55 protein-coding genes (1 of these 55 only partly in view) are annotated in these 54,831 nt (G+C 67.1%); 30 read left to right on the forward strand and 25 right to left on the reverse strand.

Annotated elements, in window-relative coordinates; genetic code table 11:
* Positions 1–179 precede the first annotated feature (179 nt).
* Positions 180–419, forward strand: a complete 240-nt coding sequence (locus ACP7AB_RS09085) for a hypothetical protein (protein WP_425992039.1) — start codon at positions 180–182, stop codon at positions 417–419.
* A gap of 68 nt (positions 420–487) precedes the next feature.
* Entirely contained in the window at positions 488–1,102 is a 615-nt protein-coding gene (locus ACP7AB_RS09090) for a recombinase family protein (RefSeq protein WP_425992037.1), read from the forward strand.
* Here ACP7AB_RS09090 and ACP7AB_RS09095 read toward each other — a convergent pair.
* Complete coding sequence (locus ACP7AB_RS09095; protein ID WP_425992035.1) at positions 1,099–2,292, reverse strand: MFS transporter; 1,194 nt, start codon at positions 2,290–2,292, stop codon at positions 1,099–1,101. The two genes, ACP7AB_RS09090 and ACP7AB_RS09095, sit on opposite strands and share 4 nt — an antisense overlap.
* 495 nt (positions 2,293–2,787) lie before the next feature.
* On the opposite strand from ACP7AB_RS09095, the gene ACP7AB_RS09100 reads away from it, so the two are divergent.
* Positions 2,788–5,025: a glycoside hydrolase family 3 N-terminal domain-containing protein gene (locus ACP7AB_RS09100; protein WP_425992034.1), complete on the forward strand. Its 2,238-nt coding sequence runs from the start codon at positions 2,788–2,790 to the stop codon at positions 5,023–5,025.
* On the opposite strand, the gene ACP7AB_RS09105 is transcribed toward ACP7AB_RS09100, so the two are convergent.
* Positions 5,022–5,285: a hypothetical protein gene (locus tag ACP7AB_RS09105; RefSeq protein ID WP_303696698.1), complete on the reverse strand. Its 264-nt coding sequence runs from the start codon at positions 5,283–5,285 to the stop codon at positions 5,022–5,024. The two genes, ACP7AB_RS09100 and ACP7AB_RS09105, sit on opposite strands and share 4 nt — an antisense overlap.
* 165 nt (positions 5,286–5,450) lie before the next feature.
* Here ACP7AB_RS09105 and ACP7AB_RS09110 point away from each other — a divergent pair, with 165 nt between their 5' ends.
* The 3 genes from ACP7AB_RS09110 (at position 5,451) to ACP7AB_RS09120 (ending at position 7,591) form a co-directional block, all read left to right on the forward strand.
* Positions 5,451–5,960, forward strand: coding sequence for a cell wall hydrolase (locus ACP7AB_RS09110; protein ID WP_425992032.1), 510 nt, complete (start codon positions 5,451–5,453; stop codon positions 5,958–5,960).
* Positions 5,961–6,044: 84 nt separating this feature from the next.
* The gene (locus ACP7AB_RS09115) at positions 6,045–6,839 is read left to right on the forward strand and encodes a cytochrome b/b6 domain-containing protein (RefSeq protein ID WP_425992030.1); all 795 of its coding nucleotides are present in this window, start codon (positions 6,045–6,047) and stop codon (positions 6,837–6,839) included.
* Positions 6,836–7,591 (forward strand): molybdopterin-binding protein, encoded by a 756-nt coding sequence (locus ACP7AB_RS09120; protein WP_425992028.1) that lies wholly within the window; start codon positions 6,836–6,838, stop codon positions 7,589–7,591. Before ACP7AB_RS09115 ends, ACP7AB_RS09120 begins: the two co-directional genes overlap by 4 nt.
* A gap of 156 nt (positions 7,592–7,747) precedes the next feature.
* Here the strand turns inward: ACP7AB_RS09120 and ACP7AB_RS09125 are convergent, their stop codons facing one another.
* The 5 genes from ACP7AB_RS09125 to ACP7AB_RS09145 form a co-directional block, all read right to left on the reverse strand.
* Complete coding sequence (locus tag ACP7AB_RS09125; protein ID WP_303696702.1) at positions 7,748–8,794, reverse strand: ribonucleotide-diphosphate reductase subunit beta; 1,047 nt, start codon at positions 8,792–8,794, stop codon at positions 7,748–7,750.
* A gap of 262 nt (positions 8,795–9,056) precedes the next feature.
* On the reverse strand, positions 9,057–9,698 hold the full coding sequence (locus ACP7AB_RS09130) for an exosortase H-associated membrane protein (protein ID WP_425992026.1): 642 nt from the start codon (positions 9,696–9,698) through the stop codon (positions 9,057–9,059).
* Positions 9,695–10,225, reverse strand: coding sequence for an exosortase H (gene xrtH / locus ACP7AB_RS09135; RefSeq protein ID WP_425992024.1), 531 nt, complete (start codon positions 10,223–10,225; stop codon positions 9,695–9,697). Before xrtH ends, ACP7AB_RS09130 begins: the two co-directional genes overlap by 4 nt.
* A gap of 235 nt (positions 10,226–10,460) precedes the next feature.
* Positions 10,461–12,593 (reverse strand): response regulator, encoded by a 2,133-nt coding sequence (locus ACP7AB_RS09140; RefSeq protein WP_425992023.1) that lies wholly within the window; start codon positions 12,591–12,593, stop codon positions 10,461–10,463.
* A gap of 90 nt (positions 12,594–12,683) precedes the next feature.
* Positions 12,684–13,250, reverse strand: a complete 567-nt coding sequence (locus tag ACP7AB_RS09145; protein WP_425992021.1) for a TMEM165/GDT1 family protein — start codon at positions 13,248–13,250, stop codon at positions 12,684–12,686.
* A gap of 180 nt (positions 13,251–13,430) precedes the next feature.
* Between ACP7AB_RS09145 and ACP7AB_RS09150 the strand changes: the two genes are divergently transcribed.
* Entirely contained in the window at positions 13,431–13,892 is a 462-nt protein-coding gene (locus ACP7AB_RS09150; protein ID WP_425992020.1) for a hypothetical protein, read from the forward strand.
* Between the two features lie 130 nt (positions 13,893–14,022).
* Here the strand turns inward: ACP7AB_RS09150 and ACP7AB_RS09155 are convergent, their stop codons facing one another.
* Together ACP7AB_RS09155 and ACP7AB_RS09160 are read right to left on the reverse strand one after the other, a co-directional pair.
* Positions 14,023–14,685, reverse strand: a complete 663-nt coding sequence (locus ACP7AB_RS09155) for a hypothetical protein (protein WP_425992018.1) — start codon at positions 14,683–14,685, stop codon at positions 14,023–14,025.
* Between the two features lie 93 nt (positions 14,686–14,778).
* Positions 14,779–15,498: a phosphatase PAP2 family protein gene (locus tag ACP7AB_RS09160; protein ID WP_425992016.1), complete on the reverse strand. Its 720-nt coding sequence runs from the start codon at positions 15,496–15,498 to the stop codon at positions 14,779–14,781.
* A 286-nt stretch (positions 15,499–15,784) separates the two neighbouring features.
* On the opposite strand from ACP7AB_RS09160, the gene ACP7AB_RS09165 reads away from it, so the two are divergent.
* Positions 15,785–17,677: a ribonucleoside-diphosphate reductase subunit alpha gene (locus ACP7AB_RS09165; protein WP_426046134.1), complete on the forward strand. Its 1,893-nt coding sequence runs from the start codon at positions 15,785–15,787 to the stop codon at positions 17,675–17,677.
* Between the two features lie 232 nt (positions 17,678–17,909).
* Positions 17,910–18,773, forward strand: coding sequence for a lipid A-modifier LpxR family protein (locus ACP7AB_RS09170; RefSeq protein ID WP_425992012.1), 864 nt, complete (start codon positions 17,910–17,912; stop codon positions 18,771–18,773).
* Between the two features lie 7 nt (positions 18,774–18,780).
* Here ACP7AB_RS09170 and ACP7AB_RS09175 read toward each other — a convergent pair whose 3' ends face one another.
* The 3 genes from ACP7AB_RS09175 to ACP7AB_RS09185 form a co-directional block, all read right to left on the reverse strand.
* Entirely contained in the window at positions 18,781–19,746 is a 966-nt protein-coding gene (locus ACP7AB_RS09175) for a magnesium transporter CorA family protein (protein ID WP_425992010.1), read from the reverse strand.
* Between the two features lie 36 nt (positions 19,747–19,782).
* Entirely contained in the window at positions 19,783–20,307 is a 525-nt protein-coding gene (locus ACP7AB_RS09180; RefSeq protein WP_425992008.1) for a CHAP domain-containing protein, read from the reverse strand.
* A 71-nt stretch (positions 20,308–20,378) separates the two neighbouring features.
* The gene (locus tag ACP7AB_RS09185) at positions 20,379–21,485 is read right to left on the reverse strand and encodes an acyltransferase family protein (RefSeq protein WP_425992006.1); all 1,107 of its coding nucleotides are present in this window, start codon (positions 21,483–21,485) and stop codon (positions 20,379–20,381) included.
* Positions 21,486–21,546: 61 nt separating this feature from the next.
* On the opposite strand from ACP7AB_RS09185, the gene ACP7AB_RS09190 reads away from it, so the two are divergent.
* A complete protein-coding gene (locus ACP7AB_RS09190; protein ID WP_425992005.1) occupies positions 21,547–21,984 on the forward strand; it encodes a hypothetical protein in 438 nt (145 codons plus the stop codon).
* Here ACP7AB_RS09190 and ACP7AB_RS09195 read toward each other — a convergent pair.
* From ACP7AB_RS09195 to ACP7AB_RS09205, 3 genes are read right to left on the reverse strand one after another with little or no spacing between them, the layout of a single operon-like run.
* Positions 21,981–22,421 (reverse strand): COG3650 family protein, encoded by a 441-nt coding sequence (locus ACP7AB_RS09195; RefSeq protein ID WP_425992004.1) that lies wholly within the window; start codon positions 22,419–22,421, stop codon positions 21,981–21,983. The genes ACP7AB_RS09190 and ACP7AB_RS09195 overlap by 4 nt on opposite strands.
* Before the next feature lie 53 nt (positions 22,422–22,474).
* On the reverse strand, positions 22,475–22,747 hold the full coding sequence (locus tag ACP7AB_RS09200) for a hypothetical protein (protein ID WP_425992002.1): 273 nt from the start codon (positions 22,745–22,747) through the stop codon (positions 22,475–22,477).
* Between the two features lie 19 nt (positions 22,748–22,766).
* Positions 22,767–23,594 carry a phosphatase PAP2 family protein gene (locus ACP7AB_RS09205; RefSeq protein ID WP_425992000.1) on the reverse strand — a complete coding sequence of 276 codons (828 nt, stop codon included), beginning with the start codon at positions 23,592–23,594 and terminating at the stop codon, positions 22,767–22,769.
* 180 nt (positions 23,595–23,774) lie between these two features.
* On the opposite strand from ACP7AB_RS09205, the gene mutM reads away from it, so the two are divergent.
* The 5 genes from mutM (at position 23,775) to ACP7AB_RS09230 (ending at position 26,422) form a co-directional block, all read left to right on the forward strand.
* Entirely contained in the window at positions 23,775–24,638 is an 864-nt protein-coding gene (mutM, locus tag ACP7AB_RS09210) for a bifunctional DNA-formamidopyrimidine glycosylase/DNA-(apurinic or apyrimidinic site) lyase (RefSeq protein ID WP_425991998.1), read from the forward strand.
* Entirely contained in the window at positions 24,638–25,171 is a 534-nt protein-coding gene (locus tag ACP7AB_RS09215) for a DUF1697 domain-containing protein (RefSeq protein ID WP_425991996.1), read from the forward strand. Before mutM ends, ACP7AB_RS09215 begins: the two co-directional genes overlap by 1 nt.
* An 89-nt stretch (positions 25,172–25,260) precedes the next feature.
* Entirely contained in the window at positions 25,261–25,749 is a 489-nt protein-coding gene (locus ACP7AB_RS09220; RefSeq protein ID WP_425991995.1) for a hypothetical protein, read from the forward strand.
* Entirely contained in the window at positions 25,749–26,210 is a 462-nt protein-coding gene (locus tag ACP7AB_RS09225; protein WP_425991993.1) for a hypothetical protein, read from the forward strand. Before ACP7AB_RS09220 ends, ACP7AB_RS09225 begins: the two co-directional genes overlap by 1 nt.
* Positions 26,207–26,422 (forward strand): helix-turn-helix transcriptional regulator, encoded by a 216-nt coding sequence (locus ACP7AB_RS09230; protein ID WP_425991992.1) that lies wholly within the window; start codon positions 26,207–26,209, stop codon positions 26,420–26,422. Before ACP7AB_RS09225 ends, ACP7AB_RS09230 begins: the two co-directional genes overlap by 4 nt.
* Before the next feature lie 7 nt (positions 26,423–26,429).
* On the opposite strand, the gene ACP7AB_RS09235 is transcribed toward ACP7AB_RS09230, so the two are convergent.
* Entirely contained in the window at positions 26,430–27,095 is a 666-nt protein-coding gene (locus ACP7AB_RS09235; protein ID WP_425991990.1) for a DUF6624 domain-containing protein, read from the reverse strand.
* Positions 27,096–27,208: 113 nt separating this feature from the next.
* On the opposite strand from ACP7AB_RS09235, the gene ACP7AB_RS09240 reads away from it, so the two are divergent.
* From ACP7AB_RS09240 to dnaA, 3 genes are all read left to right on the forward strand, one after another.
* Complete coding sequence (locus ACP7AB_RS09240; RefSeq protein ID WP_425991989.1) at positions 27,209–27,997, forward strand: enoyl-CoA hydratase-related protein; 789 nt, start codon at positions 27,209–27,211, stop codon at positions 27,995–27,997.
* Positions 27,998–28,201: 204 nt separating this feature from the next.
* Positions 28,202–28,471, forward strand: coding sequence for a 30S ribosomal protein S20 (gene rpsT, locus ACP7AB_RS09245; protein ID WP_425991988.1), 270 nt, complete (start codon positions 28,202–28,204; stop codon positions 28,469–28,471).
* Between the two features lie 509 nt (positions 28,472–28,980).
* Positions 28,981–30,414, forward strand: coding sequence for a chromosomal replication initiator protein DnaA (gene dnaA / locus ACP7AB_RS09250; RefSeq protein WP_425991986.1), 1,434 nt, complete (start codon positions 28,981–28,983; stop codon positions 30,412–30,414).
* Positions 30,415–30,680: 266 nt separating this feature from the next.
* Here dnaA and ACP7AB_RS09255 read toward each other — a convergent pair whose 3' ends face one another.
* Entirely contained in the window at positions 30,681–31,385 is a 705-nt protein-coding gene (locus tag ACP7AB_RS09255) for a glutathione S-transferase C-terminal domain-containing protein (RefSeq protein ID WP_425991984.1), read from the reverse strand.
* 169 nt (positions 31,386–31,554) lie between these two features.
* Between ACP7AB_RS09255 and ACP7AB_RS09260 the strand changes: the two genes are divergently transcribed.
* On the forward strand, positions 31,555–31,731 hold the full coding sequence (locus tag ACP7AB_RS09260; protein ID WP_303696728.1) for a YegP family protein: 177 nt from the start codon (positions 31,555–31,557) through the stop codon (positions 31,729–31,731).
* A gap of 3 nt (positions 31,732–31,734) precedes the next feature.
* Here ACP7AB_RS09260 and rimM read toward each other — a convergent pair whose 3' ends face one another.
* From rimM to ffh, 3 genes are all read right to left on the reverse strand, one after another.
* Positions 31,735–32,265 (reverse strand): ribosome maturation factor RimM, encoded by a 531-nt coding sequence (rimM, locus tag ACP7AB_RS09265; RefSeq protein ID WP_425991982.1) that lies wholly within the window; start codon positions 32,263–32,265, stop codon positions 31,735–31,737.
* A 147-nt stretch (positions 32,266–32,412) separates the two neighbouring features.
* On the reverse strand, positions 32,413–32,985 hold the full coding sequence (gene rpsP / locus ACP7AB_RS09270) for a 30S ribosomal protein S16 (protein WP_425991980.1): 573 nt from the start codon (positions 32,983–32,985) through the stop codon (positions 32,413–32,415).
* A gap of 26 nt (positions 32,986–33,011) precedes the next feature.
* A complete protein-coding gene (ffh, locus tag ACP7AB_RS09275) occupies positions 33,012–34,529 on the reverse strand; it encodes a signal recognition particle protein (RefSeq protein WP_425992049.1) in 1,518 nt (505 codons plus the stop codon).
* A 338-nt stretch (positions 34,530–34,867) separates the two neighbouring features.
* On the opposite strand from ffh, the gene ppc reads away from it, so the two are divergent.
* The 3 genes from ppc (at position 34,868) to ACP7AB_RS09290 (ending at position 40,099) form a co-directional block, all read left to right on the forward strand.
* On the forward strand, positions 34,868–37,591 hold the full coding sequence (gene ppc, locus ACP7AB_RS09280) for a phosphoenolpyruvate carboxylase (RefSeq protein WP_425991978.1): 2,724 nt from the start codon (positions 34,868–34,870) through the stop codon (positions 37,589–37,591).
* Positions 37,592–37,727: 136 nt separating this feature from the next.
* A complete protein-coding gene (locus tag ACP7AB_RS09285; RefSeq protein WP_425991976.1) occupies positions 37,728–38,042 on the forward strand; it encodes a UrcA family protein in 315 nt (104 codons plus the stop codon).
* Between the two features lie 98 nt (positions 38,043–38,140).
* Positions 38,141–40,099, forward strand: a complete 1,959-nt coding sequence (locus ACP7AB_RS09290; RefSeq protein ID WP_425991974.1) for an ATP-binding protein — start codon at positions 38,141–38,143, stop codon at positions 40,097–40,099.
* Between the two features lie 18 nt (positions 40,100–40,117).
* Here ACP7AB_RS09290 and ACP7AB_RS09295 read toward each other — a convergent pair whose 3' ends face one another.
* Positions 40,118–42,304, reverse strand: coding sequence for a M3 family metallopeptidase (locus tag ACP7AB_RS09295; protein WP_425991972.1), 2,187 nt, complete (start codon positions 42,302–42,304; stop codon positions 40,118–40,120).
* A gap of 203 nt (positions 42,305–42,507) precedes the next feature.
* On the opposite strand from ACP7AB_RS09295, the gene ACP7AB_RS09300 reads away from it, so the two are divergent.
* Together ACP7AB_RS09300 and ACP7AB_RS09305 are read left to right on the forward strand one after the other, a co-directional pair.
* The gene (locus ACP7AB_RS09300) at positions 42,508–43,359 is read left to right on the forward strand and encodes a glutamate racemase (RefSeq protein ID WP_425991970.1); all 852 of its coding nucleotides are present in this window, start codon (positions 42,508–42,510) and stop codon (positions 43,357–43,359) included.
* Between the two features lie 50 nt (positions 43,360–43,409).
* A complete protein-coding gene (locus tag ACP7AB_RS09305; protein ID WP_425991968.1) occupies positions 43,410–43,937 on the forward strand; it encodes a hypothetical protein in 528 nt (175 codons plus the stop codon).
* Here ACP7AB_RS09305 and ACP7AB_RS09310 read toward each other — a convergent pair.
* Both ACP7AB_RS09310 and ACP7AB_RS09315 read right to left on the reverse strand, forming a co-directional pair.
* On the reverse strand, positions 43,928–44,461 hold the full coding sequence (locus tag ACP7AB_RS09310) for a carboxymuconolactone decarboxylase family protein (protein WP_425991966.1): 534 nt from the start codon (positions 44,459–44,461) through the stop codon (positions 43,928–43,930). The two genes, ACP7AB_RS09305 and ACP7AB_RS09310, sit on opposite strands and share 10 nt — an antisense overlap.
* 156 nt (positions 44,462–44,617) lie before the next feature.
* Positions 44,618–45,172 (reverse strand): peroxiredoxin, encoded by a 555-nt coding sequence (locus ACP7AB_RS09315; RefSeq protein ID WP_425991964.1) that lies wholly within the window; start codon positions 45,170–45,172, stop codon positions 44,618–44,620.
* A gap of 154 nt (positions 45,173–45,326) precedes the next feature.
* On the opposite strand from ACP7AB_RS09315, the gene ACP7AB_RS09320 reads away from it, so the two are divergent.
* On the forward strand, positions 45,327–46,214 hold the full coding sequence (locus ACP7AB_RS09320; protein ID WP_425991962.1) for a hydrogen peroxide-inducible genes activator: 888 nt from the start codon (positions 45,327–45,329) through the stop codon (positions 46,212–46,214).
* A gap of 61 nt (positions 46,215–46,275) precedes the next feature.
* On the opposite strand, the gene acnA is transcribed toward ACP7AB_RS09320, so the two are convergent.
* A complete protein-coding gene (gene acnA / locus ACP7AB_RS09325) occupies positions 46,276–48,969 on the reverse strand; it encodes an aconitate hydratase AcnA (protein WP_425991961.1) in 2,694 nt (897 codons plus the stop codon).
* A gap of 203 nt (positions 48,970–49,172) precedes the next feature.
* On the opposite strand from acnA, the gene ccmA reads away from it, so the two are divergent.
* Positions 49,173–49,796: a heme ABC exporter ATP-binding protein CcmA gene (ccmA, locus tag ACP7AB_RS09330; protein ID WP_425991959.1), complete on the forward strand. Its 624-nt coding sequence runs from the start codon at positions 49,173–49,175 to the stop codon at positions 49,794–49,796.
* A complete protein-coding gene (gene ccmB / locus ACP7AB_RS09335) occupies positions 49,793–50,458 on the forward strand; it encodes a heme exporter protein CcmB (RefSeq protein ID WP_425991957.1) in 666 nt (221 codons plus the stop codon). Before ccmA ends, ccmB begins: the two co-directional genes overlap by 4 nt.
* 7 nt (positions 50,459–50,465) lie before the next feature.
* Here ccmB and ACP7AB_RS09340 read toward each other — a convergent pair whose 3' ends face one another.
* A complete protein-coding gene (locus tag ACP7AB_RS09340; protein ID WP_425991955.1) occupies positions 50,466–50,780 on the reverse strand; it encodes a hypothetical protein in 315 nt (104 codons plus the stop codon).
* 235 nt (positions 50,781–51,015) lie between these two features.
* Here ACP7AB_RS09340 and ACP7AB_RS09345 point away from each other — a divergent pair, with 235 nt between their 5' ends.
* From ACP7AB_RS09345 to ACP7AB_RS09355, 3 genes are all read left to right on the forward strand, one after another.
* Complete coding sequence (locus ACP7AB_RS09345; protein ID WP_425991953.1) at positions 51,016–53,031, forward strand: AsmA family protein; 2,016 nt, start codon at positions 51,016–51,018, stop codon at positions 53,029–53,031.
* Between the two features lie 58 nt (positions 53,032–53,089).
* Positions 53,090–53,974: an alpha/beta hydrolase gene (locus tag ACP7AB_RS09350; protein WP_425991951.1), complete on the forward strand. Its 885-nt coding sequence runs from the start codon at positions 53,090–53,092 to the stop codon at positions 53,972–53,974.
* 66 nt (positions 53,975–54,040) lie between these two features.
* On the forward strand, positions 54,041–54,831 hold the 5' portion of the coding sequence (locus tag ACP7AB_RS09355) for an AMP nucleosidase (RefSeq protein WP_425991949.1). The gene runs 664 nt beyond the window's last position; the window shows 791 of its 1,455 coding nt (coding positions 1–791); it begins with the start codon at positions 54,041–54,043; its stop codon lies beyond the right edge, outside the window.

Consider the following 54,831-nt stretch of genomic DNA (forward strand, 5'->3'; position numbering starts at 1 on the left):
CGCCATTGGCGCCAACGGCATGGCCCGAGGCGTTCCCGCAAACCCCTTCGAACTCGCTCTCGGCAAACCCAGCCGCAGCGGGACCGCCTAATCCCATTTTCGCCGTTCTCGCCAACATCAGATTGGTGGAACAGGATGTTCCGCTTGCGTCGGTCGTCGAGCGGTGTTCATGATCATTAATGGGGAAGCTGCTCGACCGGCTGCTGAAAGGTTCTCACGCCTACAGCGTCAAGCGCGAGGCGGGCGGATACATGCTCGTCGGTGAACTGGACTGCGTTGAAGAGTTCAGCAATCTCGTCCGCGAAGCCGCCGAGCGTGCGGGCGAAGACTTCATCGTCTTCACCACCAGCGATGGGCACCTCGGCTACAGCCAGATGTTCGTGATGCCGATGGACGAGGATCGCGCCTCTTCTCGTTGACGCCCGGTCGATCCGTGGCACCGTGATGTTCTCCCAACTGCAATCGGAGAACACCCCTGACCAAGCGCGTGGCGTTGTACGCTCGTGTCTCGACGGCTGATAAAAACCAGACCGTAGAGAACCAGCTTCGTGACCTGCTGGCCGTCGCCCAGCGGCAGGACTGGGAGATCGTGGCGACCTTCCTCGACGAGGGCATCTCCGGTGCCAAGGGCCGCGATAAACGGCCCGGCTTCGACAACCTGCTCAAAGGCGTCGCCCGGAAGGATTTTGATCAAATTGCGTGTTTTTCGGTCTGCCGCATTGGCCGGAGCCTACCCGACCTGATCCACTTCCTCGGCGACATCCAGTCCAAGAATGTGGACCTGTACGTTCATACGCAGGGCCTCGACACATCGACGTCTTCCGGTCGGATGATGTTCTCAATGCTCGGCGTCTTCGCCGAATTCGAAAGGGCCATTCATAGAGAGAGGGTGCTCTCCGGCTTGCGGCGGACGACCAAGAAGAGCGGTCGCAAGCCCATGCCCCAGAACCGTCTGGAAGCGATCAGGAGGTCGTTGCAGGACGGTCTGGGCATCCGCGCCACCGCCCGCCTACATCGTGCCTCCACGACCACTGTGACGACCATTGCGCGGACGCTGGGGGCCACGGTGCAGGAAGGCCGTCAGGAGAGCGTCGCGGCCTAATCCAACGCTATCTTCGCCGCATCGCGCAGAGCCACGGTCGCGAACAGAGCCACCAGCGCAAACAGTCCCCCTGCCGCGAATGTCGCCGGAGCACCTAGACTGGCCCACAAGGCGCCCGCCAGCACGCTCGCGATCAGCAGCCCGACGCCGGTCGCCAGATTGAATATTCCAAACGCCGTTCCGCGAAGGTTGGAAGGTGCCGCATCGGCGACCATCGTGGCGAGCACGCCTTGGGTCAGGCCCATGTGAAGCCCCCACAGGGCCACACCCGCCAGCACGCCGGGGACGGTGGCGTTCAGCGCGAGCACCGCGTCAGCGGCAAGGAGAACCGCGAGTCCAACGACCAGCAGTCGCTTCCGACCGATCCGATCTGAAAGGATGCCAGCCGGGGTCGCGGCGACGGCGTAGACGACGTTCATAATCACCAAGACAACGGGGACGAGGGCGACCGCCAATCCCACGTCCTGCGCCCGCAAGATCAGGAACGCCTCGCTGAAGCGCGCCAGCGTGAAGACACCCCCGACCCCGACCACGATCCAGAACGAGGCGCCCATGTCACGCACCTCGCTCCAACGGATCGGCACGCGCGCGGCTCCCGGTTCGCGCGCTCTCTTTGGTTCCTTCACCGCGAAGATGAGTAGGAGCACCGCGATCACCGCCGGGACCACAGCCCATGCGAACACAGCGCGAATATCGTTGGCCAGAACCACCATCAGCCAGATGGCGATCAACGGCCCCGCGAAGGCACCGATGGTGTCGAGTGACTGTCGTAGTCCGAATGCCGCTCCACGCGCGTCGGGAGGAGCGAGGTCAGCAACCAAGGCATCCCTCGGGGCGCCGCGTATGCCCTTGCCGATGCGATCCGCAAAGCGGGCGCCGAACACCTCGAAGGGAGTGACGGCCAGAGGAAAAATAGGCTTGGTCAGCGCGCCGATGCCATAGCCCACGACGGTCAGCATCTTGCGACGCCCCAGCCTGTCGCTCAACCAGCCGGAAAAGACCTTCACGATTGAAGCTGTCGCTTCGGCGATCCCTTCGATGATCCCGACCAGCATCGCGCTGGCACCAAGCGTTCCGACGAGAAACACCGGCAGCAGGGCGTGGATCATCTCCGAAGAGACGTCCATGAACATCGACACGAACCCCAGTGCCCAGACGCCGCGCGGAACGGACTTCAAGCTCTTGAGCATGCAAACTCCATTCAGGCCCGCCAACAGCAGCACCAGTCAGGCGCGGATGTGGTCCTGACGTCCGAGCGGGTCGTGATGGGCCGTTCACCAGACGGATTCAATCGACTTCGGCTTGCTGAATGTGAGGCCACCCAGCACGGCATGATCGGTCGCAAGCGTCGCGTCATCGCCAGCCAAAGCGTTGACCAAGAACGCTCTCAAGACGATGGCTGGACGCTTCAGATCAGGGGCACGGCATGACCGACGAAACCAGCCACCCAAACAATCCTGTCGGGTGCGCCAACTTTCCTTCCGACAACAGTATGGTCGCCCCGATGGGAACCTCTCTCCCCCGCCGCCGTATCGGGTAAGGGCACCTGCAACCGGGTGTGATCTGACTCCTCGCCCTCGTGCGACTATCTCACGGGCGGACTCAGAGGGATTCCCATGTTGAACCGCCAGGCCTATCCCTCTTCACGTAGATTGTTTCTGGCTATGGCGGCGGCGGGATTGGGAATGTTCGCGAGTAATGTCGTCGCCGCGCCGCGGATATCGTCGCGGAAGTCGGAGGCCGACCTCGACCGGGTCGACGCCCTGATCGCGCGCATGACGACCGAGGAGAAGGCGGGTCAGCTGAACGTACTGGCCGACCCGTTCCGGTTCCGGCCACAGAACGTCAATCCGCTGGATGGCCAGGGCGATCCCGCGCGTATGACGCAGATGATCCGCGACGGTCAGGTCGGCTGCCTGTTCAACGGCGTCGGGGCCGAGGCCGGGCGTCGGATCCAGACGATCGCGGTGGAGGAGACCCGGCTGGGCATCCCCCTGCTGTTCGCCGCCGACATCATCCACGGGCTGAAGACGGTGTTCCCGGTGCCGCTGGCCGAAGCGGCCGCCTTCGATCCCGACCTGGCCATGCGCACTGCGCGGGCCGCTGCGGTAGAGGGCGCGGCGTCCGGCATCCACCAGACCTATGCCCCCATGGTCGATGTGGCGCGCGATCAGCGCTGGGGTCGTGTGGTCGAGGGCGCGGGCGAGGACGTCTGGCTGAACGAGGTTCTGGCCGTTGCCCGCGTCAAGGGATTCCAGGGCGACAAGGGCCTGGCCGATCGCGACGCCCTTCTGGCCACGCCCAAGCATTTCGCCGGCTATTCCGCTGCGCTGGGCGGGATGGACTACAACACCACCGACATGTCGGACGCGACGTTGCGGGGCACCTTCCTGCCGCCGTTCAAGGCCGCGTTCGACGCGGGCGCCCTGTCGGTCATGACGGCTTTCAACGACATCAACGGCGTACCGGCCAGCGGCAATCCCTATCTGCTGACGCAGATCCTGCGCGAGGAGTGGGGCTTCGCCGGATACGTGGTCACCGACTATACGGCCGATCAGGAGCTGATCGCCCACGGCTTCGCCGCCGATGGCCGGGACGCCACCCGCATCGCCCTGATGGCCGGGGTTGACGCCTCGATCGTCTCGGGCCTGTTTCTGGAGCATATCCCCGGCCTGGTCGCCTCCGGCGACGTGCCGATGGCACGGGTCGATCAGGCTGTGCGTCGGGTGCTGATGACCAAGGCGGCGCTCGGCCTGTTCGACGATCCCTATCGCGGCTGCGATCCGGAGCGGGAGCGGCGGGTCGTCGGCTCGCGCGAGCATCGCGATCTGGCCCGCGAGGCCGGGGTCAAGTCCATCGTCCTGCTGAAGAACGAAGGCGGCCTGCTGCCGCTGAAACCCTCCGGCCAGAAGATCGCCCTGATCGGGCCCTTCGGCGCTGACGTCGACAATGTCTTCGGCCCCTGGACCATCTGGGGCGACGAGACACGCCGCATCTCGCTGGAGGCCGGCTTCCGCGCCGCCATGGACGACGAGGCGGACCTCGCCGTGGTCATGGGCTCCGACGTCGAGACGGCCCTGCCGGGCGGCATTGCGGCGGCGGTGCTGGCGGCGAGCCAGGCGGACGTGGTCGTTCTGGCCATCGGGGAGAGCGCGCGCATGTCGGGCGAGGCCCAGTCGCGCACCGAGATCGATATCCCGGCGTCCCAGCGCGCCCTGGCCGAAGCCGTCGCCGCGACCGGCAAGCCCGTCGTCGTCCTGCTGAGAAATGGCCGCGCCCTGGAGTTGTCCGGCCCCATCAAGGACGCCGGCGCCATCGTCGTCACCTGGTTCCTGGGCGGAGAGATGGGTCACGCCGTCGCCGACATCGTCTTCGGCCTGGTCTCGCCGTCCGGACGCCTGCCGGTCAGCTTCCCGCACCGCTCGGGCCAGCAACCCTACAGCTACGATCACAAGATCACCGGCCGCCCGGCCAACAACGCCCTGGCGTCGCAGGAGTATGTGGCCCGCTATCGCGAGACGACCAATACCGCCCTCTATCCGTTCGGCCACGGCCTGACCTTTGGCGTGGTGACCTACGGAGCGGTCACGCCCGCAGCGGCGACGCTGGCTTGGGATGGTGAAGTCGAGGTTTCGGTGGACATCACCAACGCTGGCGACCACGCGGTCGAGGAGACGGTCCAGCTCTACATCCGCGACCGCGTCGCCGACCTGACCCAGCCCGGCCGCCGCCTGCGCGACTTCAGAAAGGTCGAGCTGGCGGCCGGACAGACCAGGACCGTGACCTTCACCCTGCGCCGCGAACGTCTGGAATACGTCGGCGCTGACGGTCGCCCGAAAGTCCAGCCCGGCGCCTTCGACATCTGGCTGACGTCGTCGGCCCAGGCGGGCGACCCGGCGACACTCAACCTGACGCCGTCCTAGTCGAGCCCGTCCTCGGTCACCACGAAGGCGCGGCCCTCGGCGCGGGCGGCGGCGGCGAGCTGGTTCTGGACCAGATGCCAGCGGCGCAGCCGCTCGAAGTCGATCGTGTGTTCCGGCGCCGCGTCGAGCCAGTCGGAGAAGGCCCGGCGGGCCTGACGGTATTGCGGAGCCGTCGGATCCGGCACGGGCGGAACGGTCGGCAGGCGGCTGGCGACGTCCGGCGGGATGGGAAAGTCGCCGGAACTCGTGGAGAGGATCATCGGGCGCGGCTCGCGGGGGAGGAGAAGAATTCCCCCATTTAACCTCGCCACGGGGCCGGGCGCCACCTTTCGGCGCGAACGACGTTCCGGCAATTGCGCCGCCCTGATATGGCCAAGCTCCTCAGGCTGGAGTCGAGGGCGGGATTGCGAGAGGGACACGAGATGATGATCAGGACCAGAACCCGCGTGGCGTGGGCCACGGCCACGGCCACGGCTACGGCCCTGGCCTTCGCTCTGGCGGCCGGCGCGGCCCAGGCGCAGAAACCGTCCGCCCAGACGCGACCGGCGGATCAGGCCGACCAGCTTCTGAGCCAGGCCGTGCCGACCCAGGTTCCGCCGTCCGTCAACGACGGGGAGGCCTACCACCGGGCCGGCGATTCCGAGCAGACCCTCGAAGATCTGCGCGTGACCCGGGCGCTGAACGACGAGATCGCCTCCCGCAACCAGCTGGCGGAGAACCAGGAGCGGGCCGACCAGGCTGAGTTCGACGCCCGGCGCGCCGAATACGAAGAGACGGTTACGGCGGCGACCCGGGCCCAGCTGGCTTATGAGGAAGACGTCCGCCGGTCCGAGGCCGCGCAGCGTCAGTGGGAAGCGGACCGCGCCCGCTGGGAGGCCGATGTCCGCGCCTGTCAGGCCGGCGACCGGATGCGGTGCGCCCCTCCGCGCTCCTGATCGATCGGGACCACAACGCCCTTCCGGAATGCCCATTGCCGTGATGCGGGCGCGGTGAGAGGGTAGGCTGAAAGGGGACGAGCGATGACGGATCACGGGGTCGCCGGCACGGCGGACGATGAACGTCCGAAGGGCGAGGCTGCGCGGCCCCATCGTCACGCCGACCGGCCTTTGACCGGCGGCCGGATCGATACCTGGCGGCATCCGCTGACGGTACGGTTGACCCACTGGCTCAATGTCTTCGCGATGACGATCCTGGTCATGAGCGGGATCAACATCCTGATGGCGCATCCGCATCTGTACTGGGGCATCCGCTCGACGTTCGCCGACCCCTGGATGAGCTTTCCACTGGCGCCCGACTGGCTGATGGTGCCGATGCGTCGCGACCTGGGCGCGGCGCGCGGCTGGCATTTCCTGTTCGCCTGGATCTTCGTCCTCAACGGCCTGGTCTATCTGGCCTTCATTACGATCAGCGGGCGGCTGCAGCGGATGATGGAGCCGACCAGGGCGGACCTCGCCGACATCCCGCACAGCATCGTCGAGCACGCCCTGCTGAAGTTCCCAAAGGGCGAGGAGGCCCGGCGGTATAACGTGCTGCAGAAACTGACCTACCTCCTGGTGCTGCTGGTTCTCCTGCCGATGATGCTGGCGACCGGGCTGGCGATGTCGCCGATGATGAATGCGGCCCTTCCCGAACTGTTGTGGATCCTCGGCGGGCGGCAGTCGGCGAGGACGCTACATTTCCTGTCGGCGAGCGGGCTGCTGGGCTTCGTCGTCGTCCATGTGGTCTTGGTCTTCGTGGCCGGGTTCACCAACAACATGCGCTCCATGATCACCGGCTGGTTCGTGATCGAGCCGGAGAAGGACGACGCGGAATGATCGCTCATCGACGCGGACTTATCCTGGGCGCGGGCGCGACCCTGGCGCTGGGCGGGTGCGACCGCGTGGCGCGGACCTCGGGCCTGCAGTGCTCGCTGAAGAAGGCCGAACAGGTCAGCCAGCGATCGCAGCGGGCGCTGGCCCGGGACCGGCTGGCCCCCGAGTACGAGGAGAAGGACATCTCCAGCGACTTCCGGGCGAACGGTTCGGTCGATCCCCAAGCTTCCGACTATCTGGCGTTGAAGGCCAACGGTTTCCGGGACTATCGGCTGATCCTCGACGGCCTCGTCGAAAACCCCCTGTCTCTCTCGATGACCGAGATTCGCGCCCGGCCATCGCGGACTCAGATCACCAAACACGACTGCGTCGAGGGCTGGTCCGCGATCGCCAAATGGAAGGGCGCGCGGCTGTCCCGCATCCTGGACGAGGCCAGGGTCAAGCCGGAGGCCCGGTTCCTGGTCTTCTACTGTTTCGACGCGCTCGATCAGACCGAGGACGGCGACCGCTACTACGAGAGCATCGACATCCCGGAGGCCCGTCACGAGCAGACCATCCTGGCCTACGAGATGAACGACCAGATCCTGCCCATCGCCAACGGGGCTCCATTGCGACTGCGGCTGGAGCGGCAGCTGGGTTACAAGATGGCCAAATATATCAAGCGGATAGAGCTGGTCGAGAGTTTCGACCACATCGCCGGCGGCAAGGGCGGCTACTGGGAAGATCGCGGCTATTCATGGTACGCCGGGATTTAAACTCTTCCTTCTCCCGGTGGGAGAAGCTGGCGGCGAAGCGGACGGATGAGGGTCGGCTTTCACCCTGACCCCCAGCCATCCGATCCTCCCCCTTTCGCGCAAGGACGACGCCAAGCCGTCGTGCGCTCAAGCCTTCTCCCGCCGGGAGAGGGAGGGTTACCCCGCGACCATGCTCATGTCGCGGCGGGCCATCATCTTGTCGAACTCGCCCCAGACGCCTTCAGTCCCGTGCCAGGCGCCGGTGGTGGCGGCCTTCGAATACTCCGTGGCGCGGGCCTCGAAGAAGTTGGCGTGCTCGACGCCTGACAGAAGCGACTGCAGCCAGGGCAGGGGGTTTTCCTTCACGCCGTAGAGCTCGGGCAGCTTGAGCTGGCGCAGGCGCCAGTCGGCGATGAAGCGGATATACTGTTTGATGTCCTCGGGGGTCATGCCGTTCACATCGCCGGCCTCGAAGGCCAGGTCGATGAACTTGTCTTCCAGACCGACCACGGTGCGGCAACATTCGACGATGTCGTCGGCGACCGACGGGGTGACGCAGCCCGTCTCGGCGTTGAAGGCGTGGTAGAGCTTGATGATGCCGTCGCAGTGCAGGCTCTCGTCGCGCACCGACCAGGACACGATCTGACCCATGCCCTTCATCTTGTTCTGGCGCGGGAAGTTCATCAGCATCGCGAAGCTGGCGAACAGCTGCAGCCCCTCGGTGAAGCCGCCGAACATGGCCAGGGTCCGGGCGATGTCGGCGTCGGTCTCGACCCCGAACTGGCCCATGTAGTTATGCTTGTCCCGCATGGCCTCGTATTCCATGAAGGCGCCGAACTCGCTCTCGGGCATACCGATGGTCTCGAGCAGCAGGGCGTAGGCCGCGATGTGGATCGTCTCCATGTTGGCGAAAGACGACAGCATCATCTTCACCTCGGTCGGTTTGAACACCCGGCCGTATTTTTCCATGTAGTTGTCGGCGACCTCGATGTCCGACTGGGTGAAGAAGCGGAAGATCTGCGTCAGCAGATTGCGCTCCTTGTCGTTCAGGTTCGCCGCCCAGTCCTTGCAGTCCTCGCCCAGAGGCACCTCTTCGGGCATCCAGTGGACCTGCTGCTGCTTCTTCCACATGTCGAAAGCCCACGGATAACGGAACGGCTTGTAGGCGGCAGACGGGGTCAGCAGGCCGGCCCGGGCGGGCGTGATGATTGTGTGGGCGTTCATGGGGGGAGCTCGGGAACTGGGTCCCGGCCTGCGCCGGGATGAACGGAGGGGACTGAAGCCAATGAACTCCAGAATCGCACCAATTGCTACCTGTTGAGGGTTAACGATCCCCAGCATCAACATCTTGTGTGAAGCGGGGGATGGTTTGGCGCGGCGACACATCCGTGGGTGACGCCACGCGCCATTCGGTCGGTCCACTCCACGCCCCTCGGTCTTCCCGGAGCCGGCTAACGGCGTTTCGTTCAGTAGCGCTCGGCGGAGCCTAGTCCTTGATCTCGGCGACGAGGGTCTTCATCCCTGCGGGATTGAGCGCGGCCCACAGGATCAGGGCCGTCAGCAACGGGGCGATTGACTGGGCCACATAGCGGCCGATGATGACGACTTGAGCGGCGAAAGGATGCAGCGGAGGCTGGTCAGGCCGGGTGGCGATGGACATGCCTGCGCCGGCGAGGTCGGGGCTGAGCATCGGCGCGAGTGCCCCCCAGACGGTCACGACGACGCAGACAGCGAAGACCAGGCACAGTACGGGAATCGAGATGGCCGCCGCGCGCCAGGGCCGGACGGGGCGCGGCGGGGCGCTCAGGAAGGCCAGGGTCAGGGGGAAGCCGAGCAGCAGGCGACGCAGCCCCTCTTTCGACATCCCATAGTTTATGGGTTCGCCGCCCTGGGTCAGGTGGGTGCCGATGGACCAGTCGCCGCCCTCGAGGACGTCGATGCGGCCGGTCAGTCCGAACAGGCTCAGCACGAAACCGACGAAGGGCCGCAGCAGCCCGGCGACGACGTCGGCACCCCAGATCCACCAGAGCGGCAGCAGGATGACGAGGGCGAGGCCGGCCCAAACGCCGAACCGGCGGCGGGCGGTCTCCTCGGGGGTTCGAGCGGCGAAGCGGGACAGAAGGCTCACGCTGCGGCCTCCGCGTCGACCCGGTCGGCCGCCTCGCGACGCGACTGCCAGCGGGTCCAGAAGAAGAAGATCAGCAGGCCCTCCAGCCCGATCATCGCGTCCCAGACGTAGTTGTGGAAGAACTCGAACACCTCCTCGGACCCGCGCGACAGGTAGAGAAGGCTGATGATGCGAAGGAGGTTGATCGCCTGCAGTGCGACGATGCCGGCGGCCGCGCCGATCAGGCCGTATCGGATCTTGCCCGGGAAGGCGAGGATGGCGGCGGTCAGCAGGGCGCAGACCTTGACCGCGTTGCAGCCGGCCAGAACCTGGACCGCGCCGCGTCCGTCGTTGAACCGCAGGACGGCGGCCGCCGCCTCCACCCGGTCATCGAACAGGCCGATCAGGAAGGCGCAGGCGTGGACGAGGCCGCGGGTGAACGGACCGACGAACAGACGCTCCGCCCAGGGCGTCGCCAGGACGCTGAACAGGGCGACGGTCAGGATCAGGAACAGGCCGAGATAGCGGAGGGCCGGAGATTTCAGCATTCAGTCCTGTCCATGGATGCGGTCGCCACAGGCGCGCCGGATCGCTTTTTTACGACAGGCTTCGGCAAGCAAGGGACGTATTGGACGCGCGACCGGGAACCCCCGCCCGGCGAACGAGGGTTTTCACCCGTGCCGGCCGAGCGTCGGAGGTCACGGCTTGCTGAGCGCCCTGCGAGGCCAGCCGGCCCGCCCTCCCCTCCGGACGGCGGGGCTTCGTGTTCAGGGTGTTCGAGGGCTAGGCGGCCTTTTCATCAGCCGCCTCATCATTGCCGGCCATGACGGCGTCAATGGCGGCGAAAAGGCTGGCGTGGGTCAGCGGCTTGGCGACGTGGCCATTCATGCCGGCGGCCAGGCAGCGGGCCGCGTCTTCGGGCATGGCGTCGGCGGTGACGGCCAGGATCGGCATGCGGGAGAACTCGCCGTCCAGGGCGCGGATCGCCTTGGTCGCAGCCAGGCCGTCCATGCGCGGCATACGCACATCCATCAGGATCAGGTCGAAGAGCGCGGCCGAGGCCATCTCCACCGCCTCGAACCCGTCGACGGCCTCGAAGATGTCGCAGCCCAGAGGCGCGAGCATCAGCCGGGCCACCTCGCGATTGGTCGGATGGTCGTCGACGATCAGCACCCGGGCCGCGGCCCCGGCCTCCGCGATGGCGGGCTCGGCGCTGCCGGTCGTCGCATCCTCGTCCGCCAGGGCGAGGGGCAGGCGGACGACGAAGGTCGAGCCGGCGACGGAAGTGCTCTCCAGGGCGATCTGGCCGCCCATGGCGCGGGTCAGGCGACGCGCGACGGTGAGACCCAGGCCGCAGCCGACATGGGTGCGGCTGATGGAATCGTCGGCCTGGACGAAGGCGTCGAACAGGGTGGGGATCAGGTCGGGATCGATGCCGGGACCGGTGTCGGAGACCCGGAAGACGGTCAGGGGGCCTTCACGCGCCACGCTGATGTCGACCTCGCCCTGGGTGGTGAACTTGACCGCGTTGGAGACCAGTCGGTGAAGGATCTGGCGCAGGCGGCGGTGGTCGGCGAGGAGGAAGGCTTCGGCGCCCGGCAGCACGCGGACATGCAGCGGGAGGCTTTTGGAGGCGGCGACGTCGCGGCTGGCGGCCGCGGCCTGGGCCAGCAGCTCGACCGGGTCGATCGTCTCCGGACAGGCGTCTGCCTCGCCGTGCGACACCTCCAGCAGGTCCTCGACCAACGTCAGCAGCGCCGCGCCGGACCGATGGATTTCCTCCACCTGATGACGGGCGTCGCGGGGCAGACCCGATCGGCGAGACAGGATCTCGGCATAACCGACCACGCCATGCAGGGGTGTCCGCATCTCGTGGCTCATCAGGGCCAGGAAGCGTGACTTCGCGGCGTCGGCGGCTTCGGCCTGACGTCGCGCGGCATGGGCGGCGAGCGTGCGAGTCTGCAGCCGCAGGACCATGCGTCGGCGTTCGGACACGATCGTCGAGATCGGCAGGGCGACGGCGATCAGGGTCAGCAGGAAGCCGTAGAAGACGTTCAGCCTGCGCACCAGGTCGGGTATGCTAGTCAGCTCCGGATCTGCGGCGAGCCGCTGGAGCGTGACGGGGCCGTGGCCGGTGATGGTGGCGAAGCCGCCGATCACGGTCACCAGCAGGATGGCCAGGGCCGAGCCCGTCGTCGAGACGCGGAAGACCAGCAGCAAGAGCGGGGGGAAGATCAGATAGGAGATCGGCAGGCTGGACTGAAAGAAGACGCCCAGGGTCGTGGCGGTCAGCAGGCCGAACAGGGCGAAGGTCTCTTTCGCGTTCGCGACCTGGCTGGTGTCGGCGAACCGGTGGCGGCGCGCCAGCAGGAGCAGGGTCGGTGTGATGGTCAGCAGGCCCAGGGCCTCCATCGCGAAAAGGCGCACCGCGGTGAAGACATAGAGGGCCGTCGAATAGTCACGCAGCACGGCCGCCACGCTGACGATGACGAACGTACAGAACAGGACCGCGGGGGCCACGGCCGCCACGGCGAAGCGCAGCAGGCGGCGCGGACGGCGCAGGTCGAGGGCAGCGCCGCAGAACCGGCGGGCCAGGACGCCGGCGATCATGACCTCAGTTATGTTCAGAACGGCATTGAGCCACAGGAAGGGCATGGGGTCGCCGCGTACGACATTGGTGACGAGATTGATCGCCAAACAGACGGCCAGGACAGCGATGGCCTTGCGACGATGCAACTGGAGAAAGGCGGCCAGAAGGATGCCGTTGGCCAGCCACATCACGACCGCGCCGAACTGCTGCACGCTCCACAGACCGATCAGGAGGCTGGCGCAGAACAGAGCCACATAGGCCCAGGCAGGGGGGCCGGCCTCACGTCCTGTTTCGTGGCGGAAAATCCGCCAGCGGCCTTGCATCATCGTCATTCCTTGCCGCGCGACAGATTTGTCATCCCACGAAAGGGTTAATTCGGGGTAGTATCGGTATCGGTAGTTGCCCTTACCGGGCGATCAGGCTGCGAACAGCATCCACAGACCTGTCGCGGCGAAGCCGGTGGCTGCGGCCATGCGAATGTATTTGAGCGGCAGACGTTTGGCGGTCGACTCGCCCAGGAGAACCGCCGGGGCGTTGACCAGCATCATGCCCAGGGTCGAGCCCGCCACGACCAGCGGCAGGTTCTCGAACCGGATGGCCAGGCCGGCCGTGGCGATCTGGGTCTTGTCGCCCATCTCGACCAGGAAAAAGGCGGCGGTGGTGGTCCAGAAGACGCCGGCAAAGGTCTTTTCCGGCCCCTGATCGTCCTGCACGTCGAGGGTGTCGGGGATCAGGGCCCAGACCGCGAAGCCCAGGAAGGCGATGCCGACGATCCGCTTCGTCCAGGGGCCGTCGAGATACTGCGCCGCCAGGGTCCCGGCGAGGGCGGCGAAGGCGTGGTTCGCCAACGTCGCGGCCAGGATGCCGAGGATGATCGGCGCGGGCCGCCGCCAGGCCGCCGCCAGCGCGATGGCGAGGAGCATCGTCTTGTCGCCGATCTCCGCCAGGGAGACGAGGCCGACCGAGATCAGAAAAGCTTCCAAGGATCTCCCCGAAAAGGGCGGCGCGGTAGCGGCTGCCACAGCCTGGGGCAAGCACGACAGTGACGGTAGACAGGCCGAAATGGTTAATATAACGCTGTTTGAGCGGCTCGCCCGCCGACCTCGGCGGTTCGCCTGGTGGGAGAAAAGCGAGGTCTCGCAAGGACTTGAGGGGAGCTGAACATGGATCCGATCACTTCGATCGTGGCCGCCATGCTGATCTCCGGCGCCGCGGCGCCGGTGGATGGTCATGGCTGTCCCGAAGCACCGCACTATGGCGACGTACCCTGCTCATGCACGCGCGTCGTCGACTTCTACGGCCCCTGGACCGGCGGCGGCGCCGGCTGGCCGGGACCGGGGGGCTGGGGCCCGCCGATCAACAATCCAGGCCCGCCTATTCATGTCTCGTCGCCGGGCGTTCGCGTGATCGGCCGTCCGATCAACGTCGCCGGCCCGACCATCTATATCGACGGACCCCCGGTCTATGTCGACGCGCCGCCGATCCGCATCGCGCCGGCCCAGATCTACGTCCAGCGTCCCGAAGTCCATGTCCGGCCATCGGAGATCCTGGTCGAGCCGCCGGAAGTCCACTTCTCGGACTGCACCGAAGGCCCCACCTGTACACCGGCAAGCCCGGGTTACTGATCCGGCTAGGCTGAAATGACGAAGGGCCCCTGCGGAGACGCTGGGGCCCTTTTCGTTGGCATCTTTGGTTCGTCACCCTCCGCTCTGCGCCGCGAAGGGGCGGCTTGCCGAAGGATAACGAGCGGTAAAGTCAGTCCGCTGACGCGTCTTCCGCCTCGGCGGTCGCGGGCTGGGCTTCGACGGAAGCCAGACCGGCCGAAGCAGCCCTCGTCGTCGACCCCGCGCAATAGTCGCGGGTCTCACGCGCCAGAGCGAGGTAGCCGCCGTCCAGGGCGGCCTTGACTGCGGCGTCACAGTTCTCGTCGCTCAACAGCCGGGTGACCTGGCGGCGGACAGCCAGATAGGCGTCCTGCTTGTCGCGCAGCGACCGGGCGGCGCGGCGATCGTCGGGCAGGCAAAGCGACACCCAGCCTGCATCGGCGCAGCGGGAGACCAGTCGCGCCTCGCGCTCGGTCAGGACGCCGGTGTCGATCGGCTGGATTGGGCCGGGGTCAGCGACCACCGGGGGAGCGACGGGCGGACTGACCGGAGGGGCTGCAGGCTCCGTGACGGTCGGCGCGGGCGGCAGGGTCTCGGGCGACGCCGCCTCCGGGCCCGATCTGCCGCCCAGGACGATGGCGGGCGCGTCGGCGACGATGTCGGTTCCGGGGACCGGGACGATGACGATGTCGGGCACGGCGTAGCGGCAGACATAGCGGCCGTTTTCGAGGGCGCAGGACTGCAGCGTGGCCTGGACGGCTTGGGACTCGACCAGGGCCGGGCCGGCGAGCAGGGCGAACATCAGGCTGAACATGGAAGCCTCCTGCCGCGGAGCCGGGACGGGCGGGCCCCGGGCGGTTGGTTGACGGATATTAACCTTTTTGACGAGGGCGGACCTAGCGAAATCTCAGCCTTCGGCGACCGGCGTTTCGTCGACCAGACGGGCGTGGCGGCGCGTCTGCCTGCGCTCTACCGCATAACTGACCAGCCACAGGGCCATCGCCCAGGCCGCGCCGACGCACCATCCGGCCATGACGTCCGAGGCCCAGTGGGCGCCGAGGTAGACGCGGGTCAGTCCGACCATCAGGGCGAAGGCCATGCCGACGCCCAGGACGTAGGCTTTCAGCCGACGCCGGGGGAAGGCGCGGGTCATCATCACCGCGACGGTCAGGTAGAAGACCGTCGACAGAAGAGCATGGCCGGAGGGGAAGCTGGCGTTCAGCGTCTCCACCGCCTGAAAGGCCGCGGGAGGTCGTTCACGCTGGAACAGGGCCTTCAGTCCCTCGCTCAGGGCGACTCCGCCTGCGAGACCGATCAACAGCAGCAGGGCCGAGAGCCACTTCCTGAGGATCAGCAGCATGCCCAGGGCGACCACGGCGAACAGGGTCAGGACGGCAATGCCCCCCAGGGAGGTGATGTCGGCCGCCGCCTCGTGCAGCCACCAGGGGCCGCGCGGCTGGCCGGCGACCGGCTGCATCCAGTGCAGCACCATCTGGTCGAAGGCCTGACCGTCGGTCTCGGTCATGTCGTCGGCGATCTCGACGAAGGTCATGATTCCCAGGGTGACGATGGCCAGGGCGCCGAGGGCCGCGAACTCCGCCCGCGCCACGGTGATCGCGCGACGCAAAAAAGGGATGAGATCGGAGGATTGCATCGCTCGCTAACGGCCAAGCTGGGATGCCGTTCCCGATCACGGCTTCGTGAATCCTGTCACAATGGTGCGTCGCACGGCCGTCGCGGCTTTTGCACAGGCTCATCCCCCGTCTCGAAGTGATTCGAGACGAATTCCGGCGTCAAGCCCGTTGACCATTGGTTAGGCATCTGCGCCCCATATGTTGGTTCGGGGAGCGCTTCGGCCACTAGATGCAGTGGTTCGAACGCAGGCGGCTTCACTTCGATTTTAGTTCAGGGCGATGACGATTATGGCTGGCGGCGAAGCGTTGAAAACGGTGGAATTCGATGCCCTCAGGGCTGCGCCTGCGGCCGACAAGCCCCATCTGACGGTGGTGCGCAGCCTCGAACTCGACCGGACCCGCGACGACCTGCTGACCGACTTCGGCAAGAAGACGCTTGAGGATCGCTATCTGCTGGCCGGCGAGAGCTACCAGGACATGTTCGCGCGCGTCGCCACGGCCTATGCCGACGACCCCGACCACGCCCAGCGCGTCTACGACTATATGTCGAAGCTCTGGTTCATGCCCTCGACGCCGGTGCTGTCGAACGGCGGCGCGAAACGGGGTCTGCCGATCTCCTGCTTCCTGAACTCGGTGCAGGACAGCCTGGACGGCATCCAGCGGGTCTGGAACGAGAACGTGTCGCTGGCCTCGAACGGCGGCGGCATCGGCACCTACTGGGGCGGCGTCCGTTCCATCGGCGAGAAGGTCAAGGGCGCGGGGCAAACGTCCGGCATCATCCCCTTCATCCGCGTGATGGACTCCCTGACGCTTGCGATCAGCCAGGGCAGCCTGCGTCGCGGTTCGGCGGCGGTCTACCTCGACGTGCACCACCCGGAGATCGAGGAGTTCCTGGAAATCCGCAAACCCTCGGGCGACTTCAACCGCAAGTCCCTGAACCTGCACCACGGCATCAACATCACCGACGAGTTCATGGAGGCGGTGAAGGCCGGCGGCCCGTTCGGCCTGCGCTCGCCCAAGAACGACGAGGTGCTGAAGACCGTCGACGCCCGTTCGCTGTGGCAGAAGATCCTCGAAATCCGTCTGCAGACCGGCGAGCCCTATCTGATCTTCTCTGACACGGTGAACCGCCAGATGCCCAGGCATCAGCGCGAGCTGGGACTGAAGGTGAAGCAGTCGAACCTGTGCAGCGAGATCATGCTGCACACCGGCCCCGACCACCTGGGCATCGACCGCACCGCAGTCTGCTGCCTGTCGTCGGTCAACGCCGAGATGTTCCTGGAGTGGCGCGAGGAGCCCCGCTTCGTCGAGGACGTGATGCGCTTCCTGGACAATGTGCTGGAGGACTTCATCACCCGCGCCCCTCCGGAAATGGCCGCCGCCGTCTATTCGGCCAGGCGCGAGCGTTCGGTCGGTCTGGGCCTGATGGGCTTCCACTCCTTCCTGCAGGCGCAGGGCGTGGCCTTCGAAAGCGCCATGGCCAAGTCGTGGAACATGCGGCTGTTCAAACACCTGCGTCGCGAGGCCGACAAGGCCAGCGTCAGGCTGGCCGAGGAGAAGGGTGCCTGCGAAGACGCCGCCGAGCGCGGCATCATGGAGCGGTTCTCGCACAAGCTGGCCATCGCCCCGACCGCCTCGATCTCGATCATCTGCGGCGGCACCTCGGCGGGCATCGAGCCGATCCCGGCCAACATCTATACCCACAAGACCCTGTCGGGCTCATTCGCGGTCAAGAACCCGTATCTGGAGCGCCTGCTGGAACTGAAGGGCGCCAACACCGACGCGGTGTGGTCGTCGATCCTGGAGCACGAGGGCTCGGTCCAGCACCTGACCGTGCTGAACGACGACGAGAAGGGGATCTTCAAGACTGCCTTCGAACTGGACCAGCGCTGGGTCGTCGAGCTGTCGGCCGACCGCTCGCCGGAAATCTGCCAGGCCCAGTCGATCAACCTGTTCATCCCGGGCGACGTCAACAAATGGGACCTGCACATGCTGCACTGGCGCGCATGGGAGACGGGGGTGAAGTCGCTCTACTACCTGCGTTCCAAGTCGGTTCAGCGCGCCGCCTTCGCCGGCGCCGAGGACAAGGCCGAGGTCGAGATCGATCCGAACCAGCCGGACCTCTTCTCCGCCGCCCCGACCGACTACGACGAGTGCCTGGCCTGCCAATGACCCGAGACGGGTCGGCCCTGAAATCGCACTGATCTTGACGAGCGGTTCCCTCCGGGCCCCGCTCGTTTCGCGTCTGCAGGGGCCTTTAACCCCGATGACACCCCGGATGGGGGAACCTGTGCAGCGAAAGCCACGTTGGGGGATCATGTCAGGAAGGTGTCGCAACAACGCGGTTGGACCTGACGCGATTCCGGTGCAGGGTGAGCTCTGTTAACGGACTGTGAGGGGACCGTTGGTCCGTCTGGATAGCCTGTTTCTGAGCGTACTCGCATTGGCGGCCCTGGCCGTTCCGGCAAGCGCGCAGACGTGGGTGAACCAGAACTGGTCCGATGCCCAGCAGGAAACCTCCGCCAGCATCACCGCGCAGCTGAACCGCCAGGCCAGTTTCAATGTGGCTGCGGGGCGCGAATTCGGGCCCGTGCTGGAGTTCGCCACCGACTATGCGCCGGCCGAGGCGCGCAATCCGTTCGCGGCCACGACCACTCGCGACGTCTGGCGCGAGGCCGATGGTTTCACCGACCGGCTAAGGTTGCGGACGCGGGGTGAGCTGCGCCGGGCCGACGGCTCGCCCGTGCCGCCGACGCCACTCGACCAGGCGATGCTCGACGCCGACGGCTATGAGGTCAGCTACACCCGCGGCTGGACGACGGCGCGCGGCTATACGGCCTCCGGGCTCGAGGTGACGCTGACGCCGCACGTCGGCATCGGCGCGGGTGACCGGGGCGGCACGGCCGAGGCGGGCGCCACCCTGCGGATCGGCTCGACCGCAGACCGAATCCTGCCGGAAGGGGCAGAGGCCTTCGGCGAGCGGGCCCGCTGGTACATCTATGCCGCCGGATCCGGCACCGCCGTCGGCTATAATTTCGCGCGGACGCGGGACGGCGAGTACGCCCGCTCCGGCTACAGCCGCGACAGCGGCACGTTCCTGGGCGACGCCTCGATCGGGGTGGCTCTGCGCCGGGGCGACATGCAGGGCTCGTTCGGCCTCGTCTATCGCGAGGTCGAGGCTGAGGGCATGCATGGCGGCCACGGCATCGACAACGATGTCTCCGAAGGCCTCGTCGCCTTCCAGCTGTCGATCAAGCCGGAGTGGTGAGGGCGGACTAGATCCAGCCCCTTCGCCGGAAATACAGCAGCGGCGCGGCCGCCGAGACCACCATCAGGCCCAGGGCCATCGGATAGCCCTCCATCCAGCGAAGCTCGGGCATATGCTCGAAATTCATGCCGTAGATGGCCCCGATCAGGGTCGGTGGCATCAGCACCGCGGTGAAGATCGAGAACATCTTGAAGATTGACGACTGCTCGATGTTGATCAGGCCGAGCGCGGCCGAGAGCTGGAAGTTGATGCCCGAGGCGACGGCCTGATTGTGCGCGATCAGGCTGGTGGCGTCACGGCTGAGCGAGCGCAGCTGCTCGCGCGGCTCGTCGGCGTGCTCGAACCAGTCGTCGACAGTGACGAAGGCGAAGACCCGGGCGAGACCGGCCAGGCTCTGTTCGATGCGGGCGCTGGCGATATGCGCCCGGCCGAGCTTGGTGATCAGGTGTTTGAAGCCGACGGTCTTGCCCTCGGAAAAGACGTGCACGCCGAAACCCTCGACCTTGGCGCCCAGGCCCGACAGCACGTCGGAGGCCCGGTCGATGATCGCCTCCATCAGGTTCAGGAACATGTCTGCGCCGGTCTGGCACAGGGCCGGCTCACGCTCGAGCTTGTCGGTGAACATGGTGAAGGGCCGCGGGTCAAAATAGCGGATGGTGACCATCGGTCCCGTGGTCAGGACGAAGGTGACCGGGTCGATGCCGGGCAGGTCGTCGTCGCCGCGATGCAGGATGTCGGCGGTGACATAGGTTGCGCCGCCCTCGCGATAGAGCCGGCTGGAGGCCTCCAGCTCGCTCATCTCAGCGCGGGTGGGAATGGAGATGCCCAGGGCCCGCTCGACGGCGGCGTCTTCACCGTGACTGGGTTCGATCATGTCGATCCACAGGGTGTCGGGCGGCATTTCCCAGCCGCCGATGACGTCGATCTCGACCGCCTCGCAGGCGGCGCAGCCCGAACGATAGAGGCGGATCATTCGCGGCGGGCTCGGGGTGTGGGGGTCAGGTCGGGCTCAGTTGGTCGCGGTGGTCGTGGCGTTCGCCGCGACCTGGCGGCCGGCGTCATAGGCGTCGCGGGCGCCGTTGTAGATGAAACCATAGGTCGGATAGACGGTCGAACCGAGGTCGCGGATCGGATTGTACCAGACCTTGACCTGGGACCAGTCGTTCTGGCCCGAGACGTCGACGACGGTGACGTTTTCCTCGACGCGGCCGCGGCTGCCGCCCCAGTTGGCGTGGGTCACGCGGATCACGCGGTCGGTCAGGATGTCGGAGACGACGGCGACGTGGCCCCGGCTCATGCGGCCTTCGGGACGGAACACCAGGACCGAGCCGGTCTCGGGCGCACGGCCGGTGCGGAAGCGGTCGACGGCCTGGTTCCACCAGGTCCAGGCGTCGCCGAAGATGTTGATGCCAGAGAACATGCGGGCAAAGGTGACGCACTGCCAGTACGGATCGTCGGCCTTGGCGGGGGCGGGCGACAGGGCGAAGAACCCCAGGCACGCGGCAACCAGAGCGGCGGTGATCCGTTTTGTCATGCTGAATTGTTTCCGTCTGTTACGCCCGCACTATCCCTAGACGATAGTTAGCCGAGGGTAAAAGCCCCTTTTCAGGCGAGTTGCGGACCGCCTGTGCGGGCCTTCGCGCGCTCGGCCCGCCGCTTTGCGAGGTCACGCAGCGCCCGTCGGGCGGGGAATTCGACCAGATGGTAGGACACGGCCGCTACCAGCGGCAGGGTCAGGAACACAGCCAGCCACACGAAGAGTTGAAGCTTTTCGCCCCCGCCCGTGAGCTTCGACGCCGCGTTCACGGCCAGCAGTTTCCACGGCACGACGACCATATAGACCGAGTAGCTGATCTCTCCGAGATAGACGGCGGGCTTCGACGCCAGCCAACCGGCGCGGGCGTTGGGCAGCGAAGCAAGGGCCACGATCAATGCGCCGCACAGGGGCACGATCAGAGCGTCCGGCGCCTGCAGCGAACCGGCCACGGCGATGGCCGCCGCGACGCCGGCGGCGATCCAGCCGGGACGCGGGAGGCGGATCTTGCGATGCATCAGATACAGGGCGCAGCCGAGGGCGAAACAGGGGACGATCCGCAGGGCGCCCCAGAGGATGGTGGCCTGGGTCAGGGGGAAGCCGGCCAGCATCTGGAAGACGACGTAGAGCGCCACGAGGAAGGCCACTGCGCCGATCACTGCGGCGATCGGCCGCTCGCGCAGCCGCCAGGCGACGAAGGCGAAGGCGGGAAAACAGAGATAGGCGAACCATTCCGCCGAGATCGACCAGGACGGATGGTTCCAGCCGGCCACGGGCGCGAAGCCCCAGGCGTGGACCATCAGGAGGTTGGCGGGGAGAGCCGCCCAGCTGAGGATGTTGCCGTTGATGCTGAGGCCCGCGGCGACGGCGCCGAAGGCCAGTGCGCCGACCCCCATCAGGGTGGCGATATGCAGCGGATAGACCCGCGCGATCCGCGCCCACAGGAACGATCCATAGCTGAACCGCTTCTCGCCATGCGCCGCCAGATAGACGTGACACAGGATGAAGCCCGAGAGGACGAAGAACAGTTCGACCCCCAGATAGCCCTTGGCCACGAGGTTCGGCATCCAGCTGACGTCGAGATCCGGCCAGAAGGCGAACAGGGCCACCCAGATGGCGGCGCCGAAACGCAGTGCGGTGAGGGGGCGGAGGTCCGCGGGCGCTTCCAGCTGGCTCATTCCTTCCCTATGCAGCTGACGCGGTTCCAGAACCGTTAAGTGAACGATGAAAGATGCAGACGTGACCGCAAAGACCCTGACCTTCGATGAGGTCGCCTGCGCCGCAGCAACGCAGGCGGGGCTGACCGAGGCGCAGGCCACCGCCGCCCTGACCGGGGCGCTGGGCTTGCTGGATCGCCATGCCGGGCGCGAGCCGCTGGCGGCGCTCTATGCCGTCGTCGACGGAGCGGAGACGGCGGCGCGCTCCAGGGCCGCCGAGCGTCCGAAGCGCGGCCTGTTCGGCGGGATCATGGCCTCGGCTGGAGGGGTGTCGGGCGCGGCGGTGGCAGAGGCCATGGGCCTGCTGGATCGTCTCGGGAGCGAGGGCGTAGACAAGGCGGCGCTCAAACGGCTGCTGCCCGCCGCGCGTGACCGGGTGCGGGCGGCGACCGGACGTGACCTGCTGGGCGAGGCGGTGCGCAGCGTGCCGGGCGTGGGGCCGTTGCTGGGCGACAGCTAGGGCGCCGGCTGGCTCTCGAGGAAGGCGACGGAGGCAGCGCAACCGTTCAGCGTTTGCTCACCCAGTTCGACGCGCGCGGTCAGGGGATAGACCCGGTCGCTCATGCCGTCCGAACAGTCCGTGGCGATCAGGGTCACGACGAGAGTCGCGCCGTCCGCCCCGGCGGCTGCATAGACCGCCGTGGTGCCCTGAAGGGTTGGGCCGGGGTTGGTCACGCTGAAGCCCGGATTGTCGACGGCGGAATAGGTCAGGGTCCCGGGGGTAATCTCTACGCCCCAGAAGGGCTCGGTGCCGATGGCGCGGAGCGGCTGGCCCAGATCGACGCCGCCGAGGACGGCGGACGCGGCCGGCGGAGGCGCCTCAGACCGGGGAGTTTCGCCCGGGTTGGAACAGGCCGCGAGAGCAAGCAGGGCGAGAGCGAGAAGGGGCAGGCGCATCGGATCGGCTCCGGGACAGGTTCGTGACGACCATGCAGGCGAACCCGTCCGGGTCAAGTTTCGTCGGTCTCGGCGCGACCGGGATCCAGACTGTTGTCGACCTGATCGTCCCACCCCTCGCGGTTCGACTTGAAGGCCAGGGCCATCAGTCCCCAGCTCAGGCCGACCGTCCCCGCGACCCCCAGGCCCATGGCGATCCAGCCGTGCAGCGGCAGGTCGCCCCCGCCTATGGCGACCCAGAACAGGGCCAGCCCCCAGGTCGCGAGGGCCGAGAGGGCGAGGGCGATCAGGGCGTAGATGCAGAAACGCTGAAAATGGCTGGGCATGGCCAAGCCATAGCACGCCTCAGGCCGCTACGCTGCTCCGGCGGCGGGCGCGGCGCATCTGTCGCGCAGCCCGGGGGCAGGCGAGCGCGAGCCGGTGCAGGGCGGCGACGACCAGGCCGGTGAGCGCCCACGACAGGAGGATGTCCGACAGGAAATGGCCGCCGAAAGCGATCCGGTTGAGCGACAGGGCGGCGGCATAGGCCATGACGGCGGGCAGGGCCCAGCGACGCCACGGCGCCGGGACCATCAGGACGACGACCGCCACCATCCAGGCGGCGGACGAGGCCTCGCCCGAGACGAAGGAGCAGTTGGACACGCAGTTGTCCGAGACCTGCCAGGCGCGGGTGAAGTCGGTGTCGCCGCCGAAGGCCTCGATCTGGATCGGCCTGGCGCGGCCCCACATCGATTTCAGAACCCCGTTGACCAGGAATCCCGGGGCGATGACCAGACCGACCAGCAGAACGGTCGCCCGACGACCCCAGCCCTCGAGACGGCGGGGATTGCGGCGCAGGGCCAGGACGATCTCGCCGGTCAGGCCCAGAAGCATCAGTCCGAGCACCCAGGTCGAAGACCTGCGCAGCCCCTTCAGGACCGGATTGTCGGCCAGGGCGAAGCCCGCGTCCGGGCTGTAGAACAGCGCGCTGACGGCCATATCGACGCCCGGCAGAAGGGCGAAATACAGCGACAGGACAACGAGCGTCACGAAGGCCAGGGTCACGGGCTCGTCGGCGCGCACGCCCGACGCCAGCGACAGCTGCAATCGCGTCGCGGCCCGCCGAAGGGCGTGGATATTGAACAGACGGCGCGCCCGTCGACCCCGTTCGCCGATGGCTGTGACCTCCGTCATCGATCCCCCAAAAGAGCCGTAGCCCGAGCTTGGCTGACTCATGCGGCGGGCGCGTCACGGAAACATGGGAGTTTGGCGGCGTTTCCGTGTCGGACGCGTGTAGAGACGTCCTTGGCCGTATGGCCTATGGCGTCGCCTGCCCGGCTTCACCCTGTCGCGGGGACCGGCTAGACGGATGACATGCCTGAACTTCCCGAGGTCGAGACGGTCCGACGCGGCCTGGAGCCAGTGCTTGTCGGGGCACGGCTGACCCGGCTGCGGCAGAACCGCCCGGATCTGCGCTTCCCCTTCCCTGACCGATTCGTCGCGCGTCTGGAGGGGGCTAGCGTCGAGCGGATCGACCGGCGGGCCAAATATCTGCTGGCCGCGCTATCGACCGGCGAGACCTGGGTGACCCACCTCGGTATGACCGGCCGGTTCACTGTCGACGGCGAACAGCTCGGTGAGTTCGAGGAGCCGGCGCCGATCGCCGGCAAGCATGAGCATATGAGCTTCTGCGCCCTCAAGGACGGCCACGCCACGCGGGTGGGGTTCGCCGATGCCCGCCGGTTCGGCTTCATGGGTCTGATCCCGACCGACCAGGTCGAGATCCACCCGTGGTTCGTCGGCATGGGGCCGGAACCGCTCGGCAACGGCTTCTCGGCCGCCCATCTGGCCGAGGTCTTCGACGGCAAGAAGCAGACCATCAAGGTGTCGCTGCTGGACCAGCGCAACGTCGCCGGGCTGGGCAATATCTATGTGTGCGAGGCGCTCTGCCGGGCGCGCATCTCGCCCCTGATCGCGGCGGGCAAGCTCTCGAAGCCACGGCTGGAGACCCTGGCCGCGGTCATCCGCGACGTGCTCTACGACGCCATCGCGGCGGGCGGCTCGACGTTGAAGGACTTCGCCAACGCCGAGGGCGGCCAGGGCTATTTCCAGCACCGGTTCGACGTCTACGGCCGCGAGGGCAAACCGTGCTTCGGCGAGGGCTGCACCGGCGTGGTCAAACGTGTCGTCCAGGGCGGTCGGTCGACCTTCTACTGCCCCTCCTGCCAGAGGCGCTGATGACCCACCGCATCATCCTGTTCCGGGGCATGAACACCGGCGGCGTCCGCGCCCCCGTCGGCGAGCAGCGGGCCATGGCCGAGGCGATGGGGCTGAAGAACCCGCGCACCCTGCTGGCCAGCGGCAATCTGGTGGTCGAGAGCGGGATGGCGACGGCGACTCTTGAAGCCGCGATCGAGGCGGAGATGGCGCGCCGCTTCGATGTGAAGATCGCCGCCATGGCCCGCACGCCGCAGCAGTGGGCGGACCTGATCGCCGCCAACCCCTTCCCGAATGAGGCGGCCGAGCATCCGGCCAGGATCGTGGCCATGGTCATGAAGGACGGGATCAAGGCCGGCGCGATCGAGGCCTGTCGCGCCCTGGCCGAGGGCGGCGAGGCGGTCGAAGCCAGAGACGACGTGCTCTATTTCTGGTTCCCGAACGGCCAGGGCGGGTCCGGCATCTTCAGGAAGGCCACGCCTCGGATGCTCGGCATGGGCACCGGGCGGAACTGGAACACCATCCTCAAGCTGGGAGAGATGGTAGATGTCTGATCGCTTGGACTTGATGTAAAAAATAATAGACACGATGTCCGTGTCGTGCGACATCGAGCCCCGCCGCCTGCTGCGGCTGGGGACCTGTCATGTCGTTTCGCGAAAAGCATCTCTGGATCAGCATCGTCGCCACCGTCGGCGTATGGGGCTTTTACGGCTGGCGGCTGATGCAGGCGATCGCCGGGGGCGGGCTGACCGATCCGGGTTTCGCCTTCGCGACGGGCGGGCTGTTCATCGGTTGTCTGGTCGTTGTGGTCCTTCTGGAGGTGGGGCTCACCTTCCTCGCGACGGCGACCACCCGGCGCGCCGAGCGCGAGGCGCGGGATGAGCGGGAACTGGTCGCCTCGCTGAAGGCCAGCCACGTCTCCCTGATGGCTCTGATCGCCATCGTCTTCAGCCTGGCCATCGCGGCCTATCTGCTGGGCTTCGCGAACGCCGCCTCGTCGGGAGCCGCCGCCCTGCCGATGACTCCGACCAACGCTCTCATCTTCGCGGCCAACATCCTGATGGGCGCGGTGATCGTGTCGGAGCTGATCCGCTATGTCTTCAACATCGCCCTGCTGCGGGGGATGCGCTGATGTCGTTCCGGGAAAAGGCAGCCTGGATCAGCCTGGGCAGCGGCGCCGTCATCTGGGGGTTCTATTTCGTCGTCGTCTGGAGTCGCCTCGTCGAACTGCCCGGGGAATGGCCGGTGGCCCTGTTCGTCGAGTGCGTCATCGCCAGCCTGCTGGTTCAGGGGGTTCTGATGGGGCTGGCGGCGATACGGACGCCGCGAGATCAACGCACCCTGTCCGACGAGCGCGAGATCCAGATCGACGGCAGGGCGACGAGCGTCGGCTATGCGGCCCTGACCGGTCTGGTCCTGTGCGTTGCGCTGATCAGTCCATTCGCGGTCGGCATGGAGTTCGGCGGTCTGGCCATCGCGTCGCGCGGCGAGGCCGCGACCATCATGGGCCAGGGTCTGCTGCTGGCCATCGTCGTGGCCGAAGTCGTGAAGTCGGCCGTCGTCGTGATCCTCCACCGCCGGATCGCTGCGTGAAGGGCCCCCCGCCGATCCGCAACCGCATCCGCGAGCTGCGTTTCCATGCCGGCGAGATGACCCAGGCGGCGCTGGCGGAGAAGATCGGCATGACCCGCCAGACCATCGTCGCCATGGAACAGGGCAAATACTCGCCCAGCCTCGAGGCCGCCTTCCGCATCGCCGCCGTCTTCGGCGTGCCGATCACCGAGGTGTTCCAGTGGGAGGGGTGACCCGGCCCTAGTGCGGGCCGCAGGCGCCGAAGTTGGCGAGGTAGCCGGCGTAGTCGGGCCAGCGGAATCCCATCGGTGCGCGGCGTGACTCGAGCTGGTCGGGGTTCTCGGTGGGGAAGGGACGCATAAAGCCGTCCACGCACTGCATCTGGGTGCCGTAGCGCTGGAGTCTGGCCTCGGCGACGGCGATCCGGTCGTACATCAGGGCATAGTGGGATTTGCTGGCCTCGCCCCGATCCGCCATGGCCTCGATGGCCGGCAGGAAGCGCTTCTGCAGCGCCGTGTCCGCATGCTGGACGACCAGGAAGGCGCCGGTCGCGGCCTCTTCGCCGTAGACGGTGATGGAGAACCAGCCCTCGGCCGGGACCATGGCGAGCAGGGCCTGAACGTTCTCGGCGCTCAACCGCTCGACCTCGGCGTCCATGGCTCCCTGGACCACGTGCCGATCCGCTTCGGGCAGGTCTGAAAGATCGGAATGGCTGGCCATCATCAGCGGTCCCTGGTCCAGGGTGAGCAGGGCTTCTAGCCGTGCCCGGACGGAGGCCTCAGGCCCGATCGCCGCCAGTCCGGCACGGGCCTCGGCAACCGTCGCGTTGAACTGAGCGAGTTTCGCCTGCGCCGCAGGGCTGAGATCGGCCAGCATCAGGGCGGCGGTCAGGAACCAGATCAGCATGGCGTTCTCCCCGAGGTTGTCGCCACCCTAGCCGGCGCTCGCGTTCTGGCAATGCGGGTTTCGTCGCAGGGGCGGGGCCGGTATGCAGGCGGGAGACGAACCGGAGACCGACCATGGCCGATGCCTATTCAACCCTTCTGATCGAGCGGCACGCCGACGGATACGCCGTGGTGACCCTGAACCGGCCCGAGGCGCTGAACGCCCTGAACTCGGCCCTGTTCAGGGATCTGTCGGACTTCCTCGACGCGGTCGAGCATGATGACACGGTGCGCTGCCTGATCCTGACCGGGTCGGGCGACAAGGCCTTCGCGGCTGGCGCCGACATCAAGGAGATGGCGGACCAGTCCTATGCCGACATGTACCGGGGCAACTATTTCGCGCTCGGCCACGACCGGATCACCCGGTTCAGGAAGCCGATCATCGCCGCGGTCAACGGCTTCGCCCTGGGCGGCGGGTGTGAACTGGCCATGCTGTGCGACTTCATCGTCGCCAGTGAAAAGGCAAAGTTCGGCCAGCCGGAGATCAACCTCGGCGTCGCCCCCGGCATCGGCGGCTCCCAGCGGCTGACGCGGCTGGTCGGCAAATCGAAAGCCATGGACATGGTCCTGACCGCCCGGATGATGGACGCGGCCGAGGCCGAACGCGCCGGCCTCGCCTCCCGCGTCGTCCTGCACGAGACCTTGCTGGACGAGGTCCGCAAGATAGCTTCGAAGATCGCCTCGCAAAGCCCCCTGGCCGTCATGGCCAACAAGGAGATGGTCAACGCCGCGCTCGAGACGACCCTGACCCAGGGCGTCCAGTTCGAACGCCGCCTGTTCCACTCCCTGTTCGCCTTCGAGGACCAGAAGGAAGGCATGGCCGCCTTCGTCGAGAAGCGGAAGCCGATGTTCAAGGGCCGGTAGGTGACTGATGGTCAGTGGCTGGTGGCTGAATGGCCGGATTGATCACGGCTGTCGGACTTCAATCACCGGCCACCCATCACCAATCACCTGCCCCACCCAGACTCGCGTTGACCCTCACGCCCCCTTCCGCTATAGCCGCCCGCTCTTGAAGATTTTCTGCGCCGTGGACGGGTGTCTGCGGCGTTTCCGTTGATAGGTTTGACGATGGCCAACAATCCCGGCGCCAAGAAAGCGATCCGCAAGATCGCCGCGCGTACCGAAGTGAACAAGTCGCGTCGCACGCGCGTCCGCACCTTCCTGCGCAAGTTTCAGGAAGCCGTGACCGGGGGCGACGCCGCCGCCGCCAAGGGCGCCTTCGTCGAGGCCCAGTCCGAGCTGATGCGCGCCGTCACCAAGGGCGTGGTTCACAAGAACACGGGCTCGCGCAAGGTCTCGCGCCTGCACGCCCAACTGAAGAAAATGTCGGCGGCCTAAACCGCTAGGTACGTCTGCGTACACAGGCGTCTTCAGCGGGCGGTCACGCCTCTGTCATACGAAAATTCAGTGATTTCAACGGCGAGTAAGCTCAAGCTTACTCGCCGTTTCGCCGTGTGCGGATAAGTGTTCGCAACGGAACTTCGCTCGCCGAACAGGCGAAATCGAGATTTTCCTAGGCGTGATTTGGCTTTAGCGGAGTCAAACAATTTAACTGCGAATCGGCTCGCGAATCAGCGTTGACCCACGCCGCGCCGAGCGTAAGTTTTGGGCACTAACGCACTTCCATCCCCACACGGATGAAGACGGGGCGGGGGCGAGCCCTTGCGCCAGCGGGAGACGTCTGTCCGCGAGGTCGCACCCGCCCTTGAAGCCCACGCTTCAAGGGACAGGAGAATGCGTCCCTGGATCGACCGACCCGGCTTGGGGTCCGGAACCGCACGGTTCCGGGATGGCATGACTATTTCAGGGCGGGTGATCGGACGATGGGGGGCTTGGCGTTGGCGAACATGACGGACCCGGACCGGATCTGGAACGAGGCCTCGTTGAGGCTCCGGGCCGAAATCGGCGATGGACCGTTCAGCTCCTATATCGCGCCTTCGGCGGTGCGGATTGACGGGGGCGGTCAGCTGATCCTGGTGACTCCGACCGGCTATGCCCGTGACTGGGTGCGCAAGAATGCGCTGCGCCGTCTGAACGAGCTGTGGTTGGGCCTCGACGGCCTGTCGCGCCGTCTGGAGGTGCGTTGCCGCGCCGAGGTGACCTCCGCCCCTCCAGCCTCGTCCATGGCCTCCGCCGTGGCCATGCAGCCCCTGTCGGGAGCCCCCCTCTCAGCCGCCCATGAGCAGACACCGATGGCGCCGACGGTCGGCCCCGTGACCGACGGCGCCCGCGCCGTGCGTGCCGCAGGCCTTCAGGAGCGGCTGACCTTCGATAGCTTTGTGGAGGGGCAAGGCAACGCCTTCGCCCTGGCCATCGCGCGCCAGACGGCGTCCTGGGCCGACGGCCACTTCAATCCGATCTTCTTCTGCGGTCCCTATGGCTACGGCAAGACCCACCTGCTGAACGCCATCGCCTGGGAGGCGCAGCGTCTGCGCCCGGACGCAAAGGTGGTCTATCTGACCGCCGAACGCTTCCTGTCGACCTTCGTTAAGGCGATGCAGGACCGCTCGACCGCCGCCTTCAAGGAAAGCCTGCGCTCGGCCGACATGCTGCTGCTGGACGACGTCCAGTTCGTCGGCGGCAAGGCCTCGACCCAGGAAGAACTGCTGTCGACCCTGACGGCCCTGATCGAGGACGGCAAACGGATCGTCCTGTCGGCCGACCGGCCGCCTATGGCTCTGACCGAGGTCGAGCCGCGCCTGCGAAGCCACCTGGCCGCCGGCCTGACCTGCCCGGTCGAGCCCGCCGATCGCGCGCTGAAGATCGCCGTGGCCGAGAACCGTCTGGCCGCCTTCGCCCGCATGGGCGTGGTGTCCGGAGAGGCCTCGCGCGAGGTTCTGGAACAGGTCGTCGACCGGACCCCCGGTTCAGTGCGTGAGCTCGAAGGCGCCGTGAACACCCTGGCCGCCGCCGCGGGATCGCGGCTGTCATCCCTGGGCGTGGAAGAGACCCTGACCCTGCTGGGTTCGGCCCTGCGCGGCGGACCCGAGCGCCGCATCACCGTGGACGAGATCCAGAAGACGGTGGCCGAGCATTTCAACATGAAACAGGCGGACCTGCTGTCGGAACGCCGCACCCGCGCCGTGGCCCGTCCGCGCCAGATCGCCATGTGGCTGTGCAAACAGCACACGACCCGCTCCTATCCCGACATCGGCCGGCGCTTCGGCGGACGCGACCACACCACGGTCCTGCACGGCGTGCGCAAGATCGAGGAGTTGATGCCGCTGGACGACCAGATTGCCCGCGATGTCGAGGCCCTGACGCGGAAGCTGCGGGGTTAGGCGACCGGTTGGCGCCATTGGCGGCCCAAGCCGTTGAGATGGCGGTGTCGGCGGTTCACGCCCCGGAAAATTTGCAGTTCACGGGCGCCCCGGATTGGCGGTTCGGAAATCCTCCGTGACCTCCGCCGGAACGTCCTCGTTGTCGTAGACGTCGACCGGCACGAAGGTCACCGTCAGTCGGCGGCGGCGGCCGTCACAGTGGAAGCGATGGATGGCGCCGGAGGACCTGTCCGTTCAACGCTCATCCGCCGCCGCCGGTTCGATGATCAGGGACGTGCGGGGATGTTCAGGCCGCGCGCCACGGCCGGACGGGCCTCGCACCGCGCGACCCACGCCTGGACGGCCGTCAGCGACGACCAGTCGACCAGATCGCCGGCCCCGTAGAAGCCCGGCACCGCCCGGACCCAGCCGATCAGGGCGATGTCCGCGATGGTGAACCCGGCCCCCATGATGAAGTCGCGACCTTTCAGCCGTTGCTCGAGCACGCCCAGCAACCGCTTCGCCTCGGTCACGAACCGGTCGCGCGGTCGCTTGTCCTCATAGGCCGCGCCCGCGAATTTGTGGAAGAAACCCATCTGCCCGATCATCGGGCCCACAGCCCCCACCTGCCAGAAGACCCATTGCAGGGTTTCGTAGCGGGCGGCGGGATCGGTCGGGATCAGCTTGCCGGTCTTGTCGGCCAGATAGACGAGGATAGCGCCCGATTCCCAGAGGCCCATCGGCTGTCCGCCCGGGCCGTCGGGATCGAGGATGGCCGGAATCTTGCCGTTCGGATTCAGCGACAGATAGTCGGGCGTCCAGGTCTCATTCTTCATGATATCCACCAGGTGGACCTCATAGGGGAGACCGATCTCCTCCAGCATGATCGAGGCCTTCACCCCGTTGGGCGTCGGCAGGGAATAGAGTTGCAGCCGGTCGGGATGGGCGGCCGGAAACTGGCGCGTGATCGGGAAGGCGGAAAGATCGGTCATTGGCTGCCGTGACGGTTGCTGATGACGCCCATGTCGGGTGACGATCCGTGCGCCGCAAGGGGCGGCGCGGCGCCGCCTCACACGGCCGGGTATGCCGTCAGACTCTGTCGGGTTGTCGCGCGCCGGGAAGCGAGGCCTTATCCGGATCTCACCAACGAGGAGGCGCCCGATGGCCCACAAGTTCGAAGTCTACAAGGACAAGGCCGGCGAGTTCCGCGTCCGGTTCAAATACAACTCGGAAATCATCTTCTCGACCGAGGGATACTCGGACAAGTCGGGCGCCAGGCGCGCGATCGAGTCGATCAAGAAATACGTCGGCGACGCGGAAACCGTCGAGATCGAATAAGGCCTAGTCCGGCTCGCGCTCGCCGGTCTCCTGCGGGGGAACGGCGAGCAGCCAGCCCTCGGCCAGATGCAGGTCCGGCACGGCTGCTTTCGTGAACGGCAGGTACCAGGTCTGGCCGCCCGCGACCGGCGTGATCTCCAGCATGTCGTCGGCGCCGAAGTTCTGGACCGCCTTGACCGCACCCAGGACGACGCCCTCGGCGTCGCGGGCCTCCACGCCGATCAGGTCGGCGAGGTAGAATTCGTCCTCCTCGGGCGCCGGGAAGGCGTCGCGGTGGACATAGAGTTTCAGGTTGCGAAGGGCGTCGGCGTCTTCCTTGGTGGCTATTTCTTTCGCCCGCCCGACGACGCCGTCCTTCGTCGCCCGCGTCTGGGTCAGGGTCAGGCCGTGCGAGCCGTCGGCGCGCAGCAGGGGGCCGTAGTCGGTCAGCGCCAGAGGATCCGCGGTATAGGCCGTGATCCGCACCTCGCCCTTGACCCCGAACCCGCCGGCGACATGGCCGACGAGGATGAGCTTGGGTTTGGTGTTGGTCATAAGAGAAATCCGCTCAACCCCGCGAAAGCGGGGACCCAGGTCTATTGTGAATCACCGGCCTGGATCGACGGCGCCGCCACGGAGGCGGCGCCGATCGCCCAAAGCACTGGGTCCCCGCTTTCGCGGGGATGAGCGGAAAATGAAGCCTTAGGCCTCGGTCTTCTCTTCTTCAGCTTCGGCAACCGGAGCCTCTTCAGCAGCGGCTTCTTCGGCCGGAGCCTCTTCAGCAGCAGCCTCTTCAACCGGGGCTTCTTCGACAACCGGGGCGTTCTTCGCGGCTTCAGCCGCAGCGGCGGCCTCTTCCTTGGCCCGGACAGCGGCTTCAGCGGCTTCGATCTTTGCAGCGGCCTCGGCCTCGGCACGGTCGGCTTCGCGCTGGGCGCGCTCGGCGGTGCGTTCCTGGGCCTTCTTGCCCGGAGCGCCCTTGTTCGGGTTGTTGGACTGGGTCCACTTGACCTTGCCGGCCAGGGCTTCGTCCTGGCTCTGCGAGATGAAGCGCGCGACGCGGTCGGTCGGCTGGGCGCCCTTGCCGAGCCATTCCGAGATGCGGTCGGCCTTCAGGGTGATGCGCGGCTTGTCGCCGTCCTTGGGCAGCATCGGGTTGTAGGTGCCGACGCGCTCGATGAACTTGCCGTCGCGGGGAGCATGCGAGTCGGCAACGACGATGTAGTAGTAGGGGCGCTTCTTGGCGCCGCCGCGGGCCAGACGAATCTTCAGCATTTCGGTCTTCTTTCTCTAGGTTCGAATTATTTCTTGGTGGGTAGACCGGGCAGGCCCGGGAGTTGTCCGCCACCCAGTCCGGCGAGCCGGTCCTGGAGGGCTTTCATTTCGTCGGCGCCGGGTTCGGGCATCTTGCCGCCCCCCATGGCCTTCAAACGGTTGAGGTCGGCGCCGCCCATGCCGGGTGCGCCGCCGCCGAGACCGCCCAGCATGGCGGCCATCTGCTGCATCTTGCGCGGCCCGCCCTTGGACATGGACTTGACCATGTCGGCCATCTGGCGGTGCTGCTTCAGCAGGCGGTTGAGGTCCTGGACCTCGACCCCGGCGCCGGCGGCGATCCGCTTGCGGCGGCTGGCGTTCAGCAGGTCGGGCTTCTTGCGCTCGGCCTTGGTCATCGAGGAGATGATGGCCTCCTGGCGCAGAATCATGCGGTCGTCGACGCCGCTCTCCGCCATCTGGTTCTTCATCTTGGCCACGCCAGGCAGCATGCTCATGATGCCCTGAAGACCGCCCATCCGCTTCATCTGCTGCAGCTGGGCCGCGAGGTCGTTGAGGTCGAACTGACCCTTGGCCAGCTTGCGGGCCATGGCCTCTGCCTTGGAGGCGTCCAGGTCCTGGGACGCCTTCTCGACCAGGGCGACGATGTCCCCCTGACCCAGGATGCGGCCGGCGACACGGCGGGCGTCGAAGACTTCGAGCGCGTCGACCTTCTCGCCCGAGCCCATGTATTTGATCGGCAGGCCGGTGACGGCGCGCATCGACAGCATCGCGCCGCCGCGACCGTCGCCGTCGGCGCGGGTCAGGATCAGGCCGGTCAGGGGCAGGCGTTCGTGGAAGGCCTTGGCGGTGCGGACCGCGTCCTGGCCGGTCAGGCTGTCGGCGACCAGCAGGGTCTCGACAGGCTTCGAAATGTCGGCGACCTCGGCGACCTCGGCCATCAGCCCCTCGTCGAGGGTGATGCGGCCAGCGGTGTCGAGGATCAGGACGTCGAAGCCCTGGAGCCTGGCCGAGGTCAGGGCGCGGCGGGTGATCTGGACCGCGCTCTCGCCCGCCACGATCGGCAGGGTCACGACCTCGATCTGCTTGCCGAGCTGGGCCAGCTGTTCCATCGCGGCCGGACGACGCGTGTCCAGCGAGGCCATCATGACCTTCTTGCGATCGAACTTCGTCAGGCGCAGCGCCAGCTTGGCCGAGGACGTCGTCTTGCCCGAGCCCTGCAGGCCGGCCATCAGGATGACGGCCGGCGGCGTGGCGTTCAGGTTGATCGGGGTCGGCTCGTCCCCGCCCAGCATCTCGACCAGTCCGTCATAGACGATCTTGACCACCTGATCGGCCGGCTTGACCGAGCGGATGACGTCCTCGCCCGTGGCACGCTCGGTGGCGAAGGCGATGAAGTCCTTGACGACCGGCAGGGCGACGTCGGCCTCGAGCAGGGCCACGCGCACTTCGCGCATCGCCTCCGCGACGTCCTTTTCAGACAGGGCGCCGCGGCCGGTGATCCGGTCGAAAACGCCTGTCAGTCGCTCGTTCAGAGCCTCGAACAATTCACTACCTCGCCAGCCCCTCAGGGCGTTCAGGCCGACGCCGAACCGATCTCCATAGCGAAACGGCCTCTGGCGACGATCACGTCGGCAGAGGGTTCTCGCCATCCTCGTCCCGTCGAAACGGGGGGCGTGATGGTGGAGACGCAGGTTCAATTGCGCCGGAAGCGGCGGCTTATGAGGGAAATGAGGCGATTTGTCGAATCCCGTCGAACGAAGTCGGCCAACCGGATCAGGAAACAGCCTCGCACATCCGGTTTCAGCGTTGCTCTTTGCAAGGACCGATCGGAAAACCGCTGATACGGTCGCGCTTCACAGCCTCCCCGCTGGACGAGATGACCATGCCCGTATCCGCCGAACCCGCTGCTGACGACCGCCTGCGCGAGGAGGTGCGGCTGCTCGGCGGTCTGCTCGGAGAGGTGATCCGAGACGAAGGCGGTCAGGATCTCTACGACCGGATCGAGGCCGTGCGGGTGGCCTCCGTCGCCTATCACCGACACCCGGGGGCCAAGGGCTCGGCGCAGCTGGAGCGGCTGCTGAACGAGCTGTCGCTCGACGACGCGGTCGGGCTGGCGCACGGGTTCGCGGTCTTCTCCCTGCTGGCCAATGTCGCCGAGGACCGGGCCGGCAGGCGGCGGGCGCGGGTGCAAACGGCAGAGGGCGCGCGGGCCGATACGCCCGAAGGCGCGCTGGCCCGGCTGACGGCGGCGGGGCGGACGGTGGAGGAGGCGCGGGCCCTGCTGTCCGAGGCGCTGATCTCGCCGGTGCTGACGGCCCACCCGTCGGAGGTGCGCAGGAAGAGCGTCATCGACCGGATCGCCACCGTGTCCGACCTGCTGGATGCCTGCGATCGCCCAGGTTTCGAGGAAGGGGGCCTCGCTTGCGCGCCGGAGGTCATGAAGGCGGGCCTGCGTCGGCAGACGGTGATCCTGTGGGCGACGCGGCTGGTACGGACGACCGGCCTGGTGGTGCAGGACGAGATCGACACCGTCGTCTCGTTCCTCGAGCGCGTGTTCCTCAAGGTCGCGCCTGAGCAGTTGATCGACTGGCGTCGGAGGCTGGACGCGCCGGACCTCAAGCCCTTTATCCGCATCGGCGCCTGGGTGGGCGGCGATCGCGACGGCAACCCCAATGTCGATGCGAGCGCGCTGAGGGCCGCCTTCGCCACGCCGGCCAAGGCGGTGATGCGCCACTATCTGGAGGCGACGAACGCGTTGGGCGCCGAGCTTAGCCTGTCGGGTTCGCTGGCGGAAATCAGCCCCGCTCTGAAGGCCTTGGCCGAGGGGTCGGGGGACGATTCCCCGCACCGGGCCGATGAGCCCTATCGCCGGGCCCTGAGTCAGATCTACGCCCGGCTGTCTGCGACCCACCCGATCCTGACGGGACAGACCGCGCCGCGGCCGGCCCGGTTCGCCGCGCCGCCCTATGCCGGGCCCAGCGAGTTCCGGTCCGACCTCGCCGTGCTGCATGACAGTCTGGTCGCCAGCCATGGGGCGGTGTTCGCCGACGACGGCCTGTCGCGCCTGATCGCCACGGTCGATGTGTTCGGCTTCCACATGGCGACGCTCGACCTGCGCCAGAACTCCGACGTCCATGCGCGGGTCGTGGGCGATCTGCTGAAGGTCGGCGGCGTCTGTCCGGACTATGCGGCGCTGGACGAAGAGGCGCGGCTGGCCCTGCTGGCGACCGAACTGGCGGCGCCTCGCCTGCTGTTCAGTCCCTATGCGACCTACGACCCCGAGACCCTGGAGGAGCGGGCGATCCTGGAGGCGGCGGCCGAGGCGCTGGCGAAGTTCGGGCCGGACGCGATCCGCACCCATATCGTCTCCAAGACCGACGCGGCCTCCGACATGCTGGAGGTCTATCTTCTGCTCAAGGAGGTCGGTCTCTATCGGCCAGAGAATCCCGCCGCCTGTCCGATCCAGGCCGCGCCCCTGTTCGAGACCATCGACGACCTGAGAGGCGCCAGGCCCACGCTTGAGCGGCTGTTCAAGGAGCCGTCCGCGCTCGCCGTCGCCAAGGCGCGCGGCGTCCAGGAAGTGATGATCGGCTACTCGGATTCGAACAAGGACGGTTCCTACCTGACCTCGACCTGGGAGTTGCACGAGGCGTCGCGGGCATTGCTGACGGTGACCCAGGCCGCGGGTCTGAGGCTGCAACTGTTCCACGGCCGGGGCGGGGCTGTCGGGCGTGGCGGCGGGTCGAGCTTCGCCGGTGTGCTGTCGCAACCGACGGGGACGGTCGCGGGCCGCATTCGCATCACCGAACAGGGCGAGGTGATCGCCAACAAATATGGCGAGCCGGACGTGGCGCGCCGCAACCTCGACGCCCTGACCGCCGGAACCCTGATCGCCTCCCTGGCGCCGCCGCCGGACGACGCGATGACGGCGAGGCATGGCAAGACCGCCTCGGCCCTGTCGGCCGCCTCGATGGCCGCCTATCGGGCCCTGATCCATGAGACGCCGGGCTTCGTCGACTATTTCCGCGCCGCCACCCCGATCAACGAGATCGCCGAGCTGAAGATTGGTTCGCGCCCCACGTCGCGGACGGCCTCGACCGCCATCGAGGATCTGCGCGCCATCCCCTGGGTGCTGAGCTGGTCGCAGAGCCGGGTCATGCTGCCGGGCTGGTTCGGCTTCGGCTCGGCGGTGCAGGGTCAGGACATGGCCGAGCTGCAGGCCATGGAGAAGGCGTGGCCCTTCTTCCGCACCCTGGTTCAGAACATGGAGATGATCATGGCCAAGTCGGACATGACCATCGCACGGCGCTACGCCTCGCTCGTGCCCGACCAGGCGCTGGCGGCGGCCATCTTCGGGGCCTTGCAGGCCGAGTGGGACCGGACGCGCGAAGCTGTGCTGGCTATCACCGGTCAGGCCGAGCTGCTGGGCGGTCAGCCTGAGCTCGACCGGCTGATCCGTCTGCGCATGCCCTATGTCGAGCCGCTGAACCACGTGCAGATCGAACTGATCCGCCGGCGTCGGGCGGGGGACGACGATCCCCGGGTGCGCGAAGGCATTCTGCTCGCGATCAACGGGGTGGCCGCGGGATTGCGCAACAGCGGCTGAGTGGAACGGCCACGCTTCATGGCCGCGATTTCATCAAGCGTCGTTTTTCGGCCTCGGGTTCCTCACGGCGAGGAAACAATCGGGTCGCACTCAGGTCAGGTCGCCGCAAAGAGCGACAAGCACCAGGAGCCAGGTGATGATCCGTTTCGCCGCCGCCACAGCCGCCCTCGCTGTCGCCGTCCTTTTCGCCGGAGCCGCCTCGGCCTCCGATTATCGCATCCCGATCGGCGACCTCAACTTCGCCACGCCCCAGGGCGCGTCGGCCTTCGATCTGCGCGTCCGGGGCATGGCCAATACTGCCTGCGTGTTCGGGACCCCTCTCGACCAGGCGCGATGCCGTGTCGCATTCCGCGAAGAAGCCCTGCGCCAACTGCCTGACGCCCGTCGCGAGGACTATGCCCGCACTCGCAGCGGGCGGGTCGTCGTTCGGACGCCTGTTGATCTAGGCTAAACCCAATCCGCTTCGGGGGTGTGGCTCGACAAGCCCCACTGTTCACGGGTTTGAAGCGATTGTCCGCGATCCTGCCGGTTCAGTAACGGCAGTCGCGCATGACCGAGCACATCTCCGAGGCCGATTCTTCGTCCATCGCCCTGGCGGCGCTGGAGAGCGCCGGCGCGGGCTGGTGGCGGATCCTCGATACCGAGACGGCCTGGTGGTCGCCCCGGATGTACGACCTGTTCGGCCTGCGTCCCGAAGACGGCCTGCCGACGATAGACCAGCTGTATCGGCTCTATCATCCCGACGACGCCAGTCTGGCGTCGCGGTCGCTCATGAAACTGTTCGGCAGCGACGCGCCGACGACCCTGCGTTACCGGGCGGTCCATCCGTCGGGCGAGGTGCGCCAGCATCTGACCTGGGGGCGGCGCCAGCCGCCGGACGCCGAGGGGCGTCGCTGGCTGGTCGGCATGGTTCTCGACGTCACCGACCATGTCGATGACGCGACCCTTATCGAGGGCGAGCGCGCCTTCCGCTTCGTGGCCGACCACACCTCGGACATGGTCGTGCGTCACCGCATGGGCGTGGGACTGACCTATGTCTCGCCGGCTTCCCGGGCCGTGTTCGGCTATTCGCCGTCCGAAATGCTGGGCAAGGCCCCCGCCGACCTGGTGGCGCCCGAGGATGTGGTTCGCATCCGCGCCCTTCTGGCCGAACGGATCGCCCGACGCGAGGCGGTCTCGGCCGAGGGCTATGAGTATCGCGGCATTCACAAGGACGGCCACCTGGTCTGGCTGGAGGCCAATCCTCGTCTGGTGATCAACGGCGCCGGCACGCTGACCGAGATCGTCGATGTCGTGCGCGACATCTCGGCCCGCAAACAGGCCGAGACCGAACTCCACGCCGCCCGTCTCGAGGCCGAGGCGGCGTCGCGGGCCAAGAGCGAATTTCTGGCCAATATGAGCCACGAACTGCGCACGCCACTGACCAGCATCCTCGGCTTCTCGCGTCTGATCGGCGCGGGCGGCGGGCTGTCGGAGGGCGACACGGGCTATCTCGATCTGATCCGCAGCGCGGGCGAGACCCTGCTGACGGTCGTCAACGACATCCTCGACTTCTCCAAGCTGGAGGCCGGGGCCCTGACGCTGGACCCGGAACCCTTCTCGATCGCGGCCCTGGGCGAGGGGGCGACGGCCCTGCTGCGGGACCAGGCCGAAGCGAAAGGATTGACCCTGACCTGCGAGGTCGGCGACGACGTCCGCCTGACCGGTGACGTGACCCGCCTGAGGCAGGTGCTGCTGAACCTGTTGAGCAATGCGGTGAAGTTCACCGAGCGCGGCTCCGTGCGACTGGCGCTCGCGACAGAAGAGCGCGCCGACGGTTCGACCGTGTTGCGCGTCACCGTCACCGACACCGGGGTCGGGCTGGACCCTGCCCACATCGACCAGATGTTCGACCGCTTCACCCAGGCGGACGGATCGGTCTCGCGCAAGTTCGGCGGCACGGGTCTGGGGCTGGCGATCTCGCGCCGGCTGCTGGACATCATGGGCGGAGAGATCGGCGCTACAAGCGACGGCGCCACGGGTTCCACCTTCTGGTTCCGCGTGCCGCTGGTCCGGTCGGGTGTCGAGACACTCCCCGATGCCGAGCCGTCCGGTGGTGCGCCCGCGCGTCCTTTGCGGGTGCTGCTGGCCGAGGACAATCCGGCCAACCGGACGCTGATCGCGGCCCTGGTCGGCTCGATGGGCGTGTCGCTCGACATGGTCGAGAACGGCGAGGAGGCGGTGCAGGCCGCTGCGACCGCAGCCTATGACCTGATCCTCATGGATATGCAGATGCCGGTCATGGACGGACCGGCGGCGACGCGCGCGATACGCGCCTCGGGTGATTCCACGCCGATCGTGGCCCTGACCGCCAACGTCCTGCCTGAACAGATCGAACAATGCCGCGCCGCCGGGATGCAGGGCCATGTCGCCAAGCCCATCGACCCGCGCGCCCTCATGGCCGCGCTCAGCGACTACGCCCGCCCGGCTCACGAAAAAGCCGCCGCAACCGGAGCTGCGGCGGCCTGATCGCCCGTGCCTTGTCTGTTACGAGACCGGGAAGCCCCGGACCCGTAGCAGGGCGGCGACGTCGGGGTCACGCCCCCGGAATGCGCGATAGGCGTCGCCCCGATCTGTGGTGTTGCCCGGCGCCAGGATGATCGACTTGAACCGGCCGCCGATGTCCGGATCGAACACGTCGCCCGAGGCCTCGAAATAGGCCCAGGTGTCGGCGTCCATCACTTCCGACCACAGGTAGCTGTAGTAGCCGGCCGAGTAGGCGTCGGAGGTGAACAGGTGATTGAACTGCGGCAGGCGGTGCCGCATCACGATCTCATGCGGCATGCCCAGACGGGCCAGTGAGGCCTTCTCGAAGGCGTCGATGTCGGTCGGCGGCGTGGCCTGGGTGTGCAGGTCCATGTCGACCATGGCGGACGATAGATAGCTTACGGTCGCATAGCCCTGGTTGAAGGTGGCCGAGGCCTGGACCTTGTCGACCAGGGCCTGCGGCATGGCCTCGCCGGTCTGGTAGTGTTTCATGAAGCCGTCGAGGATCGGGCGCGACAGCACCCAGTGCTCGTGCACCTGCGACGGATATTCGACGAAGTCGCGCGGGGTGTTGCCGTAGGACGGGTAGGTCACGACCGACGACAGATAGTGGAGGGCGTGGCCGAACTCGTGGAACAGGGTCTCGGCGTCGTCGAGCGAGATCAACAGCGGCTCGCCGGCCCCCGGCTTCACGAAGTTATTGTTGTTCGAGGCCAGCACCGGCTTGGAGCCGTCCAGGGTCGAGAACGACCGGTAGGTGGTCATCCAGGCGCCCGAACGCTTGCCTGCGCGGGCGAAGTCGTCGGCGTAATAGAGGCCGATCAGGCGACCTGAGGCCTTGTCGGTGACCTCGTACAATGTGACGTCGCGCTCGAAGACCGGAGCCGTCGATTGCGGCTTGGGCGTGAAGACGAAGCCGTATAGCCGCTCGGCCATATAGAAGGACGCGTTCCGGACGGCGCCCAGTTCGAAGAATGGCTTCAGCTGGTTCTGATCCAGGTCGTACTTATCCTTGCGGACCTTCTCGGCGAAATACAGGTAGTCCCACGGTTCGATGTCGAAACCGGCGATCGCCTTCATGTCGGCGACCTCCTCGGCGACGCGGGCCTTGGCAGGCTCCCACACCCGGTTCATCAGGCTCTGTGCGGCCGCCGGGGTCTTGGCCATCGTGTCCTGCATCCGCCATTCGGCATGGCTGCCGTAGCCCAGCAGGGTGGCGCGCTGCTTCCTGAGGCGGACGATCTCGGCAATGGTCGCATTGGTGTCGTTGCGGTCGCCGTTGTCGCCACGGTTGACGAACTTGCGCCAGACCTGCTCGCGCAGGGCCCGGTCGTCGGCGAAGGTCAGGAACGGATCGACGCTGGAGCGCGTATTGACGATGGCCGCGCCCTGGAGATTGCGCGAGGTCGCGGCGGCGCGGGCGGCGGCCTTGTTGGAATCCGGCAGTCCGGCGAGCCCGGCTTCATTCGGGATGACCGTCCAGGTGTTCTCATCGGCCACGACCTTCTGGCCGAAGGCGGTGAAAGCGTTCGACAGGGCGGTGTTGATCCGGCCCAGTTCGGCCTTGCCGGCGGCGTCCAGATTGGCGCCCGAGCGGATGAAGGCGTCGCGCGACCGTTCGGCCAGACGTTTCTGCTGGGCGTTCAGGCCGTCCCGGTCAGCATTGTCGGCGACCGTCTTGATGCGCTGGAACAGGGGGGCGTTGAAGGTGATCTCGTCGCCGGCGGCGGACAGCAGGGGGGAGACCTCCGTGTCCATCGCGTCATAGGCTTCGCCGCCAATGTTCGACGTGGCGACGCCGTAAAGGTTCACCGCGCGATCCAGCGGCTGGCCTGCGAGCTCCATCGCCACGATCGTGTTGGCGAAGGTCGGGGCGTCCGGATTGTTGGCGATGGCGTTGATGTCGGCGCGGTTCAACTCGATGCCCTCGATGATCGCGGCCTTCAGCTTCTCGGCCGTCATCCGGTTCCACGGCGGGACGCCTTCATAGGGGCCGGTCCAGGGCTGCAGCAACTCGGCGCGCGGGGTCTGGGCGGGCAGGACGGCGCGGGCGACGCGCGCTTCCTCGGCCACGGCGGCGGGGTCCGGTGCGGTGAAACCGGCGGAGCCGGCGCCCGCACTGGCGCATCCGGCGAGGGCCATCAGGCTCGCGCCGCCGATAAGGACCTGGCGCCGAGGAAGCTGCATGGGCATAGTGGAATCCTGTTCATCTGACTCTGTTGTGCGGCACCCTAGGCCTCAGTCGCCTGACCGTCACCTGATCAGGAAGTAATCCCGTTGGCCGAGGGCGCAAGCGCCCGGGCCTTGTTTCAAGGCCCAGTCTGATGTGGAGCCTGATCTCGCCGGAAAACCGCTTACACTTTTCCGGATCAGGCTCTAAACGCCGACCCATGGCGATAGGCGTATTCGATAGCGGCGTGGGCGGTCTGACGGTTCACCGCGAGCTGACCCGGCGGTTCCCGGCGCGGGACTTCATCTACCTGGCGGATCAGGCCAATGCGCCGATCGGGTCGAAGACCGGCGAGGAGATCGTCGACATCACCCGGAACGGCTGCGAGCGGCTGTTCCAGGCGGGCGCCAGCGTCATTGTCCTGGCCTGCAACACCGCGTCCGCCGTCGCCCTGAGGCGCCTGCAGCAGACCTGGGTGCCCGAGGCCTCGAAGCGTCACGGGCGGCCGGTCAATGTGCTCGGCATCATCGTCCCGACCATCGAGGCAGCGACGGGCCTGCCCTGGACCTATGAGGCGGAGCGTCGCGGCGACAAGGTCGAGGCCATCGACATCACCGGCGTCTTCTGTACAGCCGCCACTGCGATCAGCCGGGTCTACGAGATCGAGATCGACAAGCGCCGCGAGGATCTGGCCGTCTTTTCCGAGCCCTGCCCCGGCCTGGCCGGCCTGATCGAACTGGGCGCCCCGGCCGAGGAGCTGACGGTGGTGATCGGCGACCACGTCGACGCCCTGCGCCGCCGCATCGGTCGTCATCCGGACAAGGCCATTCTGGGCTGCACCCACTACGAGATCGTGGCGCACATCTTCGCCGCCGCCCTGCCGCCCGGCACGCCCCTGATCCACCAGCCGACGGCTGTGGCCGATGCCCTGGAGCGGTATTTCGAGCGGCACCCTGAATATGATCTGGGCGAGACCGGCCGGCGCGACTTCATCACCACCGGCAAGACGGGTCCGCAGTCGGACATGGTCAGCCAGTTCTGGGGCGCGCCGCTGAGTTTCGACGCGGCTTGACTTGACGGATCGGCGTTCCGGGGCGCCCGATGCCGGGGGAGGACTGTTTCATGATCCGTTTCGCCGCCCTGTTCGCCACGGCCTTTGTCGCCGTCGCTGCGCCCGCCTACGCCGAGGTCGTCTCCCGCTCCGCCGATGGTTTCACCCTGCGCTTCGCCGTGGGGGTGGAGGCTGCGCCGGAGGATGTGGTCACTGCCGTCTCCGAACTGCCGCAGTGGTGGGACCCGGCCCACACCTACACAGGAGACGCCGTCAACCTGTCGATGGCCTTCGAGGAGGGCGGTTGCTGGTGCGAGAAACTCGCCGACGGGACCGTCTTCGAACACGCTGTGGTGACGGGGATCGCGGCCGACCGGGTGACGATGACCGCGGCGCTGGGTCCCTTGCACGACAAGGCGACGAAGGCGGAATTGACCTTCGGATCCGAGCCGGAGAACCGGGGCCGGCTGGTCACGGTCGATTTCGTGGTCGAGGGACCGGGCCTCGGCGCCATGGCCGACGGGGTCAACACGGTGATGGACCAGGCGTTCGATCGCCTGATCCATCAGATCGAATACGCCGAGCCGCCTCAGCCCTGAAGCGCGGTTTCCGAGGCCGCGATGCGGCTGGCGGCATGGACCACTGAGGCGATACGAAGCGCGGTCTGGACTTGGGCCGCCGGGACGCCGTGCTTGCGCAGTTCGCCCTCGTGGGCATCCATACAGGCGCCGCAGCCATTGATGGCGCTGACAGCCGTGGACCACAGCTCGAAGTCCATCTTGTCCACGCCTGGATTGGCCAGGACGTTCATCCGCAGACGCGCCGGTAGGGTCGTGTACTCCTGGTTCTTCATCAGGTGCAGCGAGCGGTAATAGATGTTGTTCATGCCCATGATGGCCGCGGCAGCCTTGGCGGCGGTCATGGCCTCGGGTGAGAGCTTTTCAGCCGCGGCGGCCTCAATGGCGCGCACGACCGGAGCGAAGCCGACGGCGTGGGCGGAGGCGAGGAAACAGCCCCATTTCTGCTGGTCGTTCAGGACGGTCTCGGAGGCCAGGGAGCCGAGGTTCAGCGAGATGTCCTTGGCGTAGGCCGGCATCAGGTCGCGCAGGGTGTCGATGGACATGGAAGATCCTTGAATCGGAAATCCTCCCCCATCGGGGGAGGGGGACCACGAAGTGGTGGAGGGGGCAAAACCCGGACACACCGTCCGGGGCAGGCCCCCTCCGTCACGTCGCTAAGGCGCGCCGCGCCACCTCCCCCGAAGGGGGAGGAATGGGTCTTAAGCCGCGAGCGTCTCGCCGCCGACCGGCCGGTTGCAGGCGCACAGTTCGTCGGTCTGCAGGGCGTCGACGACACGCAGGGTGTCGGCCGGGGCGCGGCCCACGTTCAGATTGGTGACATAGACGTGCTGGATCACGTTGTGCGGGTCGACCACGAAGGTGGCGCGCAGGGCGACGCCCTCTTCCTCGTCGAGAATGCCGAGGGCGCGGGCCAGCTTGCCGCCGTTGTCAGCGAACTGCCAGATCGGCAGCTTGTTCAGGTCGGCGTGGTCGCGGCGCCAGGCCAGTTTCACGAACTCGTTGTCGGTCGAGCCGCCCAGAACGACGGTGTCGCGGTCCGCAAACTCACGGCCAAGCGAGGCGAACTCGGCGATCTCGGTCGGGCAGACGAAGGTGAAGTCTTTTGGATAGAAGAAGATGACCTTCCACTTGCCTTCGAACGACTCATTCGTGACGGGCTCGAACGCCGAGACGCCATTTTCTTCGTGGGAGTTGAAGCCCGGCTTCACGCCGATGACTTTGAATTCAGGCAGTTTTTCGCCAACGCCGAGCATGGGGTATCCCTTTCAGAGGAAACAAGAATGTCTATGAGGCGGTCGCCGGGGAGGGCCTGCCGCAAGTGCGAAATGGCGGTTGCGTCGCACAAAGTCAACCGATAGAAGGCCTGTCAACCATAGATAATATCTATGGATTCGAGAGAGGCCGCCTATGCTCCCGACCCTTCGCCAGCTGCAGTATCTGAAGCTGCTGTCCGAGCACGGCTCGTTCAGCCGCGCCGCCGAGGCGGCGCATGTCAGTCAGCCGGCGCTATCGTCCGGGGTGCAGGAGCTGGAGCGGGTCCTGGGCGCGCCGGTGGTCGAGCGCACGCGGGGGAATGTTCAGTTGACGGCGGTCGGGGCCGAGGCCTGCCGCCGGGCCGAGGACGTGCTGGCGCGAACCGAGGATCTGGTCGAGGCGGCGAAGAACGCGGGGCGTCCGTTGTCGGGGCGGTTGCGTCTCGGCATCATCCCGACCGTGGCGCCCTTCCTGTTGCCGGCGACCCTGCCCGGGCTGAAGCAAGCCTATCCGGCGCTCCGTCTGTTCATCCGCGAGGATCTGACGCCGCGCCTGATCGCGGGGCTCAAGGCGGGTCAACTGGACTGCGCCGTCATCGCCCTGCCATACGACGCGCCCGGCATCGAGCACGCCCGGATCGGCGACGATGAGATCCTGGCCGTTGCGCCCATCGACCACCCGCTGGCCGCGCCGGGCGATATCCAGCCCGGAGCGCTGAGGGCGGAGGATCTCATCCTGCTGGAAGACGGCCACTGCTTGCGCGACCAGGCCCTGGCCGGGATCGACATGGAGGCCCCGCGCGGCGAGGACGTCTTCGCCGCCACCTCGCTGCATACCCTGGTGCAGATGGTCTCGTCCGGCCTCGGCGTGTCCTTCCTTCCCGCGATGGCGGTAAGGGCCGGGCTCGCCGACGACAAGGGCGTCGTCATCCGCCATTTTGCCGCTGAAGCCCCGCGCCGCGAGATTGTCGTCGCCTGGCGATCGGGTTCTAGCCGGGCAGCGGAAGCGCGGCTTCTGGCGGAGGCGATGCGGCTGGACTAAGCGAAAGAAAAAGGGGCCGGCGGATCGCTCCGCCGGCCCCTTGTTGATCTGGCTGTGAGCCTCAGCCCGCCAGGTTGCGCAGCACATACGGCATTACGCCGCCAGCCTTGAAGTAGTCGAGCTCGGTCTGGTTATCGATGCGGCAGCGGACCGGGAAGCGGGCCATCTTGCCGTCCGACGGGCGGAACAGTTCGACCCACAGGTCCTGACGCGGGCGCAGCTTGCCGACGTTGACGTCGGACAGGCCGCGGATCGTGACGATCTCCTCGCCGGTCAGACCCAGCTTGGACCAGCCGTCCGCCTTGAACTGCAGCGGCACGACGCCCATTCCGACCAGGTTCGAGCGGTGGATGCGCTCATAGCTTTCGGCGATGACGGCGCGGACGCCCAGCAGGCGGGTGCCCTTGGCCGCCCAGTCGCGCGACGAGCCGGTGCCGTATTCCTTGCCGGCGAACACGACCAGCGGACGACCTTCCGACTGGTAACGCATGGCGGCGTCATAGATCGACATCGTGTCCTGCGACGGGAAGTGCTTGGTCACGCCTCCCTCGATGTCCGGCGTGATCTTGTTGCGGATGCGGATGTTGGCGAAGGTGCCACGCATCATCACCTCGTGGTGGCCGCGACGCGCGCCGTAGGAGTTGAACTCCTCCGCCTCGACACCGCGGTTGGTCAGGTACTGACCGGCGGGCGAGGTCTTCTTGATCGAACCGGCCGGTGAGATGTGATCCGTGGTGATCGAGTCGCCGAAGATGGCCAGGACGCGGCCCTCGACGATGTCGGTGACCGGGGTCGGCTCCATCGACAGGCCTTCGAAATACGGAGGGTTGGCGACGTAGGTGGAGGCGGCGTCCCACTCGTAGGTCTGGCCGCCCTCGACCGAGATACCTTGCCAATGCTCGTCGCCCTTGAAGACGTCGGCATAGCGTTTGGCGAACATGGCCGGGGTGACCGACTTCTTCTGGATGGTCGCGATCTCGGCCGAGGTCGGCCAGATGTCCTTCAGGAAGACGTCCTTGCCCTTCTTGTCCTGACCAAGCGGCTGGGTGGTGATGTCGATGCGCATCGAACCGGCCAGGGCGTAGGCGACGACCAGCGGCGGCGAGGCCAGGTAGTTGGCCTGGACGTCCGGGTTCACCCGGCCTTCGAAGTTGCGGTTGCCGGACAGGACGCTGGTGGCGACGATGGCGTTCTCGTTGATCGCGGTCGAGATCGCCGGGTCCAGCGGACCGGAGTTGCCGATGCAGGTGGTGCAGCCGTAGCCGACCAGGTTGAAGCCGAGGGCATCCAGCTCCTTCTGGAGGCCGGCGGCCGTCAGATAGTCGGTGACGACCTGCGAGCCCGGGGCCAGCGAAGTCTTGACCCAGGGCTTGGTCTTCAGGCCCAGCTTGTTGGCCTTCTGCGCCACCAGGCCGGCGGCGATCAGGACCGACGGGTTGGAGGTATTGGTGCAGGAGGTGATGGCGGCGATGACCACATCGCCGTCGCCGATGTCGAACTTCTGGCCCGAGACGGCAGCGCGGGGCGCGTCCGTTGCACGGTTGAAGACGTCGGTCAGGGCGGTCTCGAACGACGGGGCGGCGGTGGTCAGCTCGACCTTGTCCTGGGGGCGTTTCGGGCCGGCCAGCGACGGCACGACCGTCGAGATGTCCAGTTCCAGAACGTCGGAGAAGACGGGGTCTTCCGAGGTCTCGTCGATCCACAGACCCTGAGCCTTGGCATAGGCCTCGACGAGGGCGACGCGCGCCTTGTCGCGGCCCGTGGCGGTCAGATAGGCGAGGGTGGCGGCCGAGACAGGGAAGAAGCCGCAGGTGGCGCCGTATTCGGGGGCCATGTTGGCGATGGTCGCCTGGTCCTCGATGGTCATGTTGGGCAGGGCGTCGCCGAAGAACTCGACGAACTTGCCGACCACGCCCTTCTTGCGCAGCATCTGTGTGACGGTCAGCACCAGATCGGTGGCGGTCGTGCCTTCCGGCATGGCGCCGGTCAGCTTGAAGCCAATGACCTCGGGGATCAGCATCGGGATGGGCTGGCCCAGCATGGCCGCCTCGGCCTCGATGCCACCGACGCCCCAGCCCAGGACGGCCAGGCCGTTGATCATGGTGGTGTGCGAGTCGGTGCCGACCACGGTGTCGGGATAGGCGACGGTCGCCTTGCCTTCGGCCACGGTCCAGACGGTCTGGGCGAGGTTCTCGAGGTTCACCTGGTGGCAGATGCCGGTGCCGGGGGGCACGACGCGGAAATTGTTGAAGGCCGAGGAGCCCCAGCGCAGGAACTTGTAGCGCTCGATGTTGCGCTCATACTCACGCTCGACGTTCTGGCCGAAGGCTTTCGCGGTGCCGAAGTTGTCGACCATGACCGAGTGGTCGATGACCAGGTCGACGGGGACCAGCGGGTTGATCTTGGCGGCGTCGGCGCCGAGTTTGGCCATCGCGTCGCGCATGGCGGCCAGGTCGACGACGGCGGGAACGCCGGTAAAGTCCTGCATCAGGACGCGGGCGGGGCGGAAGGCGATCTCGTGCTCGACGGCGCCCTTGTTCTCGATCCAGGCGGCGACGGCGCGCAGGTCGGCCTCGGTGACGGAAACGCCGTCCTCGTTGCGCAACAGGTTCTCCAGCAGCACCTTCATGGAGCGCGGCAGGCGCGAGATCCCGGTCAGACCGGCTTCCTCGGCGGCGGGAAGGCTGTAATAGGCGTATTTCTTGCGCCCGACGGAAAGATCGCGACGGGTGGAAAGGCTGTCGACTGACGGCATGGGAGAAGTCCTCTGGTCAAAGCCGCCCGGACATCCGGTTGCGCCGTCTCGCGGCGATCGCAGGGGCGCACAGGTCCCCGGCGCGCGCGGCGACAGCCTGCTGCGGCGAGGCCGGATATAGCGGTGGTTGCGGGGTGCGTCCATGTATCCACGTCGGCTGTGGGGACATTGAGAACGGGTCGCAAATTTAGGGGCTCGCGGCCGTGATTTCGACCCTGTCCATCACCGACCTTCGGCTCGCCCGCGGCGAACGCACCCTCTTCAGCGCCCTGTCGTTCGCGGCGTCGTCGGGCGAGGCCGTGGCCCTGACCGGGGCGAACGGCGCGGGCAAGACGTCGCTGCTGCGCGCCATCGCCGGATTCATCCGCTTTGAGGCTGGAGATATCGCGTTTCGCGACGCCGACGACGAGCCGATCGAACCGGCGCGGGCGCGGGCGCATGAAGTGCATCTGCTGGGCCACCTGGACGCTCTCAAGGCGGGCCGGACGGCGCGCGACGAGTTGATGTTCCAGTCGCGGTGGCTGGGCCACAGCCACGACGGTATCGACGAGGCGATTGCGACCCTGGGCCTGAAGCCGCTGCTGGATCTGGAAGTGCGCAAGCTGTCGGCCGGTCAGAGACGTCGGCTGGCGCTGGCCCGGCTGATCGGGTCGCCGCGCGCCCTGTGGCTGCTGGATGAGCCGTTAAGTCCGCTGGACGCCCGGTGGCGCGAGGTGGTCGGGGCGATGATGGCCCGGCATCTGGCCGACGGCGGCCTGATCCTGGCGGCGGTGCATGATCCGCTGCCGATCCCGACCCGGCCTCTGGACCTGGGGGCGGGGCGATGAGCGCGGCATACATCCTCTTCCGGCGCGAGTTGGCCCTGGCCTGGGGCGGGGGCGGCGGCCCGTTGCTGGCCTGCGGTTTCTTCGCCTGTCTGACGACGGTCGTGCCGCTGGCGGCGGGGGGCGATCCGAATGTGCTGAAGCCCGTCGCGGCAGGGATCGCCTGGCTGGCGCTGGCGCTATCGAGCCTGTTGTCGCTGGAGCGGCTGTTCGAGCGCGATCTGGAAGACGGAGCGCTGGATCTTCTGGCGACCGGGCCGCTGCCGCTGGAGGCGGTGTTCGCGATCAAGGCGATCAGCCAGTGGCTGGCCACCGGCCTGCCGCTGGCCCTGACTGCGCCCCTCGCAGCCCTGGCTCTGGGTCAGTCGATCGAACTGGCGCCGCTGACGGCGCTGTCAGCTCTGGTCGGGGGTCTGGGTTTCGCCTTCACCGGGGCGCTCGGTGCGGCCCTGGCGCTGGGAGCGAAGCGCGGCGGTCTGCTGATCGCGGTCGTGGTGCTGCCGCTGTTCATTCCGCCGGTGGTGTTCGGATCAGGCGCGATTGACCGGGCGGCGGCAGGATTGAGCCCGCTGTCGGCGCTGGCGCTGCTGACGGCCTATGTGCTGTTCGCGGCCGTCATCGCCCCTCCGGCGGGCGCTGCGGCGATCCGCAGCGCCCAGGGGTAGTCGAGCCTCAGCGGACCGAGGCGTAGGTGTTCAGCGTCTGGGTCAGACGGCCATGCTCGCGCGTGTTCATGCAGCGCGGGGCGGACCAGGCCTCGCCGGTCGCGCGGGCCTGCAGCACCTGATCGGCGGTCACGAAGGTCGGGGGTGCGCCGTGCTCGCGGCGGAAGGCGCTGCGGGTCGCGGCGTCGTTCGTGCACATCATCACCACGCGCTGGGCGCCGGCGGGCGCCTCGGTCGGCAGGCGGTTCTGTTGCGCCAAGGCAGGGGCGGCGACGGACGCGGCCAGGGCGGCGACGGCGGCGATAGTGGTGAAACGGTTCATGGCGGGCTCCTCCTCAAGACCCGAAAGACATCAGGGTTCGGAGGAATAATGCGCGCAATCGAGCCTCTGTAAAGAAAATAAGACAATTCTGCTGCAAACGGATGAAACTAGCGATGGCTCGCAATCTCGGACAAGGGGCTTTGGCGCCTTTCCGGCGTCTGGTGCGTTGTGTTCCACCGTGAAGCGCTTCCTCCCCAACTTCCTGAAGTTGCCATCGAACTGGCGGGAAGTGTGCATGCGCGCCTTGGTCCCGGCCGGCGCGCGGATGCGCGATTGGCGCGACTGGGTGGTCGAGAACGATCCTGTCTATGGCTCCTTCCGCCGCCCCGGGCGGACAGAGAAGGTTGCCGCCTCGGTCACTCTGCTGCTGATTCTGGCTGTGGCGATCTTCCTGCTGCTGTTCGACTGGAACTGGCTGAGAGAGCCGATCGGGCGCTGGGCCTCGGCGAAATACGATCGCGAGATCGCGCTCCAGGGCGACCTCGACGTCACCCTGTTCAGCTGGACACCGTCGGTGATCGTGCGCGACCTGAAGTTCGGCGGTCCTGAGTGGGCGCGCGAGGCCGACACCGCCAATGTCGAACGGATCGAGGCGAAGTTCCGGCTGAGGAAGTTGTTCGCCGGCCAGATCGAGATGCCGCTTCTGGCCGTCACGCGGCCCAAGGTCGTGCTGATCTCGACCAAGGACGGCCGGCAGAGCTGGGATCTTGAGCCCAACAATCCGGACACCGGCGAGGGCCTGAAGCTGCCGCTCATCAACCAGCTGGTCATCGAGGACGGCCTCATCTCGCTGGACGCCCAGGATCGCGACATTACCCTGGAAGCCGCGATCACCGCGCGAGAGGCGGCCAGCGCAGCCGACGGCGACACGGGCTTCCGGCTCACCGGCGAGGGATCGGTCAACGGCTCGCCCCTGACACTGAGGATCGAAGGCGGGCCCTTCATCAATATCCGCCGCGACCGGCCCTATCGGTTCGAAGCGACCCTGGCCGGCGCGCGCTCCCGGCTGGTGGCGGATGGGTCGATCACCCGACCGTTCGATCTGGGTCAGTTCACATCGACCCTGAGCCTGCAGGGTCAGGACCTGAACGACCTCTATCTGCTGACTGGCGTCACCCTGCCGAACACCCCGCCCTATCGGCTGTCCGGCGCCCTGACCCGCGACGATGCGATCTGGACGTTCACCGACTTCAATGGCCGCGTCGGCGCATCCGACCTCTCCGGCGATGTGCGGGTCGATGCGCGAGAGCGGTTGAGAGTTGAGGCGGAGCTGGCCTCGCGACTACTCGACATCGATGACCTCATGGCGATCCTGGGCGCCGATACGCGGACGAATGCGGCGGGCACCAATACGACGACCGTGGCCTCGGGCTCTGGCCCGCAAATGCTGCTGCCCGACGCGACCCTGCAGGTCGATCGCCTGCGGACCATGGACGGGACACTTACCTATCGCGCAGCCAGCGTGAAGGCGAACGACCTCGACATCCGTACGGTGCGCCTCGGCGCCGTGCTGGAGGGAGGCGTCCTCGATCTCGATCCCGTCTCCTTCGCCTTCAATCGCGGCGAGCTGAACGGGACGGCGAGAATCAACGCCACACGTGACATGCCTTACAGCACCATCGATTTCCGCCTGGCGGGCTATCCGCTGGAATCGATCGTGCCGGTCCGGGGCGGCGTGGCGCCGATCACGGGCCGGGCACTGGGGCGTGCGCGTCTGGAGGGGCAGGGCAATTCGATCCATCGCTTCGCCGCCGGATCGAAGGGTTCGATCAGCCTTGTCGTGCCCCAGGGCGAACTGCGCGCCGCCTTCGCTGAACTGCTGGGAGTCAACGCCAGCGCCGGCCTGCTGAAGCTGTTGAGCGGCGACCAGTCGCGCAGTTCGATCCGCTGCGCCGTCGCCGACTTCGAGGTCACAAACGGTGTGGCTCGGGCGAAGACCTTCGTCGTCGATACCGACGTGGTGCTGGCGCAAGGATCGGGCTCGATCAATCTCGGGACCGAGACGCTGGACCTGAAGATCGAAGGCGAATCGAAGAGGCCGCGTCTCCTGCGCCTTTGGGCCCCCATCCTTGTGCGCGGTCATCTGTCGGCGCCGAGCGTCGGCGTGGACACGGGCGCTGTCGTCGTCCAGGCCGGGCTGACCGGCTTGCTGGCCGCTGTGGTCGCGCCGATCGCGGCGCTTTTCGCCTTCGTCGAGCCCGGTCTGGCCGAGGACGCCAACTGCGGCTCGCTGATCGCCAATGCGCGGTGAGGCCGGACGGCGCAGGCGTGCGTATCTGACCTCGTCCCGTCCGTGAGAGAAATATCCGATGACCCGTAGAGGCCTGCTCGCGCCGACGCTCGGCGCCATGGTCGCGTCGCTCGGCGCCGCTTGCAGTCCCCTCGGCGTGCTGAATGCGGTGGCTCCGCGCGACCGGGGCGTCCGTCGGGTGGCGCGCGACCTGGACTACGGGGCGGATCCTCGCCAGCGGTTCGACATCTACGCCCCTGACGTCGCCGGTCTGTCCCTGCCGGTGCTGGTCTTCTTCTACGGCGGCGGCTGGGATTCGGGGGCGAAGGACCTCTACGGCTGGGCGGCGCAAGCTCTCGCGGCTCAAGGGTTCGTCGTCGCCGTGCCCGACTATCGGCTGGTGCCGCAGGTGCTGTTCCCGGTCTTCATCGAGGATGCTGCGGCCGCCGTCGCCCGGGTCGCCGAGGTCGCGGCGCCCTATGGAGGCGATCCGGCGCGGCTGGGCGTGATCGGCCATTCGGCAGGCGCCCACCTGGCCATGATGATCACCCTGGATCGCAGCTATATGGCCGCGGTCGGCAAGCCGGACCTGATCCGGGCGACGGCGGGCCTGGCCGGTCCCTATGACTTCCTGCCGTTCGACGTGGCGTCTTCCATCAATGCCTTCGGCCAGGCGCCCGACCCGGTCCAGACCCAGCCCCTGCATTTCGCCCGCGCGGACGCCCCGCCCCTGTGGCTCGGCCACGGGACGGCCGACGTCATCGTCCACGACGAGGACACCCTCCTGCTTGACGCCCGGATGCGCGAACTGGGCGGGCGCTGCGAGGCGAAACTCTATCCGGGTCTCAGCCACGAGGACCTGATCGCGACCTTCTCGCCCCTGTTCCGCAGGAAAGCGCTGGTGCTGGCCGACGTCTCCGCCTTCTTCCATCGCGAGCTGGGCCAGGTCGCGACGAGCCCGTAACGGACGCTCACACGACATGAAGCGCTGCCGTCTCGCCAGAGCCACGATGATCCGCTAGAGGAGGTCATGACAGAACAGAAAAACGGGGCGCTCTCGGCGCCCGAGGCGCTGGATCGCCTCGAAACCCTCTACACCCAATCCGTCGCCGCCCTGCGGGACGCCGTCCGGACCTTCCTCGCCACGGGCGAGCGAGCGGACCCCGAGGCCCGGGCGAACGGGCTGTTTTCCTACCCCTCCCTGAAGATCAGCTGGTTCGGCGACCGCCCCACCAATCTGCCGATCCGCTCCTATGCCCGGATGTCGCGTCAGGGCGTCTACGCCACCACGATCACCCGGCCGGATCTGTACCGTCCCTATCTGATGGAGCAGCTGACCCTGCTGCAGCACGACTACGACGTGGCCTTCGAGGTCGGACCGTCGGAGCAGGAGATCCCCTTCCCCTATGTGCTCGACGGCTCGGACGTGGTGCTGAACCCGTCGCAGACGGCGGCCATCGCGAGATATTTCCCGACCACCGACCTGGCCCATATCGGGGACGAGATCTCCGACGGCCTGTTCAATCTGAACCAGGACTTTCCCCTGTCGCAGTTCGATGGGCTGCGCACCGACTTCTCGCTGGCGCGGCTCAGGCACTACACCGGCACGCCGGTCGAGGACGTCCAGTCCTACATCCTGTTCACCAACTACAACCGCTACGTCGACGACTTCGTTCGGTGGGCCTGCGAGCAGCTGAAAGACCCGAACAGCATCTACGAGACCCTGTCGTGCGCCGGCGGCGTGGTGATCACGCGCGAGACCGCGGACGCCGATGCGGTCATGGATGCGGCCTGGAAGAAGCACCAGATGCCCGCCTATCA

It is taken from the genome of Brevundimonas sp. TWP3-1-2b1 (genome assembly GCF_049896165.1).
GTDB lineage: Bacteria > Pseudomonadota > Alphaproteobacteria > Caulobacterales > Caulobacteraceae > Brevundimonas > Brevundimonas subvibrioides_B.

Bases quoted from the DNA above. Each gene is read 5' to 3' on its own strand.
- ACP7AB_RS09240 (WP_425991989.1), top strand. From the start codon at position 27,209: ATGGCCGATGCCTATTCAACCCTTCTGATCGAGCGGCACGCCGACGGA.
- ACP7AB_RS09175 (WP_425992010.1), bottom strand. From the start codon at position 19,746: ATGATCCGCCTCTATCGTTCGGGCTGCGCCGCCTGCGAGGCGGTCGAG.
- ACP7AB_RS09120 (WP_425992028.1), top strand. From the start codon at position 6,836: ATGATCGCTCATCGACGCGGACTTATCCTGGGCGCGGGCGCGACCCTG.
- ACP7AB_RS09260 (WP_303696728.1), top strand. From the start codon at position 31,555: ATGGCCCACAAGTTCGAAGTCTACAAGGACAAGGCCGGCGAGTTCCGC.
- ACP7AB_RS09220 (WP_425991995.1), top strand. From the start codon at position 25,261: ATGTCGTTTCGCGAAAAGCATCTCTGGATCAGCATCGTCGCCACCGTC.
- rpsT (WP_425991988.1), top strand. From the start codon at position 28,202: ATGGCCAACAATCCCGGCGCCAAGAAAGCGATCCGCAAGATCGCCGCG.
- ACP7AB_RS09205 (WP_425992000.1), bottom strand. From the start codon at position 23,594: ATGACGGAGGTCACAGCCATCGGCGAACGGGGTCGACGGGCGCGCCGT.
- ACP7AB_RS09195 (WP_425992004.1), bottom strand. From the start codon at position 22,421: ATGCGCCTGCCCCTTCTCGCTCTCGCCCTGCTTGCTCTCGCGGCCTGT.
- rimM (WP_425991982.1), bottom strand. From the start codon at position 32,265: ATGACCAACACCAAACCCAAGCTCATCCTCGTCGGCCATGTCGCCGGC.
- ACP7AB_RS09345 (WP_425991953.1), top strand. From the start codon at position 51,016: ATGCGCGCCTTGGTCCCGGCCGGCGCGCGGATGCGCGATTGGCGCGAC.
- ppc (WP_425991978.1), top strand. From the start codon at position 34,868: ATGCCCGTATCCGCCGAACCCGCTGCTGACGACCGCCTGCGCGAGGAG.
- ACP7AB_RS09155 (WP_425992018.1), bottom strand. From the start codon at position 14,685: ATGTTCAGCCTGATGTTCGCCCTGCTCGCCGGCCCGGCCCTGGTCGAG.
- ACP7AB_RS09180 (WP_425992008.1), bottom strand. From the start codon at position 20,307: ATGACAAAACGGATCACCGCCGCTCTGGTTGCCGCGTGCCTGGGGTTC.
- ACP7AB_RS09285 (WP_425991976.1), top strand. From the start codon at position 37,728: ATGATCCGTTTCGCCGCCGCCACAGCCGCCCTCGCTGTCGCCGTCCTT.
- ccmB (WP_425991957.1), top strand. From the start codon at position 49,793: ATGAGCGCGGCATACATCCTCTTCCGGCGCGAGTTGGCCCTGGCCTGG.
- ACP7AB_RS09215 (WP_425991996.1), top strand. From the start codon at position 24,638: ATGACCCACCGCATCATCCTGTTCCGGGGCATGAACACCGGCGGCGTC.
- ACP7AB_RS09115 (WP_425992030.1), top strand. From the start codon at position 6,045: ATGACGGATCACGGGGTCGCCGGCACGGCGGACGATGAACGTCCGAAG.
- ACP7AB_RS09255 (WP_425991984.1), bottom strand. From the start codon at position 31,385: ATGACCGATCTTTCCGCCTTCCCGATCACGCGCCAGTTTCCGGCCGCC.
- ACP7AB_RS09235 (WP_425991990.1), bottom strand. From the start codon at position 27,095: ATGCTGATCTGGTTCCTGACCGCCGCCCTGATGCTGGCCGATCTCAGC.
- ACP7AB_RS09200 (WP_425992002.1), bottom strand. From the start codon at position 22,747: ATGCCCAGCCATTTTCAGCGTTTCTGCATCTACGCCCTGATCGCCCTC.
- ACP7AB_RS09320 (WP_425991962.1), top strand. From the start codon at position 45,327: ATGCTCCCGACCCTTCGCCAGCTGCAGTATCTGAAGCTGCTGTCCGAG.
- rpsP (WP_425991980.1), bottom strand. From the start codon at position 32,985: ATGCTGAAGATTCGTCTGGCCCGCGGCGGCGCCAAGAAGCGCCCCTAC.
- ACP7AB_RS09100 (WP_425992034.1), top strand. From the start codon at position 2,788: ATGTTCGCGAGTAATGTCGTCGCCGCGCCGCGGATATCGTCGCGGAAG.
- ACP7AB_RS09315 (WP_425991964.1), bottom strand. From the start codon at position 45,172: ATGCTCGGCGTTGGCGAAAAACTGCCTGAATTCAAAGTCATCGGCGTG.
- ACP7AB_RS09150 (WP_425992020.1), top strand. From the start codon at position 13,431: ATGGATCCGATCACTTCGATCGTGGCCGCCATGCTGATCTCCGGCGCC.
- ACP7AB_RS09340 (WP_425991955.1), bottom strand. From the start codon at position 50,780: ATGAACCGTTTCACCACTATCGCCGCCGTCGCCGCCCTGGCCGCGTCC.
- ACP7AB_RS09095 (WP_425992035.1), bottom strand. From the start codon at position 2,292: ATGCTCAAGAGCTTGAAGTCCGTTCCGCGCGGCGTCTGGGCACTGGGG.
- ACP7AB_RS09300 (WP_425991970.1), top strand. From the start codon at position 42,508: ATGGCGATAGGCGTATTCGATAGCGGCGTGGGCGGTCTGACGGTTCAC.
- ACP7AB_RS09140 (WP_425992023.1), bottom strand. From the start codon at position 12,593: ATGATGCAAGGCCGCTGGCGGATTTTCCGCCACGAAACAGGACGTGAG.
- ACP7AB_RS09290 (WP_425991974.1), top strand. From the start codon at position 38,141: ATGACCGAGCACATCTCCGAGGCCGATTCTTCGTCCATCGCCCTGGCG.
- dnaA (WP_425991986.1), top strand. From the start codon at position 28,981: ATGACGGACCCGGACCGGATCTGGAACGAGGCCTCGTTGAGGCTCCGG.
- ACP7AB_RS09105 (WP_303696698.1), bottom strand. From the start codon at position 5,285: ATGATCCTCTCCACGAGTTCCGGCGACTTTCCCATCCCGCCGGACGTC.
- ACP7AB_RS09305 (WP_425991968.1), top strand. From the start codon at position 43,410: ATGATCCGTTTCGCCGCCCTGTTCGCCACGGCCTTTGTCGCCGTCGCT.
- ACP7AB_RS09110 (WP_425992032.1), top strand. From the start codon at position 5,451: ATGATCAGGACCAGAACCCGCGTGGCGTGGGCCACGGCCACGGCCACG.
- ACP7AB_RS09165 (WP_426046134.1), top strand. From the start codon at position 15,785: ATGACGATTATGGCTGGCGGCGAAGCGTTGAAAACGGTGGAATTCGAT.
- xrtH (WP_425992024.1), bottom strand. From the start codon at position 10,225: ATGCTGAAATCTCCGGCCCTCCGCTATCTCGGCCTGTTCCTGATCCTG.
- ACP7AB_RS09185 (WP_425992006.1), bottom strand. From the start codon at position 21,485: ATGAGCCAGCTGGAAGCGCCCGCGGACCTCCGCCCCCTCACCGCACTG.
- ACP7AB_RS09125 (WP_303696702.1), bottom strand. From the start codon at position 8,794: ATGAACGCCCACACAATCATCACGCCCGCCCGGGCCGGCCTGCTGACC.
- ACP7AB_RS09085 (WP_425992039.1), top strand. From the start codon at position 180: ATGGGGAAGCTGCTCGACCGGCTGCTGAAAGGTTCTCACGCCTACAGC.
- acnA (WP_425991961.1), bottom strand. From the start codon at position 48,969: ATGCCGTCAGTCGACAGCCTTTCCACCCGTCGCGATCTTTCCGTCGGG.
- ACP7AB_RS09295 (WP_425991972.1), bottom strand. From the start codon at position 42,304: ATGCAGCTTCCTCGGCGCCAGGTCCTTATCGGCGGCGCGAGCCTGATG.
- mutM (WP_425991998.1), top strand. From the start codon at position 23,775: ATGCCTGAACTTCCCGAGGTCGAGACGGTCCGACGCGGCCTGGAGCCA.
- ACP7AB_RS09350 (WP_425991951.1), top strand. From the start codon at position 53,090: ATGACCCGTAGAGGCCTGCTCGCGCCGACGCTCGGCGCCATGGTCGCG.
- ACP7AB_RS09225 (WP_425991993.1), top strand. From the start codon at position 25,749: ATGTCGTTCCGGGAAAAGGCAGCCTGGATCAGCCTGGGCAGCGGCGCC.
- ACP7AB_RS09310 (WP_425991966.1), bottom strand. From the start codon at position 44,461: ATGTCCATCGACACCCTGCGCGACCTGATGCCGGCCTACGCCAAGGAC.